The organism is Hydrogenophaga sp. (assembly GCF_026125825.1).
GTDB lineage: Bacteria > Pseudomonadota > Gammaproteobacteria > Burkholderiales > Burkholderiaceae_C > Hydrogenophaga.
The window spans coordinates 1-54,897 of sequence record NZ_JAHCKK010000019.1; the positions used below are offsets into that span (position 1 = coordinate 1).

Annotated in this window: 56 protein-coding genes (1 of these 56 only partly in view); 25 read left to right on the plus strand and 31 right to left on the minus strand. The window is 67.0% G+C overall.

The window, feature by feature from the left end; translation table 11 throughout:
- On the minus strand, positions 1-915 hold a 915-nt coding region (tal, locus tag KIT86_RS09100; protein ID WP_297397465.1), incomplete at its 3' end, for a transaldolase.
- A gap of 63 nt (positions 916-978) precedes the next feature.
- Here tal and KIT86_RS09105 point away from each other — a divergent pair.
- Positions 979-1,827 (plus strand): SIS domain-containing protein, encoded by an 849-nt coding sequence (locus KIT86_RS09105; protein ID WP_297397467.1) that lies wholly within the window; start codon positions 979-981, stop codon positions 1,825-1,827.
- A 52-nt stretch (positions 1,828-1,879) separates the two neighbouring features.
- Here KIT86_RS09105 and KIT86_RS09110 read toward each other — a convergent pair whose 3' ends face one another.
- From KIT86_RS09110 to KIT86_RS09145, 8 genes are all read right to left on the minus strand, one after another.
- Positions 1,880-2,947: an ABC transporter ATP-binding protein gene (locus tag KIT86_RS09110; RefSeq protein WP_297397469.1), complete on the minus strand. Its 1,068-nt coding sequence runs from the start codon at positions 2,945-2,947 to the stop codon at positions 1,880-1,882.
- Complete coding sequence (locus KIT86_RS09115; RefSeq protein ID WP_297397471.1) at positions 2,944-3,918, minus strand: ABC transporter ATP-binding protein; 975 nt, start codon at positions 3,916-3,918, stop codon at positions 2,944-2,946. The genes KIT86_RS09110 and KIT86_RS09115 overlap by 4 nt, the downstream gene beginning before the upstream one ends.
- A gap of 7 nt (positions 3,919-3,925) precedes the next feature.
- Positions 3,926-4,837 carry an ABC transporter permease gene (locus KIT86_RS09120; protein ID WP_297397473.1) on the minus strand — a complete coding sequence of 304 codons (912 nt, stop codon included), beginning with the start codon at positions 4,835-4,837 and terminating at the stop codon, positions 3,926-3,928.
- A gap of 63 nt (positions 4,838-4,900) precedes the next feature.
- Positions 4,901-6,487 carry an ABC transporter substrate-binding protein gene (locus KIT86_RS09125; protein WP_297397475.1) on the minus strand — a complete coding sequence of 529 codons (1,587 nt, stop codon included), beginning with the start codon at positions 6,485-6,487 and terminating at the stop codon, positions 4,901-4,903.
- Positions 6,484-7,767: a M20 aminoacylase family protein gene (locus tag KIT86_RS09130; RefSeq protein WP_297397478.1), complete on the minus strand. Its 1,284-nt coding sequence runs from the start codon at positions 7,765-7,767 to the stop codon at positions 6,484-6,486. The genes KIT86_RS09125 and KIT86_RS09130 overlap by 4 nt, the downstream gene beginning before the upstream one ends.
- The gene (locus KIT86_RS09135; protein WP_297397480.1) at positions 7,767-8,747 is read right to left on the minus strand and encodes an ABC transporter permease; all 981 of its coding nucleotides are present in this window, start codon (positions 8,745-8,747) and stop codon (positions 7,767-7,769) included. The genes KIT86_RS09130 and KIT86_RS09135 overlap by 1 nt, the downstream gene beginning before the upstream one ends.
- A gap of 63 nt (positions 8,748-8,810) precedes the next feature.
- Entirely contained in the window at positions 8,811-10,382 is a 1,572-nt protein-coding gene (locus KIT86_RS09140; protein WP_297397482.1) for an ABC transporter substrate-binding protein, read from the minus strand.
- A 96-nt stretch (positions 10,383-10,478) separates the two neighbouring features.
- On the minus strand, positions 10,479-11,207 hold the full coding sequence (locus tag KIT86_RS09145; protein WP_297397484.1) for a DUF3047 domain-containing protein: 729 nt from the start codon (positions 11,205-11,207) through the stop codon (positions 10,479-10,481).
- Between the two features lie 293 nt (positions 11,208-11,500).
- Between KIT86_RS09145 and KIT86_RS09150 the strand changes: the two genes are divergently transcribed.
- The gene (locus tag KIT86_RS09150; RefSeq protein ID WP_297397486.1) at positions 11,501-11,815 is read left to right on the plus strand and encodes a helix-hairpin-helix domain-containing protein; all 315 of its coding nucleotides are present in this window, start codon (positions 11,501-11,503) and stop codon (positions 11,813-11,815) included.
- A gap of 78 nt (positions 11,816-11,893) precedes the next feature.
- Here KIT86_RS09150 and KIT86_RS09155 read toward each other — a convergent pair whose 3' ends face one another.
- Both KIT86_RS09155 and KIT86_RS09160 read right to left on the minus strand, forming a co-directional pair.
- A complete protein-coding gene (locus KIT86_RS09155) occupies positions 11,894-12,877 on the minus strand; it encodes a porin (RefSeq protein ID WP_297397488.1) in 984 nt (327 codons plus the stop codon).
- Positions 12,878-13,141: 264 nt separating this feature from the next.
- Positions 13,142-14,146: a porin gene (locus KIT86_RS09160; protein ID WP_297397490.1), complete on the minus strand. Its 1,005-nt coding sequence runs from the start codon at positions 14,144-14,146 to the stop codon at positions 13,142-13,144.
- A 317-nt stretch (positions 14,147-14,463) separates the two neighbouring features.
- Between KIT86_RS09160 and coq7 the strand changes: the two genes are divergently transcribed.
- Positions 14,464-15,126, plus strand: coding sequence for a 2-polyprenyl-3-methyl-6-methoxy-1,4-benzoquinone monooxygenase (coq7, locus tag KIT86_RS09165; protein ID WP_297397492.1), 663 nt, complete (start codon positions 14,464-14,466; stop codon positions 15,124-15,126).
- A gap of 26 nt (positions 15,127-15,152) precedes the next feature.
- On the opposite strand, the gene KIT86_RS09170 is transcribed toward coq7, so the two are convergent.
- The gene (locus KIT86_RS09170) at positions 15,153-15,602 is read right to left on the minus strand and encodes an OsmC family protein (protein ID WP_297397494.1); all 450 of its coding nucleotides are present in this window, start codon (positions 15,600-15,602) and stop codon (positions 15,153-15,155) included.
- Positions 15,603-15,823: 221 nt separating this feature from the next.
- Between KIT86_RS09170 and ilvA the strand changes: the two genes are divergently transcribed.
- Complete coding sequence (gene ilvA, locus KIT86_RS09175; protein ID WP_297397496.1) at positions 15,824-17,428, plus strand: threonine ammonia-lyase, biosynthetic; 1,605 nt, start codon at positions 15,824-15,826, stop codon at positions 17,426-17,428.
- Positions 17,429-17,437: 9 nt separating this feature from the next.
- The gene (locus KIT86_RS09180; RefSeq protein ID WP_297397498.1) at positions 17,438-18,535 is read left to right on the plus strand and encodes a nicotinate-nucleotide--dimethylbenzimidazole phosphoribosyltransferase; all 1,098 of its coding nucleotides are present in this window, start codon (positions 17,438-17,440) and stop codon (positions 18,533-18,535) included.
- A gap of 8 nt (positions 18,536-18,543) precedes the next feature.
- Here the strand turns inward: KIT86_RS09180 and KIT86_RS09185 are convergent, their stop codons facing one another.
- A complete protein-coding gene (locus KIT86_RS09185) occupies positions 18,544-19,050 on the minus strand; it encodes a general secretion pathway protein C (protein ID WP_297397500.1) in 507 nt (168 codons plus the stop codon).
- 108 nt (positions 19,051-19,158) lie between these two features.
- Between KIT86_RS09185 and gspG the strand changes: the two genes are divergently transcribed.
- From gspG to KIT86_RS09250, 13 genes are all read left to right on the plus strand, one after another.
- Positions 19,159-19,605: a type II secretion system major pseudopilin GspG gene (gspG, locus tag KIT86_RS09190; protein ID WP_297397579.1), complete on the plus strand. Its 447-nt coding sequence runs from the start codon at positions 19,159-19,161 to the stop codon at positions 19,603-19,605.
- Between the two features lie 118 nt (positions 19,606-19,723).
- Positions 19,724-20,173 (plus strand): prepilin-type N-terminal cleavage/methylation domain-containing protein, encoded by a 450-nt coding sequence (locus tag KIT86_RS09195; protein ID WP_297397502.1) that lies wholly within the window; start codon positions 19,724-19,726, stop codon positions 20,171-20,173.
- Positions 20,170-20,538 (plus strand): type II secretion system minor pseudopilin GspI, encoded by a 369-nt coding sequence (gspI, locus tag KIT86_RS09200; RefSeq protein WP_297397504.1) that lies wholly within the window; start codon positions 20,170-20,172, stop codon positions 20,536-20,538. Before KIT86_RS09195 ends, gspI begins: the two co-directional genes overlap by 4 nt.
- Before the next feature lie 5 nt (positions 20,539-20,543).
- Positions 20,544-21,275, plus strand: coding sequence for a type II secretion system protein J (locus KIT86_RS09205; RefSeq protein WP_297397581.1), 732 nt, complete (start codon positions 20,544-20,546; stop codon positions 21,273-21,275).
- The gene (gene gspK / locus KIT86_RS09210; RefSeq protein ID WP_297397506.1) at positions 21,275-22,252 is read left to right on the plus strand and encodes a type II secretion system minor pseudopilin GspK; all 978 of its coding nucleotides are present in this window, start codon (positions 21,275-21,277) and stop codon (positions 22,250-22,252) included. Before KIT86_RS09205 ends, gspK begins: the two co-directional genes overlap by 1 nt.
- 103 nt (positions 22,253-22,355) lie before the next feature.
- Positions 22,356-23,663 (plus strand): type II secretion system protein GspL, encoded by a 1,308-nt coding sequence (gene gspL, locus KIT86_RS09215; RefSeq protein WP_297397507.1) that lies wholly within the window; start codon positions 22,356-22,358, stop codon positions 23,661-23,663.
- 2 nt (positions 23,664-23,665) lie between these two features.
- Positions 23,666-24,202 carry a type II secretion system protein GspM gene (gene gspM / locus KIT86_RS09220; RefSeq protein WP_297397508.1) on the plus strand — a complete coding sequence of 179 codons (537 nt, stop codon included), beginning with the start codon at positions 23,666-23,668 and terminating at the stop codon, positions 24,200-24,202.
- Positions 24,199-24,993 carry a type II secretion system protein N gene (gene gspN, locus KIT86_RS09225; protein WP_297397510.1) on the plus strand — a complete coding sequence of 265 codons (795 nt, stop codon included), beginning with the start codon at positions 24,199-24,201 and terminating at the stop codon, positions 24,991-24,993. Before gspM ends, gspN begins: the two co-directional genes overlap by 4 nt.
- 45 nt (positions 24,994-25,038) lie before the next feature.
- Positions 25,039-27,240 (plus strand): type II secretion system secretin GspD, encoded by a 2,202-nt coding sequence (gene gspD, locus KIT86_RS09230; RefSeq protein WP_297397512.1) that lies wholly within the window; start codon positions 25,039-25,041, stop codon positions 27,238-27,240.
- Between the two features lie 10 nt (positions 27,241-27,250).
- Entirely contained in the window at positions 27,251-28,693 is a 1,443-nt protein-coding gene (gspE, locus tag KIT86_RS09235) for a type II secretion system ATPase GspE (protein ID WP_297397514.1), read from the plus strand.
- An 89-nt stretch (positions 28,694-28,782) separates the two neighbouring features.
- Positions 28,783-30,012, plus strand: coding sequence for a type II secretion system inner membrane protein GspF (gspF, locus tag KIT86_RS09240; RefSeq protein ID WP_297397516.1), 1,230 nt, complete (start codon positions 28,783-28,785; stop codon positions 30,010-30,012).
- Positions 30,013-30,014: 2 nt separating this feature from the next.
- Positions 30,015-30,911, plus strand: coding sequence for a 5'-nucleotidase (locus tag KIT86_RS09245; RefSeq protein ID WP_297397518.1), 897 nt, complete (start codon positions 30,015-30,017; stop codon positions 30,909-30,911).
- Between the two features lie 267 nt (positions 30,912-31,178).
- The gene (locus KIT86_RS09250) at positions 31,179-32,909 is read left to right on the plus strand and encodes an ABC transporter ATP-binding protein/permease (protein WP_297397583.1); all 1,731 of its coding nucleotides are present in this window, start codon (positions 31,179-31,181) and stop codon (positions 32,907-32,909) included.
- Here KIT86_RS09250 and queC read toward each other — a convergent pair whose 3' ends face one another.
- The 13 genes from queC to flgB form a co-directional block, all read right to left on the minus strand.
- Positions 32,910-33,662 carry a 7-cyano-7-deazaguanine synthase QueC gene (queC, locus tag KIT86_RS09255; protein ID WP_297397520.1) on the minus strand — a complete coding sequence of 251 codons (753 nt, stop codon included), beginning with the start codon at positions 33,660-33,662 and terminating at the stop codon, positions 32,910-32,912. It abuts the gene before it with no gap.
- Positions 33,663-33,713: 51 nt separating this feature from the next.
- Complete coding sequence (locus KIT86_RS09260; RefSeq protein WP_297397522.1) at positions 33,714-34,913, minus strand: HDOD domain-containing protein; 1,200 nt, start codon at positions 34,911-34,913, stop codon at positions 33,714-33,716.
- A 19-nt stretch (positions 34,914-34,932) separates the two neighbouring features.
- The gene (flgL, locus tag KIT86_RS09265; protein ID WP_297397524.1) at positions 34,933-36,150 is read right to left on the minus strand and encodes a flagellar hook-associated protein FlgL; all 1,218 of its coding nucleotides are present in this window, start codon (positions 36,148-36,150) and stop codon (positions 34,933-34,935) included.
- Positions 36,151-36,293: 143 nt separating this feature from the next.
- Positions 36,294-38,207 (minus strand): flagellar hook-associated protein FlgK, encoded by a 1,914-nt coding sequence (flgK, locus tag KIT86_RS09270; protein ID WP_297397526.1) that lies wholly within the window; start codon positions 38,205-38,207, stop codon positions 36,294-36,296.
- Positions 38,208-38,220: 13 nt separating this feature from the next.
- Complete coding sequence (gene flgJ, locus KIT86_RS09275; protein WP_297397528.1) at positions 38,221-39,096, minus strand: flagellar assembly peptidoglycan hydrolase FlgJ; 876 nt, start codon at positions 39,094-39,096, stop codon at positions 38,221-38,223.
- A gap of 2 nt (positions 39,097-39,098) precedes the next feature.
- Entirely contained in the window at positions 39,099-40,187 is a 1,089-nt protein-coding gene (locus tag KIT86_RS09280; protein ID WP_297397585.1) for a flagellar basal body P-ring protein FlgI, read from the minus strand.
- Between the two features lie 169 nt (positions 40,188-40,356).
- Complete coding sequence (locus tag KIT86_RS09285) at positions 40,357-41,064, minus strand: flagellar basal body L-ring protein FlgH (RefSeq protein WP_297397530.1); 708 nt, start codon at positions 41,062-41,064, stop codon at positions 40,357-40,359.
- Between the two features lie 70 nt (positions 41,065-41,134).
- The gene (flgG, locus tag KIT86_RS09290) at positions 41,135-41,917 is read right to left on the minus strand and encodes a flagellar basal-body rod protein FlgG (RefSeq protein WP_297397532.1); all 783 of its coding nucleotides are present in this window, start codon (positions 41,915-41,917) and stop codon (positions 41,135-41,137) included.
- Between the two features lie 145 nt (positions 41,918-42,062).
- Positions 42,063-42,800, minus strand: coding sequence for a flagellar basal-body rod protein FlgF (gene flgF / locus KIT86_RS09295; protein WP_291112605.1), 738 nt, complete (start codon positions 42,798-42,800; stop codon positions 42,063-42,065).
- A 136-nt stretch (positions 42,801-42,936) separates the two neighbouring features.
- On the minus strand, positions 42,937-44,151 hold the full coding sequence (gene flgE / locus KIT86_RS09300) for a flagellar hook protein FlgE (RefSeq protein WP_297397537.1): 1,215 nt from the start codon (positions 44,149-44,151) through the stop codon (positions 42,937-42,939).
- A 50-nt stretch (positions 44,152-44,201) separates the two neighbouring features.
- The gene (locus tag KIT86_RS09305; protein ID WP_297397539.1) at positions 44,202-44,864 is read right to left on the minus strand and encodes a flagellar hook capping FlgD N-terminal domain-containing protein; all 663 of its coding nucleotides are present in this window, start codon (positions 44,862-44,864) and stop codon (positions 44,202-44,204) included.
- A gap of 26 nt (positions 44,865-44,890) precedes the next feature.
- A complete protein-coding gene (gene flgC, locus KIT86_RS09310) occupies positions 44,891-45,295 on the minus strand; it encodes a flagellar basal body rod protein FlgC (RefSeq protein ID WP_297397541.1) in 405 nt (134 codons plus the stop codon).
- A gap of 133 nt (positions 45,296-45,428) precedes the next feature.
- Complete coding sequence (gene flgB, locus KIT86_RS09315) at positions 45,429-45,842, minus strand: flagellar basal body rod protein FlgB (RefSeq protein WP_297397587.1); 414 nt, start codon at positions 45,840-45,842, stop codon at positions 45,429-45,431.
- A gap of 199 nt (positions 45,843-46,041) precedes the next feature.
- Here flgB and flgA point away from each other — a divergent pair, with 199 nt between their 5' ends.
- From flgA to KIT86_RS09345, 6 genes are all read left to right on the plus strand, one after another.
- On the plus strand, positions 46,042-46,773 hold the full coding sequence (gene flgA / locus KIT86_RS09320) for a flagellar basal body P-ring formation chaperone FlgA (protein WP_297397543.1): 732 nt from the start codon (positions 46,042-46,044) through the stop codon (positions 46,771-46,773).
- A gap of 131 nt (positions 46,774-46,904) precedes the next feature.
- Complete coding sequence (gene flgM / locus KIT86_RS09325) at positions 46,905-47,225, plus strand: flagellar biosynthesis anti-sigma factor FlgM (protein ID WP_297397545.1); 321 nt, start codon at positions 46,905-46,907, stop codon at positions 47,223-47,225.
- Between the two features lie 26 nt (positions 47,226-47,251).
- Complete coding sequence (locus KIT86_RS09330; RefSeq protein WP_297397548.1) at positions 47,252-47,632, plus strand: hypothetical protein; 381 nt, start codon at positions 47,252-47,254, stop codon at positions 47,630-47,632.
- Positions 47,633-47,811: 179 nt separating this feature from the next.
- Positions 47,812-48,006 carry a hypothetical protein gene (locus KIT86_RS09335; RefSeq protein ID WP_297397550.1) on the plus strand — a complete coding sequence of 65 codons (195 nt, stop codon included), beginning with the start codon at positions 47,812-47,814 and terminating at the stop codon, positions 48,004-48,006.
- A complete protein-coding gene (locus KIT86_RS09340; protein ID WP_297397553.1) occupies positions 47,993-48,229 on the plus strand; it encodes a hypothetical protein in 237 nt (78 codons plus the stop codon). Before KIT86_RS09335 ends, KIT86_RS09340 begins: the two co-directional genes overlap by 14 nt.
- Before the next feature lie 55 nt (positions 48,230-48,284).
- Positions 48,285-48,692: a hypothetical protein gene (locus KIT86_RS09345; protein WP_297397556.1), complete on the plus strand. Its 408-nt coding sequence runs from the start codon at positions 48,285-48,287 to the stop codon at positions 48,690-48,692.
- A gap of 18 nt (positions 48,693-48,710) precedes the next feature.
- On the opposite strand, the gene KIT86_RS09350 is transcribed toward KIT86_RS09345, so the two are convergent.
- The gene (locus tag KIT86_RS09350; RefSeq protein WP_297397559.1) at positions 48,711-49,349 is read right to left on the minus strand and encodes a LysE family translocator; all 639 of its coding nucleotides are present in this window, start codon (positions 49,347-49,349) and stop codon (positions 48,711-48,713) included.
- Positions 49,350-49,525: 176 nt separating this feature from the next.
- Between KIT86_RS09350 and KIT86_RS09355 the strand changes: the two genes are divergently transcribed.
- Entirely contained in the window at positions 49,526-50,098 is a 573-nt protein-coding gene (locus KIT86_RS09355; protein ID WP_297397562.1) for a putative glycolipid-binding domain-containing protein, read from the plus strand.
- Positions 50,099-50,239: 141 nt separating this feature from the next.
- Here the strand turns inward: KIT86_RS09355 and KIT86_RS09360 are convergent, their stop codons facing one another.
- The 4 genes in view from KIT86_RS09360 to flhA are tightly spaced (at most 2 nt apart) and all read right to left on the minus strand, a layout consistent with a single transcriptional unit that may run on beyond the window.
- Positions 50,240-50,956 (minus strand): RNA polymerase sigma factor FliA, encoded by a 717-nt coding sequence (locus tag KIT86_RS09360; RefSeq protein ID WP_291112634.1) that lies wholly within the window; start codon positions 50,954-50,956, stop codon positions 50,240-50,242.
- A gap of 2 nt (positions 50,957-50,958) precedes the next feature.
- Positions 50,959-51,747 carry a hypothetical protein gene (locus KIT86_RS09365; protein WP_297397566.1) on the minus strand — a complete coding sequence of 263 codons (789 nt, stop codon included), beginning with the start codon at positions 51,745-51,747 and terminating at the stop codon, positions 50,959-50,961.
- Complete coding sequence (flhF, locus tag KIT86_RS09370; RefSeq protein ID WP_297397569.1) at positions 51,740-53,260, minus strand: flagellar biosynthesis protein FlhF; 1,521 nt, start codon at positions 53,258-53,260, stop codon at positions 51,740-51,742. Before flhF ends, KIT86_RS09365 begins: the two co-directional genes overlap by 8 nt.
- Positions 53,257-54,897: the 3' portion of a flagellar biosynthesis protein FlhA gene (gene flhA, locus KIT86_RS09375; RefSeq protein WP_297397571.1), read on the minus strand. 435 nt of this gene lie beyond the right edge of the window; 1,641 of the gene's 2,076 nt are visible here — the last part of the coding sequence; the start codon falls outside the window, past its right edge — the gene reads right to left on this strand; the stop codon is at positions 53,257-53,259. The genes flhF and flhA overlap by 4 nt, the downstream gene beginning before the upstream one ends.

Below are 54,897 nucleotides of genomic sequence, written 5' to 3' on the forward strand. Positions count from 1 at the left end.
GGTGTCCGCCACGAACGCACGGATGCCTTCGGCCAGTTTTTCGGTGGCCATGGCATCCTCGTTGAGCGCGAAACGGAAGCTGGCCTCGTCGTGGGTCACATAGGGAATGTCCAGCGACTTGGCGGTGTTGGTATCCAGTGCCCGGCTCAAGGGTGCATCGCTGGCGGCCAGTTGGGCCAGCAGTTCGGGGCTGATGGTGAGCAGATCGCAACCCGCCAGCGCCGTGATTTGACCCACGTTGCGAAAGCTCGCACCCATCACCTCGGTGGCTATGCCGTGCTTCTTGTAGAACTCGTAGATGCTGCGAACCGAGCGCACCCCCGGGTCGTTGGCACCCGCCATCGCGGCCTCGTCCCAGCCAGCGCCTGCGCTTTTCTTGTACCAGTCGTAGATGCGGCCCACGAAGGGCGAGATCAGCTGCACCTTGGCCTGGCCACAGGCCACCGCCTGGGCGAACGAGAACAGCAGGGTGAGGTTGGTATGGATGCCCTCGCGTTCCAGCCGCGCCGCAGCCTGGATGCCTTCCCACGTGGAGGCGATCTTGATCAGCACGCGGTCCACATGCACCCCTTCACCCTGGTAGAGCTCGATGATCCGCCGCGCGCGGGTCACCGTGGCTTCGGTGTCAAAACTCAGCCGGGCATCCACTTCGGTCGAAACCCGGCCCGGAATCAGGCGCAGGATCTCGCCACCAAAAGCCACCAAAAGGCGGTTCATCACCTCGTCCAACCCCTGGGCGCCGTGTTTCGCGACAGCGTCCTTGAGGAGGTGGGCGTACTCGGGCTTCTGGACCGCCTTCAAGATGAGCGACGGGTTCGTCGTGGCGTCCTGCGGGGCGTAGGCCGCGATCTGGTTGAAGTCACCCGTGTCGGCCACGACCGTGGTGAATTGCTTGAGGGCGTCGAGTTGGTTCATGAACAGATTATCGGCCAGCCGATGTAATAAAATTTCACGCCACTTCTCATCCATGTAACCACCATGCTCGACCGGATCAAAGCCTCCCTGCCCTCGCTGGCACCCGCCGAGCAACGCGTGGCCAAGCTCGTGCTGCTGGACCCGCGCACTTTTGCCAGCCTGCCGGTGACCGAGTTGGCCGAGCGCGCGCACGTGAGCAAGCCCACGGTGGTGCGCTTCTGCCGCAGCATGGGCTATGACGGCCTTTCGGACTTCAAGCTCAAACTCGCCGGCACGGTCAGCGAAGGTGTGCCCTTCATCCACCGCAGCGTGGATGTGGACGACAAGACCAGCGACGTGCTGGTCAAGGTGATCGACAACACGGTGGCTGCGTTCCTGAAGTACCGCAACGACGCGTCCAGCCACGCGATCGAAAAGGCGGTGGACGCCCTGGTGGCCACCTACAAGAACCGAGGTCGCATCGAGTTCTACGGCGCTGGCAATTCAGGCATCGTCGCGCAGGATGCGCAACACAAATTCTTCCGCCTGGGCATCAATGCCATCGCCTACAGCGACGGCCACATGCAAGTGATGAGCGCGTCGCTGCTGGGGCCGGGCGACTGCGTGGTGATCATCTCCAACTCAGGCCGCACTCGCGACCTGATGGACGCCGCCGACATCGCGCGCAAACATGGCGCCACGGTGATCGTGATCACCACCAGCGGCTCTCCGCTGGCGCACAGCGGCCACATTCACCTTTCTGCCGACCACCCGGAAGGGTACGACCGCTACAGTCCGATGACCTCGCGCCTGATGCACCTGATGGTGATCGACATCGTGGCCACCTGCCTGGCGCTGCGCATCGGAGGCAACAAGCTCCAACCGCTGCTCAAGGAAATGAAGAACAACCTCCGGAGCAAGAGGTACACGTGACCGCGCGCCAAGCGCTTGAGGACGGCGCGTATCCCCCGCCGCCAAACCGGGACTAGATCCGCCCCTCTTCCACCGCGTGGCAGGCGATGCGAATACCACCGAGATCGAGCAGGTTCGGACGCTCGCTGCGACAACGGTCGTTGGCATGCGGACAACGCGGGTTGAACGCACACCCACTGGGCGGATTCAGCGGGTTGGGCACCTCACCTGACACAGGCGTGCGCGCCTTGCCGGTGTCGTGCATCTTCGGAATCGCATCGAGCAACATGCGCGTGTAGGGGTGGCGCGGCCGGTCGAACAGCGTGTGCTTGGGCGCCAGCTCCACCAGCCGCCCCAGGTACATCACACCCACCTGATCGCTCACGTGGCGCACCACCGCGAGGTTGTGGCTGATGAAGAGGTAAGTCAACCCGCGCTCGCGCTGCAAGTCCTTCATGATGTTGAGCACCTGCGCCTGCACGCTCACGTCCAGCGCCGAGGTGGGCTCGTCGCACACCAGGAACTCGGGCTGCGTGGCCAGGGCCCGCGCAATGGAGATGCGCTGGCGCTGTCCACCGGAGAACTGGTGTGGGTACTTCACACGGTCCTGCGGCGACAGGCCCACCGACTTCAGCAGTTCATCGACCCGAGCGCGCAAGGCCACCGGCTCGGTCTCGATCTCGTGCTCGCGCAAGGGCTCGGCAATGATGTCTTCCACGCGCCAGCGCGGGTTCAGGCTGGCGTACGGGTCCTGGAAGATCATCTGAATGCGCCGGCGCAGTTTGCGGCCTTCCGGCGTCTTGAACGCGGCGTGGGCGTCCTGGCCGTCGAACTGGAAGCCACCCCGGGTCGGCTCGTACAGACCCACCAGCAGGCGCGCCACCGTGCTCTTGCCGCAGCCGGACTCCCCCACCAGAGCCAGTGTCTGGCCGCGCGGGATGTCGAAGGACACGCCGTCCACGGCGCGCAGCAGTTGTCGCGGCTGGCGTTCGATCACGCGATTGAGCCAGGGCGCGGACACATCGAAGGTCTTGGCCAGGTCGGTGGCGCGCACCAGCGGCGCTTCAGGCACGGCTGGCGGCAATGCAGCGCTGCGGTTCTGCGCGGCCAGCACCGCCTTTTCGATCATGTCCGCGCTCATGCCAGGGCCCCCGCCTGCGCGTGCAGCCAGCAGGCCGCCTGGGTGGCGCCGGCCGGCAGCAGATCAGGCCGCTCGACGTGGCAGCGGTCGAACACCTTCTCGCAGCGCGGGTTGTACGCACAGCCAGAGGGAATGGCATTGAGCCGCGGCATGGCGCCGTCGATCTGGTGCAGGCGCTCACGGTCCTGGCTCATGTCGGGAATGCAGGCCATCAGGCCAGCGGTGTAGGGATGCGCCGGGTGGTTGATGACCTCGTGCACCGGGCCGATCTCGGCGACTCGCCCCGCGTACATCACGGCCACCCGGTCGCAGGTCTCGGCAATCACACCCATGTCGTGGGTGATCAGCATCACCGCGGCACCGCGCTGTTTGCAGATGGTTTTGAGCAAGGTGATGATCTGCGCCTGGATGGAGACATCGAGCGCGGTGGTGGGCTCGTCGGCCACGATGAGTTGCGGTTCGGCCGCCAGGGCCAGCGCGATCACGACGCGCTGGCGCATGCCACCAGAGAACTGGTGCGGGAAGTGGTCGATGCGCTGCTCCGCGGCCGGGATGCCTGTGTCCTTGAGCAGGTCGATCGCGCGCCTGCGCGCTTCGGTTTGGCTCACAGGCAGGTGGGTGGTGATGGTTTCGATGAGCTGGCGGCCCACGGAATACAGGGGGTTGAGCGAGGTCAGCGGATCCTGGAAGATCGCGCCGATCTCGCGCCCCCGCACTTTGCGCATCTGATCCTGAGGCAGGTTGTCGATGCGCCGACCGTGCAGCAGGATCTCGCCGGAGGCGACGCGGCCCGGCGGCTCCAGCAGGCCAATGATGGAGGCCCCCGTGAGCGACTTGCCTGCGCCGGATTCCCCCACCACCCCCAGGATCTCGCCCGGAGCGATGTCGAAAGAGATGTCGTCCAGCGCGCGCAGCGTGCCACGGCGACCCGGGAATTCGACAACGAGATTCTTGACTTGGAGAAGGCTCATCTTGATCTCAGCGCAGGCGGGGGTTGAGTGCGTCGCGCAGCCAGTCGCCCAGCAGGTTCACGCTGAGTGCAATCAGCACCAGCATCGCGCCCGGGAAAATGGTGATCCACCATTCACCAGAGAACAGGTAGTCGTTGCCCACGCGGATCAGCGTGCCCAGCGACGGCGAGGTGGGCGGTGCACCCACCCCCAGGAAGGACAGCGTGGCCTCCGTGATGATGGCCGTGGCCACCTGGATGGTGGCCAGCACCAGCACCGGGCCCATGACATTGGGCAGCACATGGCTGCGCATGATGCGCAGTGGAGCCACGCCAGTCACGCGCGCGGCCTGCACATACTCCTTGTTGCGCTCCACCAGTGTGGAGCCGCGCACGGTGCGCGCGTACTGCACCCAACCGGTGAGCGTGATCGAGATGATCAGCACACCAAAAGCCAGCGTTTCGTGCGCATTGGGGAACAGCGCGCGGCCAACGCCAGCGATCAGCAAAGCGATGAGGATGGGGGGGAAGGACAGCATCACATCGCACAGGCGCATGAGAAAGCCGTCCACCCACCCACCCAGAAAGCCGGCCAGCAGGCCGAAGGTGACACCGATCACCACCGAGAGAAGCACCGAGGCCAGCCCCACCGCGAGCGAGATGCGCGCGCCGTACATCAGCGCCGAGAGGATGTCGCGGCCCTGGTCGTCCGTGCCGAGCAGGAAGCTGCTCGACCCATCCGGGTGCCATGCCGGCGGCAGCCGGGCGTTTGTGAGCTCAAGCGTCGCCAGGTCGAAGGGATTGTGCGGGGCCACCCATGGTGCGAAAACCGCGCAGAACACACATATGAAAGCAATCACCGCCGCGACGATGGCGGTCGGCGAAGTGCGGAAGCTGTGGCCGACATCGCTGTCGAGCCCGCGTTTGATGAGGCTGATCACGTGGGGAACTTGGTTGGGTGCGGCGCCACCGCGAGACCTTGGCCTCGCGGTGGCCAGGCCGGCTTACTTCGCCGGCTTCACCGACATGAAGCGGAACGGCATGAAGTTGTCGGCGAGCTGGACCAACTCCACATTGCTCGCCACGCCCCAGGCCAGCGCCTGCTGGTGCAGCGGGAGGTGGCCGATGTCGTCCGAGTGCAGCTTGAAGGCCTCCTTGATCAGGGCATCGCGCTTGGCCTTGTCGGTCTCCGACTGGATCTGCACCGTCAGCTCATCGAGCTTCGGGTTGCAATAGGCCCCCAGGTTGAACTGGCCACTGCCCTTGTCGTCCACGCAGCGCATCAAGGCATTCAGGGCGTTGTGCGCGTCATAGGTGCCTGGTGTCCAGCCCAACATGTAGAAGCTGGTATCGCGGCGCAGGACCTTGGGGAAATAAGTGCCCTTGGTTTCGGCCTGCAGATTGATCTTCACGCCGATGCGCGCGAGGTTGGCCGCCACCGCCTGGCAGATCGCGCCATCGTTGACGTAGCGGTCGTTGGGGCAGTTCAAAGCCACTTCAAAGCCATTGGGGTAGCCAGCGTCGGCCAGCAGCTTCTTGGCGCCTTCCGGGTCGTACGGCAGGCGGTTGTTCATGGCGTTGTCGAAGCCGTTGATGCCGGGACCCACCATCAGCGCCATGGGCTTGGAGGCACCACGCATCACGGTGCGCTGGATGCCATTGATGTCAATCGCCTGGTAGAAGGCCTGGCGCACCCGCTTGTCCTTGAAGGGGTTCTTGCCCTTGACATTCGAGTACAACAACTCGTCGCGCTTCTGGTCCATGCCCAGGAAGATGGTGCGCAGTTCAGGGCCTTGCATCACCTGGCTCTTGCCGCTGGCGTTGATGCGCGCCACGTCCTGCAGCGGCACCGGTTCGATCACATCCACCTGTCCCGAGAGCAGCGCGGCCACACGGGTGGAGTCGTTGCCGATCGGCGTGTACTCCACATTGACGACGTTGCCTTCGATCTTGCCCCAGTAGTTCCCGTTGCGCACAAAGCTGGTCTTGACGTTGGGCTGGCGCTCGCGCAAGCGGAACGGCCCGGTGCCGTTGGCGCGGAACGAAGCCGCATTTTCGACCCCCTTGCGTCGATCCACCGGCCGCGTGGCCTGGTTGTCCTCGGCCCACTTTTTGTTCATGATGAACAGCAGCGAGAGCACATCGGGCAGGATGGGGAACGGACCCTTGGTCTCGATGTCGACGGTAAAGTCGTTGACCTTGCGGACCTCCTTCACATCGTTGGTGTAGCTCTTCATGTCCGAACCTTCACCCGAGGCGCGCGCGAAGGTGAACAGCACGTCGTCGGCCGTGAAGGGGGCACCGTCGTGGAATTTCACGCCTTTGCGCAGCTCGAAACGCCAGACGCTGGGTGAGGTCTGCTTCCAGCTCGTCGCCAGCCCGGGTACCAGCTTCAGGTTCTGGTCGCGAGCGACAAGGGGTTCGTAGACATTGTTCGTCACGCTGAGCTGCAGGGACTCGTTGAGCGAATGCGGGTCCATGGACAACGCATCGCCCTGGTTGCCGATGCGGATGGTCTGCGCCGAGGCAGCCCCCAGGGTGAGCAGGGCGGTGGTGACCAGCGTGGCCGCCAGCGTTTTCCGGAAGATCATGCGTCGCTCCTTGATGCGTTTGTGGTTGTGGAAGGGGTTCTGGCCGATGCCAGGGAGTCGTCGGCCAGCGGCATGGCGTGCTCCACCAGGCTGGCGTGCAAGGCCGCACCAAGCGGCAAGACCTCGTCGTTGAAGTCGTAGCGGCTGTTGTGCAGGAAACAGCTGCCGAGGCCGTTTTCGGCACCCTGCCCCAGGCGCAGGTAGGCGCCGGGCTTGACCTGCAACATGAAAGAAAAATCTTCGGCGCCCATGCTGGGGTCCATGTTGCGATCCACGTGATCGTGGCCCACCAGCTTCTGCGCCACGTCGGCCGCAAAGCGTGCCTCGTCGCGCGTATTGATGGTGGCAGGGTAGATCCGCTCGTAATTCACATGCGCCGTCGCCCCCAGGCCCAGGGCCACGCCGGAGCAGACTTCCTGCAGGCGCTTCTCGACCATGGCCTGCACTTCGGGGTTGAAGGTGCGCACCGTGCCCACCAGCGTGGCCTTGCCGGGCATCACGCTGAATGCACCCATGTCGCCGGCCTGCATGGCACACAGGCTGATCACCGCGCTGTCGATGGCACGCACATTGCGCGAGACGATGCTCTGCACCGCCGTGATGATGTGGGCCGAGACAAGCACCGGGTCCACCGTCTGGTAGGGGTGGGCCCCATGGCCACCCTTGCCCGTCACTTCGATGGTGATGCGATCGGCCGAAGCCATCATGGGCCCGGGGTTCACGCCCACCGTGCCGGGACGCATCTGCGGCCAGTTGTGCATGCCGAAGACCGACTGCACCGGGAAGCGATCAAACAGGCCATCCTCGATCATGGCCTTGGCGCCCGCAAATCCTTCCTCACCGGGCTGGAAGATCAGCACCGCCGTGCCATCGAACTGGCGCGTTTCGGCTAGGTAGCGCGCTGCACCCACGAGCATGGTCGTGTGGCCGTCGTGGCCGCAGCCATGCATCATGCCGGGGCGAACCGACTTCCAGGCGAAATCGTTGTGTTCGGTCATCGGCAGCGCGTCCATGTCGGCGCGCAGGCCGACCATGCGGCCACTGGCGTGGCGGCGGCCGCGGACAACCGCCACCACCCCGGTCTTGCCAATGCCGGTGTGGATCTCGTCCACGCCACACACCTTGAGCGACTCGACCACGCGCTGAGCGGTGTAGTGCTCTTCGAATCCGATTTCCGGATGGGCGTGCAGGTCGCGTCGCAGGGCCGTGAGCTCGGGATGGAAGGCCGCGATATGGGCAAACGCGCGGCCATGGGCCTTGATGCGGGGCGGAAAGGACATCAGTGGCCTCCCGCCTTCTCCACGCGAAGGCGGGGATCCACCGCGAAGTACAGCAGGTCGACGACCAGATTGATGACCACGAAGATCAGCGCAATGAGGCACAGGTAGGCGGCCATCACCGGGATGTCGGCGAAGGTCACGGCCTGGATGAACAGCAGCCCCATGCCCGGCCACTGAAACACCGTCTCCGTGATGATCGCAAACGCAATCAGGCCCCCCAGTTGCAAGCCGGTGATGGTCATCACTGGCACCAGGGTGTTCTTCAGCGCGTGCCCGAAATGCACCGCACGGTTGGTCAGGCCCCGGGCTCGCGCGAACTTGATGTAGTCGGTGCGCAGCACCTCCAGCATCTCCGCGCGCACCAGCCGCATGATCAGCGTGAGCTGAAAGATAGCCAGCGTGATGGCCGGCAGCGTGATGTGGTGCCAGCCCTTGGGTGTCAGCAGGCCGGTGCTCCACCAGCCCAATTGCGTCACCTCGCCTCGGCCAAAACTGGGAAACCAGCCCAGGGTCACGGCGAACAACAGGATCAGCAGGATGCCGATCAGGAACGTGGGCAGGGACACCCCGAGCAGCGACACGGTCATGAAAACCTGGCTCATGAACGTGCCACGACGCAGTGCCGCGTACACCCCCATGGGAATGCCCACCACCAGCGCCAACACCGCCGCCACCATCGACAGCTCCAGCGTGGCAGGAAAGCGCTCCGCGATCAGGCGCGAGACCTTCGCCCCCTGTCGCAACGACAGGCCGAATTCACCTTGCACCGCATTGACGAGGAAATGCCCGAACTGCACGAAGAAAGGGCGGTCCAGACCGAGCTCGGTGCGCAGCTCGCGCACCTGATCGGGGGTGGCGTCCTGTCCGAGCAGGAAGACCACGGGGTCTCCCACATACTGGAACAACATGAACGCGATGAACGCCACGCTGACCATGACGATCACGGCCTGCGCCAGTCGCCGAAGAATGAATGCGAACATCGTGTGAAAAATGAAGAGAGGGTCGCCCCCTGCGGTGCGCGACCCTCGACTGACGCTGTGAAATCAGTTTACCTTGATGAGGCGCCAGTCCAGGCGGTTGTCCGCCCGGTGCACCACGTCGATGTTCTTCTTCATGGCCCAGGGAATGATCTGGTTGTGCAAAGGGATATGGGCCACGTCCTCATTCTGCAGCGCCAGTGCCTTGGTCAGCAGCTCCGTGCGCAGCTTCAGATCGGTTTCCTTCTTGGTCCGCTCCACCAGCGCATCCATCTGCGGATTGCTGTAGCGGCCCACGTTGTAGTTGCCATCACCACCGGCGCCCACCGAACGCACCAGGGACTGCAGGCTGTAGAGCGCATCAAAAGTGGGCACACCCCAGCCCAGCATGTAGATGCTGGCCTCATAGCGCTGGATCATCGGGAAGTAGGTCACCAGCGGCAGGGTGCGCAACTTGGCCTTCACACCGATGCGCGCCCACATGGAGGTCACGGCCTGGCAGATCTGCTCGTCGTTGATGTAACGGTTGTTGGGGCAGGCAAAGTCGACTTCGAAGCCATCCTTGTAGCCCGCATCGGCCAGCAGCTTCTGGGCAGCCGCCACGTCGAAAGGGTGGCGCTTGTGAACCGCCTCCGTCCAGCCGTTGACCTGAGGGGCCACCAGTGCGCCGGTGGGCTGCCCCAAGCCGCGCAGGCTCACCCTTGCGATCGTGTTCATGTCGATGGCCTGGTAAAGCGCCTTGCGGACCCGCTGGTCCTTCAAGGGGTTCTTACCCTTGATATTGCTGCCCGGCAATTCATCCCGGAACTGGTCCATGCCGAAGAAGATGGTCCTGTTTTCCACCCCATCGATCACCTTGAGGTTCTGGTCGCCACGCACGCGCGCCAGATCCTGTGGGCTGGGGTCGAGCACGAGATCCACCTCACCCGAGAGCAAAGCCGCCATGCGTGTGGCCACGGCCTTGACCGGCGTGTAGATCACCTCGGTCACGTTGCCCTCCGACTTGCCCCACCAGTTCGGGTTGCGGGTGACCACCAGCTTCTGGTCCTGTTGCCACTCCTTCAGCACGAAGGGACCCGTCCCATTGGCGTTGCGATGGGCAAAATTTTCGTCCTGCGTCTTGATGTCCTTGGGCAAGGTCGAGTTGTTCTTTTCTGCCCAGGCCTTGCTCATCATGCGCAGCTCGGTGAGCTGGTTCAGCAACACCGGATTGGGGTCCTTGGTGAAGATGTCGATGGTGTTGGCGTCCACCTTGACCACCCGGTCAATGCCCTGGGCATAGATGCCGAAATTCGAGGTCTTGGCCATCGCCCGCTCGATCGAGAACACCGCGTCGTCGGCCGAGAAGCTTGAGCCGTCGTGAAACTTGACGCCGGTGCGCAGGTTCATGCGCAGCTGGGTTGGGGTCACCTGCTTCCAGGCCGTCGCCAGAACGGGCTCGGGCTTGAAGGTCTTGCTGTTGTAGTAGACGAGCGACTCGTACACCGACGCGTGAATCCCGTTGGCCAAGGCATTGTTCTGTGAATGAATGTCCCACGTGGGAATGTCACTGGCGCTCGTCCATTTGAAGGTTTTGGCGTGAGCGCCGCCGGCACCAAAGGCCACCGCGGCGAACAGGACTGCGAATGGGAGCTTCATTTGTTGACACCTAAATAAAGTGGACATCCCGCCACTATGCAACAAACGTTCCCGGCCAATGCACCGGAGTAACCCGAACGGACAGACGCGCCTGCGTCAATCCGGCGCCCGTTCCAGGCTCAGCGCGCCATACCAGGCGGTGAGTTCGCTCTCCGTGTTGTCGGTGTCCGTCATGAGCGCCACCAGACGCAAAGGGCCCGGCTCCTCGCCAAACGCGAGACGGAAATCGGCGCGCACGTCGCGCACGTGGTCGCGCCATTGCCCCAAGTTGGCGACGTCGCTGTCCACCACCAGTTTTCGTATGCGGTCCGTGCGCGGGTTCACCACAACGGTGCCCGGCTCGTGCTTGGCGCTCCAGACATAGACCAATGAAGCGTAGGGCAGCTCTTCCCCTGTGAGCAAGCGACTCATCTCAGACAGGCGATGGTTTCGGGGCGCCCAGCGCGTGCGGTCGCCATCGAAGGCAAGGACCACCCTGACCGCAGAGTCCGCCTGACTGGACACGGCCAGATCGGCGTCTGCGGGAACGCCATCGACCCGCCACGAAAACGACAAGCGCCCCACGGAGTCCAGCGAAGGCACGAACCGCTGACGCAGGATGCTCACGGAACTGTTTGCCCGCACCCGCAGCGCCGGGCGCCCTTCCACCTGCACGGGCTCGAATGGCTGGTAACGCTTGCCAGGAAAAAAGAACGCCTCCCACGGCACATCCGTCGCGGGGGTCGCAAACAGTTGCCTGGCCGTCTTCAGCGCGGCCGGGCTGGCCCCCTTGGCCAGCTTTTGGGGCCGAGTGGGCGTCGAGTCCTGCGCCGCATCGTCTGACATCGCGGGAGACCCCGCACATCCAGCCAGCATCAGAGCAAGCGAGCCCGCACAGGCCACAGACCCCAACACGCGCACCACACCCGGTTGGCCCGCACAAAAGGGAGCCTTGATGTTGCAAATGTGCATAAAAGAATGAATATGGTTTATTGCAATTCTGATTTTTCTTCAAAAAATCAAACTTTAGAAATACATTCATGCCCCGGAGCCATGGTGGCTTCAGGCCATGAAATGGGCGAATGCATTCTGCTAACCCCTTCGTGGCATGTCAAAAGCGTTTCAATGGAGAGGATCCCATGTTCAAGAAAACTCTGACCAGCCTGCTCGCCCTTTTCACCGCCGCCAGTTTCGCCGCCGTCGACATCAACACCGCTACCGTGGCTGACCTGGACAGCATCAAAGGCATCGGACCAAACACATCGGCCAAGATCCTGGACGCACGCAAGTCAGCCCCGTTCAAGAGTTGGGGCGACCTGATTCAGCGGGTGCCTGGCATTGGTGACAAACGCGCGGCCAAGCTCTCGTCACAGGGGTTGACCGTGAACGGAGAAGGCTTCAAGCCGTCGGCCGCAGCGCCCACAGACAAGAAGGCTGCCACTCCGACCAAGTAGTCTCACGGCACGCCCATAAAAAAAGCCACCCGGCATGCCGGGTGGCTTTTGACTGATCGGTGTTCCGAAGAACGGAGATCAGAACTTGTGCTGGACGCCGACGCCGAAGATCGTGTCCGTTTCGGTGGTCGTACCGCCAACCTTTTCCTTGGCCTTGGTGAAGGCAGCGTAGGTCGAGGTGCGCTTGGACAGAGCATACAGAGCGCCAACCGAGTAGCCAGCGCGCTTCGTATCCGTGCCGTCCTTGTCCTTGGACGCAGCGTAGCCGGTCGAAAGGGTCAGAGCGGAAGACAGGGGGAAGTCAGCGCCGATTTGCCAGTCGTTGGTCTTGGTAGCGAGCACGTTGCGGGTCTGGCCAACGCCACCCTTCACCACTGCGACGCCCAGGTCATAGGCGGCGGTGAAGTAAGTGAACTTGGCATCGTTGCCCACGCCAGCAGCGTCGTTTTGCAACTGGTAGGCGAATGCGGCCGTCAGCGGACCGGCAGCGTACTGCAGGTTGAAGTCGGTCTGGTCGCGCTTGACAGCTGCGTTCTCGTCCAGGCCGCGAGACACGGCAGCGCTGAAGCCGCCGAAGTTGGGCGTGGTGTAGCGCAGTGCGTTGCGGGGCTTGTCGTTGTACTGAGCGACGCTCATCACTTGATAAGCAGGCGAGAAGGCAACAGCGTCAAAAATGGAGTTGCCGATGTAGAACACGTCGTCGAAAGCCGACCACACGTTACCGAACTGGGCGGTACCGAAGCCACCTTCCAAACCGACCCACGATTGGCGGTCGAATGCGGTGCCGGTGTTGGCCGTGCCGGTGGAAGCATTGAAACCTTGCTCGAGCTTGAAGATGGCCTTCAAACCGCCGCCCAGATCCTCCGAACCCTGCACGCCCCAACGGCTGGTCGCCAGACCACCCGAATTCAGGACCGTGGTGGAGGTGGAAACACCACCAGCTTCATTCTTCGTGCGGCCGGCCCACACGTCCACCAGACCGTACATGGTCACGCTGGATTGGGCTTGTGCCACACCAGCCACGGAGCCGAGGACAGCCAGGGCGATCAATGATTTTTTCATGGTTACTTCCTTAAAAATATTGCGGTGAGAACCACCACAAAGTTAGAAACTGACTGGTGCATGTTAGGAGCAAAGCTCACTACCCCCTAGGGTAAGCCCTGAAAAACGGTTCAATTTCGAGTCAACCTGTTGTCTTGGTGCAACAACACAGGGGTGCAACATCGTTGCCGGCTTTCGATTGGCCAAGAAAACAAAAAAGCCACCTGTCCGGAGACAGGTGGCTTTCAAACATCTGCACAAGCTGGCTTGAAGCCAGCGAGACGATCAGAAGTTGTGTTGCAGACCGAAGCCGAAGCCGGTGCTGGACTTGGCGCCATTGCCGCCAGCGCCGGTCACCGTTGCCGGGACCCAAGCGGCGTTGCGGCGTGCAACGTTCACGTAGGCTTGCGTGCGCTTGCTCAGGAAGTACTTGTAGCCAGCGATGATGGTGCGGCCGTCGTCGCCCACTTGCTCGTTGTTGTTGAACGAAGCGTAGATCAGGCCAGGACCCACGGGAGCCGTCAGGCCCAACGCGTAGGAGTTGTCTTGATCGGAGGCCAGGCCGCCTTGGTCACGGATGGTGAAGAACACCTTGACGACGCTGAAGTCATAGGAAACAGCGAACTGGTTCACAGCCTTGAGCGTGGTGGCAGCTGCCGTGGCGCCCGTGTAGTTCACGAACGTGGCGCTCAGAGGACCGCCGTCGTAACGAACACCGATGGCCTTGCCAGCCTTGTTGCCCACAGCCGTGGACTCGGAAGGTGCATATTCCAGCTGGACTTGCACGCCGCCGAAACGGGGCGAGTGGTACTGCACCGCGTTGGGCACATACACCGAGCTCGATGCGTTCGAGGTCTTGGCCGAGGCAGTGGCGTTGCCGCCCAGCACGGTGTTGGCGTCATGCACGGAAACACCCTTCGTGCCGTTGGCCAGCAGGACGTTGCCGTACAGCGTGTTGACCGGACGGCCAGCGCGCAGGGTACCGAAGCCGCCGGTCAGGCCAACGAACATGCCGTTGTTGCCCAGGCCATCGGTGGAGGACACGGTGCCGGTGTCGCTGTTGAACGAGGTCGACACTTGGAACACGGCCTTCAGGCCACCGCCGAGGTCTTCGGTGCCGGCCAGGGTCCAGTTGCTGGTGCCGTTGCGGTTGGCGGTCATGCGCAGGGCATCACCAGAGAAACGCTTCTCGAGGCCAACGTCAACGGTACCGGACAGGGTCACGGTCGACTGTGCGAATGCGGCGCCGGTGGCTGCCACAGCGGCCAGAGCGATCAGGGTCTTTTTCATTGAAGGGTTCTCCAAGGGTTAATAAGGGCCGGGGGTCTTTGCCACCGAGCCAACCTCCATCCAGGAAGCTTCGCTAATTGCATCAGAAAGTTTCCGATGGCGCCATGGTAGTGACGGCTTTTCTCGCCTCATGGCGGTGCATCCGTTGCACACGTGCCACGTTGTTAGTAGATACCCGCATATGGATAGGCTCTGGAATCATGATCCCCGTCCTTCGACGTTCAGCCCAGGAAACCGACAGGGGCAACCGCATGGAAGAATTCCCGACACGCAATCCATGGCAGCATGTGCCCTGGTGATCCCTTCCAGCCCAAACCATGCCCAACACCACCGACGCCCTGTTGACCGCCGCCGATGCCGCCTTGAGGACCCTGTTCGTCTCACCAAGGGCCACGCGCGAATGCCCGACCCTGCCCGAGCGGGCCACGGACGCGGAACTCGGACCGCAAGAGCGCGAGCTGTCGGGCGCCTTGATGCGGGTGAACCATGTTGGCGAGGTCTGTGCCCAGGCGCTGTACACCGCGCAGGCCCTGGCGGCACGTTGGCCCCGAGGAACCGGCGGAACGCCCAATGAGGCCCTTGCCCGCCAACTGGAGGCCGCAGGACGTGAGGAAACCGACCACCTCGCGTGGACCCAGGCGCGCCTGGACGAGCTGGGCGCCCGGCGCTCGCTGCTCAATCCGCTCTGGTATGCGGGGGCCTTCGGCCTTGGGCTGATCGCCGGACGCGTGGGACCCGGTGTGAGCCTGGGTTTCGTCGTCGAGACGGAACGCCAGGTCGAAGCCCACCTCGCAAGCCACATGGACCGCCTGCCCGCGAAGGACCAAGCCTCCCGAGCCATCGTCGCGCAAATGAAGGACGACGAAGCCCGGCACGCGCGCGAGGCTCAGCAAGCAGGGGCGACGGAACTGCCAGCCCCGGTCAAAGGAGTGATGCGCATGGCGGCCAAGGTCATGACCACGGTCGCCCACCGCATCTGAGCGGCGCGCCAGCGCGGTACTTGGACTCAGGCCTCCAGCAAATCAAAGCTGGTGGTGATCGCGGCGGTCTTGCCCAGCATGATGCTGGCCGAGCAGTATTTGTCGTGGCTCATGGCAATGGCGCGCTCCACCGCTGCTGCCGGAATGCCTTTCCCCGTCACCGTGAAATGCATGTGGATCTTGGTGAACACCTTGGGGTCGACGGGCGCGCGCTCGGTCACCAGCTTCACGCTGCACCCGCGCACGTCGTGGCGGCCCCGCTTGAGAATGAGAACCACGTCGTAGGCCGTGCAGCCACCGGTGCCTGCCAGCACCGTTTCCATGGGCCGGGCCGCCAGGTTGGCACCCCCGTTGTCTGGCTTCGCCTCATCGGGAGCGCCATCCATGGCGATCACGTGGCCGCTGCCAGTCTCGGCCACAAAGCCCATGTTTGAACGGGTGCCGGCAGCGCCGGTCCAGGTGACGGTGCATTCCATGAAAGGTCCAGTCGTTAAATAACCAACGGTATTGGGGTCAGCGCTCTAAAAATCGCAAAAACACGGTTTCGCGATGTTGCAATGCAGCATGAGCGCGTTATACTGGCGCCATTGTATTTACGGTTGTCTCCTCTACCCTCCACGGGTGGATTCAAGCCCGGTCTGGTTCTGCCAGTCCGGGCTTTTTTTCGCCCCCGATATGATGTGCAGCGAGGAATACCATGCCGTCAGCCCGTCCCACACAACACAACAACACCCCCAAAGCCTCGTCGACCACCACCATGGGCCCGGCGGACTACCTGAAAAAGATCCTGAACGCCCGGGTGTATGACGTCGCCGTGGAATCCGCCCTGGAGCCAGCCAACAACCTGAGCCGACGCTTGCACAACACAGTGCTGCTCAAGCGGGAAGACCAGCAACCCGTGTTCAGCTTCAAGCTGCGCGGCGCCTACAACAAGATGGCACACCTGTCGCCCGAGCAGCTGAAGAAGGGTGTCATCTGTGCCTCGGCGGGCAACCATGCCCAGGGCGTGGCACTGGGTGCGCGCAAACTGGGAACGCGGGCAGTGATCGTGATGCCGACCACCACACCCCAGGTCAAGATCGACGCCGTTCGCGGCTTTGGCGGCGAAGTGGTGCTGCACGGCGACAGCTATTCCGATGCCTACACCCACTCCCTCACCCTGCAAAAGAAACAGGGCCTCACCTTCGTGCACCCGTTCGACGATCCTGACGTGATCGCAGGCCAGGGCACGATCGCCATGGAGATCCTGCGCCAGCTGCAGAGCCTGGGCTCGGACCACCTGGACGCCGTTTTCGTGGCCATCGGCGGTGGCGGTCTCATCTCGGGCGTGGCCAACTACATCAAGGCCGTGCGCCCCGAAATCAAGGTGATCGGGGTGCAAACGACCGATTCGGACGCGATGCTGCGCTCTGTCAAGGGCGGAGAGCGGGTCACGCTGGCCGATGTCGGCTTGTTCGCCGACGGCACGGCGGTCAAACTGGTCGGTGAAGAGACGTTCCGCATCGCGCGCAATCTGGTGGACGAGTACATCACCGTGGACACCGATGCGGTGTGCGCGGCGATCAAGGATGTGTTCGTGGACACCCGCAGCATTGTCGAGCCCTCGGGCGCCCTGGCGGTGGCCGCCATCAAACAGTACGTGGCCCAGCACAAGACGCGCGGCCAGACCTATGCCGCCATCCTCTGTGGCGCCAACATGAACTTCGATCGGCTGCGCTTTGTGGCCGAGCGCGCCGAAGTGGGGGAGGAGCGCGAGGCGCTCTTTGCCGTCACCATCCCTGAGGAACGCGGCAGCTTCCGCCGCTTCTGCGAAGCGATCGAGAAGCTCCCGGGCGGCCCGCGCAACGTGACCGAGTTCAACTACCGCATCCACGACGGCAGCGCGGCCCATGTGTTCGTGGGCCTGACCACCCACGGCAAGGGTGAGTCCGCCAAGATCGCCGCCAATCTGATCCGGCATGGCTTCAAGACCCTGGACCTCACGCACGACGAACTGGCCAAGGAACACATCCGGCATATGGTGGGCGGGCATTCTCCCCTGGCCCACGACGAGCGACTGCTGCGATTCGTCTTTCCGGAGCGGCCGGGCGCGTTGCTCAAGTTCCTGAGCCTGATGCGTCCGGGCTGGAACATCAGCCTGTTCCACTACCGAAACCAGGGCGCTGACTACGGCCGAATCCTGGTCGGGCTTCAGGTGCCGGCAAAGGACCACAAGGCATTCGACAAGTTTCTGGACACGTTGGGGTATCCGTACGTGGAAGAAACCAGCAATCCGGTGTACCGTCTCTTCCTCAAAAGCTGACCACCCACCATGGCCCTCGATCCCGTCTTCGAACCGATCACCCGACGGGCGCCCGAGTTACCCGCGAACCTGAGGCTGCCCCACATCGCGGCGACGACGGACACGCTGCTGGATCACTCGGTGATGCAGCGCCTGGCACCTGAAGGCATGCCGGAGCACTCGCTCGGTCGCATGGAAGCCCTTGTGCTGCAGTTGGCGCGCATCCAGCACGGCAGCCCCCTGCCGTTCGATCTGCTGGTTTTCGACTCCCCTCAGCTGGTCGTGTTCGCGGCCGACCACGGCGTTGCCGATGAGGGCATGTCGGAAATGCCCCAGTCCATGACCTGCGAACACGTCCTGCAACTGCTGCTCGGCGCGGCGCCGGTCAATGCCCTGGCCCAGATGCACGGATTCGACCTGACGGTGGTCGACGCCGGCGTGGCTTCCCACATCACCCTTCCAGACGACGCCCGGCGCAAAGCGCCACTGCTGCTGCGCAAGATCGGCTACGGCACCCGCAACCTGATGATGGGCCCGGCCATGTCACAGGCGCAGGCCGTCTCGGCCCTGCACGCGGGCATGGACGTGGTGCGCCATCTGCCCGGCAACGTGATTGCACTGGGCGACATCGGCGTGGCCAACAACGTCAGCGCCTCCCTGCTGCTCTCCCGCCTGTGTGGCGTGCCGCTGTCCGATGCCTGCGGGCGCGACGATTTTCATGCCGCAGGGCCTCACGACGACCCGCACCCCCAGCGCATTGAAAAGCTCTCGACTGCCGCCAGCCGCCACCGCAAGGCGCTGGGGCCGCTGGACGCGCTGGCTGCGCTCGGTGGGTTCGAGATCGCCATGATGGCTGGCGCCATGCTGCAGGCGGCGGCCGAACGGCGGGTGGTGCTGGTGGATGGGTACGTGGCGAGCGCAGCCGCCCTCGTGGCGCGCGGCCTGGTGCCGGCCGTGGCCGACTACCTGGTGTTTGGCCACCGCTCGGCCGAAAGCGGACACCGTTTGATGCTGATCCATCTGCAGGCCCAGCCCCTGCTGGACATGGGCATGCGCATGGGCCAGGGCACCGGCGCCCTCCTGGCGTGGCCCCTGCTGCTCGCGGCGCAGGGATTGCTCGAGCGCTGAGCCCGCGTTCAGGGTGGCGTGGCCGTCTCGGGCAAGGTGAGTTCCACCGAGGCCGGCGCTTCCAGCGAAGGGCCCAGGTGCACCGCCCGGCGCGAGACCGATTGCAGCACCAGCCCGCCGTCCAGCGAGGCCCCGAGGCGGTAGGGCCGTGGCGGCTGACCGTCCACCGCAATCAGCGCGGCACCATCCCGGGTACCGACCGCAACCACCCCCAGCAAGCTGTACCGGGGCGGCGCTGCGCTGGCCACCGCACCCGTGGACACGGCAGCGGGAATCGCGCCCAGCGAGCGGGCCACCGAAGCCGTGTCGACCGCCACCTGAGCGGGCGCCATGGCAGAGACCGGGGTCACGGGCGAGCGGCCCCAGGCCAGCAACACCCAGTAACCCGCACTGAGCCCCGCCGCCAGCCACAGGAGGCCTGCTGCGATGGTCGGCCCCCGCCGCCCTGCGGTCTGGAGGGCGGCCGGGCTTTCCATCAGGAAGCCGGAATGGCCGAACGCGGGTGCCTTGTTCATATGGGCGCATTATGATCGACGACCACCGGTTTCCGGCCTTGCCCTTGAGGACCTTTCACAGGCCCTTGTTCGCGGGAGATTGATTTGCCACACCTGACCACCCCCACCCTGCGCACGCCGGCCTTCGCGGCTCGCCTGGCCCGCCACCTGCAACGCGGCTTCACCCTGATCGAACTCATGGTGGTGCTGGTCATCATCGGCGTGCTCGCTGCGCTGATCGTGCCCAACGTGCTGGACCGCGCCGACGATGCGCGCGTGACCGCCGCCAAGACCGACGTCAACAACCTGATGCAGGCGCTCAAGCTCTACCGCCTGGACAACCAGCGCTACCCGACGAATGAGCAGGGCCTCAACGCTCTGGTGGCCAAGCCGACCGCCGGCCCCGTGCCGCCGAACTGGCGCCCATACCTCGACAAACTGCCGGGCGACCCCTGGGGCCGTCCCTACCAGTACATCAACCCCGGCCTGAGGGGCGAAGTGGACGTGCTGTCGCTCGGTGCCGACGGGCAGGCCGGCGGCGAAGGCAAGGATGCCGATATCGGCAGCTGGCAGTGAGCATTCCCCCGCGCTCTGCAGTTGCGCGGGACGGCGCCCAGCGAGAGGGCCGGCCTTGCCGCGGGCGGGCCTGCACGGCGCCCGCCCACCTCACGCAGACAGCGCGGTTGCACTGATCATGGCCAGCAAGGCGCGCGGCTTCACCCTGCTCGAACTCATGGTGGTGCTGGTGATCGTGGCCTTCGCCACCGCCGGTGTGACCGTGGCAATGCGCGACGACGGCGCCACCCGACTGGAGCGGGAGGGCCTGCGGCTGACTGCCATGCTCGAATCTGCCCGCGCCCAATCGCGCACGAGCGGGCTGCCGGTGGTCTGGCGCAGCCTGCCGCAAGGCTTTGAGTTCATCGGCCTGCCGACCCAGGCCAGAGGCTCGCTCGCCGGGCCGCGACCCTGGCTCAACCAGGACACGCAGGCCCAGGTGCTGCAGCCACCCGGGGCACAGACCCTGGTGCTGGGACCCGAGCCGCTGATCGCGGCACAGCGGGTGATGCTGGTCCAGGGGGACCGCCGCATCACGCTCGGTACCGACGGGCTTTCGCCCTTCACCGTGCTGGCTGCCACGCCATGAGGCACCTGCGCGGCTTCACCCTGATCGAGGTGCTCGTCGCCCTCGCGGTGGTCGCCATCACCTTGGCCGCCGGGCTGCAGGCCACCGGCGCGCTCACCCGCGCATCTGGCCGCCAAAGCGATCAATGGCTCGCTCAACTCTGCGCCGAGAACGAACTCACCCGCCTTCGCCTGCAGCGCCAGTTGCCCGGTACGGGCGACACCGACAGCGTGTGCACGCAGGCCGGCCGTGAAATGCGCGTGCGCCTGTCGGTGCTGCCCACGCCCAATCCGAACTTCCGGCGCGTGGACACGGTCGTCGAAGCCGCCGTCGATGGGGTGAGCGTGCGCCTGCTCAGCCTCTCCACCGTGATGGGCCGGTATTGAGCATCATGAAACACGAGCGCGGATTCACCCTCGTCGAGTTGCTGGTGGCCATCGTCGTGATGTCCATGCTCGCGCTGCTGAGCTGGCGCTCGCTCGACGGCATGACGCGCACGCAGAAAATCACCCAGCAGCGCGCCGACGACCTGTTGCGCATGCAGGCCGCCATGGGCCAATGGGCCGCCGACCTGGACGCGCTGATCGACACCGGCGAAGTCAACGCGCTCGACTTCAACGGCCAGGTGCTGCGCATGACGCGGCGCGACAGCGGCGAAACCGGCCTGGACAGCCGTGGCATCCGCGTCGTGGCCTGGGCGCGTCTGACCGGCGTGGCCCTCGCAGGCCTGCCGCAGATTTCATCGAGCATCAACGCCAGCGGCCAATGGGTGCGCTGGCAGTCCGGCCCCTTGTTGAGGCGCGACGAACTGGCGCGCGCATGGCAACGCGCTGGCGAATGGGGCCGCGGCACCCTGCCCTCCCAGGCGGGCAATGCCAGCGCCGACAGCGCCATTGCCCTGCTCGGCATCGACAACTGGCAGCTGTTCTACCACCGGGGAGAAACCTGGGGCAACCCGCAGTCGTCCACGGGCAATGAAGAGCCTGTGGGCGGGCCCGAGGGCGCACGCACCGGCAGCGTGCCCAATGGCGTGCGCCTGGAACTCGTGCTGGGCACCGGTGAGGGCCTCAGTGGCAGCCTGGTGCGCGACTGGGTCCGCCCGACCCTGGAAGCGGGGCGCTGATGAATCCTCTGCGCCGGCAACAACGAGGCGCCGCGCTGCTGCTGGCCATGCTCGTCGTCACGCTGGTGGCCACCCTGGCCTCGGCCGCGCTCTGGCAGCAATGGCGCTCTGCCGAGGTCGAGCAGGCGGAGCGTCGCCGGGTGCAGGCCGGCTGGGTGCTCACTGGCGCGCTCGACTGGGCGCGCCTGATCCTGCGCGAGGACGCACGCGACAACCAGAGCAGCGGCAACGCCGACCACCTGGGCGAGCCCTGGGCCATGCCGCTGGAAGAGGCACGCCTTTCCAGTTTTCTCGCCGCCGACAAGAGCAACAACACCGACGGCATGCTGGAGGCCTTTCTCTCGGGCGAGGTGATCGACATGCAGTCGCGCATGAATTTCATGAACGTGGTGCGAACCGTCGGCGCGGGCGCCCAGGCCAAGGTCGAACTCTCCGAAGCCGACATGCGCAGCTTCGCCAAGCTGTACGAGCAACTCGGGCTGCCTGTGTCGGAACTCAACGCCGCCGCCAACGAGCTTCGCACCTCCATGAGCCTTGCGCTGAGCGACCCCCTGCCCTCCCGCACCGCCCTGTTGCCTCGCAAGTACGCGCAGCTGGGCTGGCTGGGCATCAGCCGCAACAGCCTGGCCGTGCTCGAGCCCCACGTCACCGTGCTGCCCACCCGCTCCACGCTCAACCTCAACACGGCCAGCGCCCAGGCCATCTGCGCCAGCGTGCCAGGCCTGGACATGGCGCAGGCCCGGCAAATTACCAGCGCCCGAGCGCGCGAACCGTTCAAAAGCCTGGCCGATGCCAGCGCCGTGGTGCCCGCCATGACGGGTCAACTGTCTGATCTGTACCACGGAGTGCGCAGCAACCACTTCGAGGTGCGCGGGCGCCTGAGGCTCGACGACACCATCATCGAAGAGCGCTCTCTCGTCGTGCGAAACAACCTCGACGTGCGGGTGAACTGGCGCGAGCGCTTCGCCCGGCGCTGAAACGGCGTGTCTTCCTGGTGCACATCAGGCCCCTGAGAGTCATCCAGGGTCTCTAGAATGAGAGATTCGTTGCCCTGTAACACCTTCGCATGACCGCATCACCGTGCTGATCGTCACTCCCTCGGACTTCTCCGCTGCGCCCCCGGCGGGACCCACGGCCCTTTTCGACTGGGCCACGTCCACCAATGGCCAGCAGATCACCGACCACGGTCAATGCGCGGCCGCGCTGCTGCCACGGGATGACGACGTGGTGCTCGTGCTGCCACCGCGCGCCGTCTCCTGGCACCGGGTTGCCTTGCCCAAGGTCGCCACGGCGCGCCTGCGGGCCGCCCTCGAAGGCCTGCTCGAAGACCGCCTGCTGGCCGACACGGCCGACCTGCACTTCGCCCTGGAGCCCGGCGGCCGTTCGGGCCAGACGGTGTGGGTCGCCGCCTGCCACAAGGTCTGGCTGCGCGGCTGGCTGCAGATCCTTGAGGGCGCGGCACGCCCGGCCGGGCGCATCGCGCCGGCCCTGTGGCCGCTGGTGCCCTCTGAAGCGCCTGGCGCCACGCCGGGTGCCTCGCGCAGCTTTGCACTGGACGTCCCCTCCAACATCCACTGGGCCTACAACGAGAACGGTGAGATCTGGCTGGGCAGCGCCGGCCTGCTTGGCGTGAGCTGCACGCCGCTGCGCGAGACCCCCCTGGGCCACGGCACGGCGGGCGACATGGTCGTGACCGCCCTCATGCCGCCGGCCAGCGATGCGCCGGGCGAGCCCGGTGCATACGATGTCTGGCTGGCCGACCCCACTGTGGCGGGGCAGGCGGAGCAGATGCTGCAGCAGCGCTTTGAACTCGTCGCCCAGCCCGCTTGGCTGCTGCGCTGCGCCCAGTCCGACTGGAACCTGGCGCAGTTCGACCTCAGCCTCTCGGCGGGCGCACGGCGCGGCCAGCGGCTCAAGCGCAGCTTGCGGCAATGGCGCAACGCCCCGGCCTGGCGGCCGGCGCGCTGGGGCCTGGCAGCGCTGGTGGGCGTGCAGCTGGTCGGCCTGAACGCCGCCGCCTGGCACGAGCGCAGCGGCCTGGAGGCCAAGCAGAAAGCGGTGGTGCAGACCCTGCAGAAAAGCTTCCCACAGGTGACCCTGGTGCTTGACGCACCCGTGCAGATGCAGCGCGAGGTCGCCCGTCTGCAACAGGCCACCGGCGCCCTCTCCGAAGGCGACCTGGAAACCCTGCTGGCGGCGATCGACCAGGCTTCGGCAGGCGAAGCCCTGCTGCCGTCCACCATCGCGTACAGCACAGGCGAAGGCCGTTTCTCCGGCTGGCGCGCCACCCAGGACCAATTGCGCGCCCTGCAACAGTCGCTGCAGAACAGCGGCTGGCGGGTGCGTTTCGATGGCAATGAGCTGGCCCTGCGCCCGCCGGAACCCTGACCATGGCCACCGCCCCATCCTCCCCCACGCCCCTCGCCAGGCTCACCCTGGCCCTCTCGGTGGCGCTGGCCCGCCTCTCGTCCCGCGAGCGCAACGCCGTGACCATCGCCGCCTGGGTGATCGGCGCTGGCCTGGTGTGGTGGGTGGCCATCGCCCCCGCCCTGGACACGCTGCGCCAGGCCCCCGCGCGCCATGCCCGGCTCGACGCCCAGCTCGCGCAGATGCAACGCATGGCCGCCACCGCCGAAACCCTTCGCAGCCAGAGCACCGCCCAGCCTCCGGGGCGCGACGAGGTGCTTCGAGCCACCGAAACCGCCACCAACGGCCTGTCAGGCACCGGCCAGCTCTCGGTGCTGGGCGAGCGCGCCACGCTGACCCTGCGCAACACCCCCCCCGAGGCCCTGGCCCAGTGGTTGGCCCAGGTGCGCATCAACGCCCGCCTTCTGCCGGTGGACAGCCAGATCCACCGCGAACCCGGCAGCCCCGGCTGGAGCGGCACCATCGTTCTCACCGGCCCAGGCCTGGGTGGGTCGCCATGAACGGCCACTGGCCCATCCGCCTGGCCTGGATCGGCGGTCTGCTCGGGCTGCTCGTTGCCGTCATCGTTTTCGCGCCGGCGCGCTGGCTGGCCAGCAGCGTGACCTCGGCCACTCAGGGCCAGCTGCAACTGGTCAACGCCCGGGGCACGGTCTGGAACGGCCAGGCCGATCTGGTGCTGACCGGTGGCGAAGGCAGCCGCACCCAGACCGCGCTGCCCCAGGGCCTGCAGTGGCAGCTCCTGCCCCGCCTGGCCTCGGGATCGCCCGCCATGGCGCTGCGCCTCATGGCCCCCTGCTGCACCCCCGAGCCCCTGGCGATGACCTTCATTCCCCGCCTGGGGGGCGGCGAACTGCGCGTGGCCAGCTCCACCAGCCTGTGGCCGGCCGAACTGCTCAGCGGCCTGGGCACGCCCTGGAACACCCTGCGCGTGGAGGGCCAACTGGCCCTGCAGACCGCCGGGCTCACCCTGCGCTGGGACGAAGGCCGCGCCAGTGTGCAAGGCGAGGCCGCCATCGACGCGCTCGACCTGGCCTCGCGCCTGTCCACCTTGCGCCCCCTGGGCAGCTACCGTATGACCATGCGGGCCGACGCCGACGGCAACACCACCACGCTGAACCTGGAAACGCTCAGCGGCTCGCTCAAGCTGCAAGGCGCGGGCCGCTGGGTCGGCGGGCGGCTGCGTTTCGAAGGCGTGGCCGAGGCCGCGCCCGAAGCGGAAGCTGCGCTGGGCAATCTGCTCAACATCATGGGCCGCCGCCAAGGCCCACGCTCGCTGCTCAACATTGGCTGACAACTGAGCGCGCCCCTTCTACCCACTTCAAGATACGATCCGATCATGAAACCGAACCCACTCCGTGTCGCCCCGGGCCGTGCAGCCCACGGCGGTGCGCTCACGGCGCTGGCACTGGTCCTGTGCCTGCTGTCGGGCAACGGCATCTCGCAGACCGCACGCGCGCCGGCCGCGAGCAATGAGCCCGTCACCCTCAACTTCGTCGCCGCCGAGATCGAAGCGGTGGCCCGCACCATGGCCACCATCACCGGCCGCAACGTGGTGGTCGATCCGCGCGTGAAAGGCACCGTCAACCTCGTCACCGAGCGCCCCGTCACCCCGACCGCCGCCCTCAACCAGTTCGCGGCCGTGTTGCGGTTGCAAGGTTTCTCGCTGGTGGACACCGGTGGCCTCTACAAGATCGTGCCCGAGGCCGACGCCAAGCTGCAGGGCAACGTGGTGAGCGCCGGGTCGGTATCGGCCCTGCCCGCCTCCAACACCGTGGTCACGCAGATTTTCCGGCTCAACCACGAATCGGCCAACAACCTGGTGCCCGTGCTGCGCCCGCTGATCGGCCCGAACAACACCATCAACGTCAACCCGGGCAACAACTCGCTGGTCATCACCGACTACGCGGACAACCTGCAGCGCATCGGCCGCATCATTGCCTCGCTCGACGTGGCCGGCGCAACCGACGTGGAGATCATCCCGCTGCAACACGCCGTGGCGGCCGACATGGCCGCGCTCGTGACCCGGCTGATCGACCCCGCCACCACCGGCGGCGGCGCTCAGGCCGACCAGTCCTACAAGACCACCCTGGTGGCCGAGCCGCGCAGCAACAGCCTGGTGCTGCGCGCGGCCAACCCCGCCCGCCTGACACTGGTGCGCTCGCTGGTGGCCCGGCTGGACCAACCCTCGTCCGACAAGCTCAGCGGCAACATCCACGTCGTCTACCTCAAGAACGCCGATGCCACTTCGCTGGCCACCACCCTGCGCGCCGCATTGGCCGGCGAGTCCTCGGGCGGGCTCAGTGGCGGCACCCTGGGTGGCGGGGCCTCTTCCCCACTCAACCGCGCGGCCCTCACGCCCACGGGCACCGCCAGCGCCAACAACAACGCGGCCACCGCCGCCGTGACACCCAGCGGCTCACCCTCGACCGGTGGCCAGATCCAGGCCGACCCGGCCACCAACTCGCTCATCATCACCGCGCCCGAGCCGCAATACCGCCAGCTGCGCGCCGTGATCGACCAGCTCGACTCGCGCCGCGCACAGGTCTACGTGGAAAGCCTGATCGCCGAAGTCAACGCCGAGAAAGCGGCCGAGTTCGGCATCCAGTGGCAAGGCGCGCTCGGCAACTCGGGCGACCGCGTGATCGGCCTGCTGGGCACCAACTTCGGCACCGGCGGGCGCAACATCCTGGAGCTCGCCCAGGGCAACGCCACGCCGGCCTCCGGCATGAACCTGGGCCTGGCGCGCCGCACCAACGGCGTGTACGTGCTGGGTTTCCTCGCTCGCTTCCTTCAGGAAAACGGCGAGGGCAACGTGCTCTCCACCCCCAACCTGCTCACGCTGGACAACGAAGAAGCCAAGATCGTCATCGGCCAGAACGTGCCCTTTGTCACCGGCCAGTTCACCAACACCGGCAGCGGTGGCAACAATGGCTCGGTCAACCCGTTCCAGACCATCGAGCGCAAGGACGTGGGCCTCACGCTGCGCGTCAAGCCGCAGATCAGCGAGAACGGCACCATCAAGATGACCATCTACCAGGAGGTCAGCAACGTCGTGCCTTCCTCGGTCAACTCCACCACCGGCCTCATCACCAACAAGCGCACTATCGAATCCACCGTGCTGGTCGAGGACGGCGCGGTCGTGGTGCTCGGCGGCCTGCTGCAGGACGAATACGCCGGCAACCAGGAAAAGGTGCCCGGCCTGGGTGATGTGCCCGTCTTCGGCAACCTGTTCCGCAGCGAAACCCGCTCGCGCAAGAAGACCAACCTGATGGTGTTCCTGCGCCCCGTGGTGATGCGCGACGGGCGCGAGACCAGCAGCCTGGCGCTTGACCGCTACGAGCTCATGCGTTCGGTGCAGAAGGACGCCCAGCCCCGGCAAAGCGGCGTGCTGGGCGTGAACGAAGCGCCCGTGATGCCGCCGCAGCTGCCCCCGCGCGCCCCTTCGCCGGACGGCACCGCGCCGGTGCGCTCGCTGGCCGATCCGCAGACGACGCCACCGGTCAACCCGGCGCCGCAGAACACGGCGCCCCGGCAGTGAGGCGGCGGCCGTGAAGTACCCGCTGCCCTACGCCTTCGCCCGCGAACACCACTGGCTGATCGAAGACGACGGCTCCACGCTGACCCTGCTGGGCAGCAGCACGCCCGCCACCGACTCGGGCGCGCAGACGCGGCGCCTCTCGGCGCTGACGGAAATCCTGCGTGTGCACCCCGTCAACGACATCCGCTGGGAAAGCGGCGAGACACTCAAGCAGCGCATCAGCGCGGCCTATGCCCAGGGCGAGTCCAGCGCCGCCGCGGTGGTGAGCGAAGTGCAGAGCGACGCCGACCTCAGCCGCATGATGCAGGAGCTCCCGGCGATCGAGGACTTGCTCGAAACCGCCGACGACGCGCCCATCATCCGCATGCTCAATGCCCTGCTCACGCAGGCCGCACGCGATGGGGCGAGCGACATCCACATCGAACCCTACGAGCGGCATTCCAGCGTGCGCTTCCGCGTCGACGGCTCGCTGCGCGAAGTGGTGCAGCCCAACCGCGCGCTGCACGCGGCGCTGATCTCGCGCCTGAAAATCATGGCCGAGCTCGACATCTCCGAGAAGCGCCTGCCGCAGGACGGGCGCATCTCGCTGCGCATCGGCACCCGCGCGGTGGACGTGCGCGTCTCCACCCTGCCCAGCGCGCACGGCGAACGCGCCGTGCTGCGCCTGCTCGACAAGAGCGAGAGCAAGCTCAGCCTGGAGGCCGTGGGCATGCAGGGCGACGTGCTCGACGCCTTCCGCAAGCTCATCGGGCAGCCGCACGGCATCATCCTCGTGACCGGCCCGACCGGCTCGGGCAAGACCACCACGCTGTACGCCGCGCTGCAGCGCCTGGACGCCAACGCCCAGAACATCATGACGGTCGAAGACCCGATCGAGTACGAACTGCCCGGCGTCGGCCAGACGCAGGTCAATGCCCGCATCGACCTCACCTTCGCCAAGGCCTTGCGCGCCATCCTGCGCCAGGACCCGGACGTGATCATGATCGGTGAGATCCGCGACTTCGAGACCGCGCAGATCGCCATCCAGGCCTCGCTCACCGGCCACCTCGTGCTGGCCACGCTGCACACCAACGACGCGCCCAGCGCCGTCACCCGCCTGACCGACATGGGCGTGGAGCCCTTCCTGCTGAGTTCCTCGCTGCTGGGCGTGCTCGCGCAGCGACTGGTGCGCAAGCTCTGCCCGCACTGCCGGCGCGCCGACGACAGAGGCCTGTGGCATCCGGTGGGGTGCGAACATTGCAACCACACCGGCTACAAGGGCCGCACCGGCATCTACGAGCTGATGGTGGCCGACGACACCATTCGCGCGCTGATCCACAACCGCGCGGCCGAGAGCAAGGTGTACGTGGCGGCGGAAGACGCCGGCCTGCGCTCCATGCGCGCTGACGGCCAGCGCCTGATCGATGCGGGCATCACCTCGCCGGAAGAAGTGATGTCCGTCACCCGAGACTAGGATGAAGCCCCCACGCGCCACCGCTGTGCGGGTCGCTGCCCCCCGAGGGGGCTGTTCCGCCTTGGGGCGGCCCTGCGTCGGAACCTGACATGCCTGCCTACACCTTCGAAGCCCTGGACGCCCAGGGCGCCACGCAGAAAGGCCTGATCGACGCCGACACCGCGCGCGCCGCGCGCAGCATGTTGCGCGCGCGCGCCTTGGTGCCCCTGCTGGTGGAGCCGGCCGCTGGCGCGCAAGGCAGTTCGGCCGCGAAGGGCCTCAACATCACGCTCTGGGGCGGCCGCGCCTTCAGTGCCACCACCCTCGCCGTCTGGACGCGCCAGCTCGCCGGGCTCGTTGCGGCCGGCCTGCCGCTGGAACGCGCCTTGTCCGCCCTGACCGAAGAATCCGAGGACGAGAAACAGCGCAACCTCATGGCCTCGCTGCGCTCCGAGGTCAACGGTGGATCCACCTTTGCCCGCGCGCTCTCGCAGCACCCGCGCGAGTTCTCGCCCATCTACACCGGCGTCATTGCCGCTGGCGAACAGAGCGGCCTGCTGGGCACCGTGCTCGAACGCCTGGCCGATGACCTGGAGGCGCGCGAAGCGCTCAAGAACAAGATCGTCGCCGCCTCGCTCTACCCCGCCATCGTCACGCTGGTGGCGATCGTGATCGTGGTGTTCCTGGTGTCTTATGTGGTGCCGCAGGTGGCCAACGTGTTCGCCGGGAGCAAGCGCGCCCTGCCCTTTCTCACCGTGGTGATGCTGGGCCTGAGCGACTTCGTGCGCACCTACGGCTGGTTCATGCTGGCCCTGCTGGCGCTGGGCATCGGCGGCGTCGTGTTCGCGCGCCGCAACGAGGCCATCCGCCTGCGCATGGACGCCGCCTGGCTGCGCCTGCCGCTGGTGGGCCGCCTGGCCCGCGGCTACAACGCGGCCCGCTTCTCGGCCACGCTGGCCATGCTGGCGGCGGCTGGCGTGCCCATCCTGCGCGCCCTGCAGACCGCCGCCGAGACGCTCTCCAACCAGGCCATGCGCGCCGACGCCCTCGACACCGTGGTGCTGGTGCGCGAAGGCGCCCCCCTGGCTTCGGCCCTGGGCAGCAAGAAGCGATTCCCGCCGCTGGTGTCCATGTTCGCGCGGCTGGGCGAACAGACCGGCCAGCTGCCCTCCATGCTGGACCGCGCGGCCAAACAGCTCGGCGACGAGGTGCAGCGCCGCGCCATGCACATGGCCACCATCCTGGAGCCGCTGCTGATCGTGGGCATGGGCCTGGTGGTGATGCTGATCGTGCTGGCCGTGCTCATGCCCATCATCCAGCTCAACCAACTCGTTTCATAGCCATGGGCGTTTCCCTCGAAGGCAAGCTGGTCGTTGCCATCTCTTCCCGCGCCCTGTTCGACTTCGAGGAAGAAAACCGCCTCTTCGAGACCGGCGACGACCGCGCCTACATGAAGATGCAGCTCGACCGGCTGAACCAGCCGGCGGCACCCGGCGTGGCGTTCTCGCTGGTGCACAAGCTGCTCGCCTTCAACGATGCCCAGGCCCAGCGGGTGGAGGTGGTGATCCTCTCGCGCAACGACCCGGTCTCGGGCATGCGCGTGTTCCGCTCCGCCAAGCACTACGGCCTGCCGATCCAGCGCGGCAGCTTCACGCGCGGCCAGCCGCCCTGGCGCTACCTGCGCCCGCTGCGCGCCAACCTGTTTCTCTCCACCCACCTGGCCGACGTGCGCGCCGCGCTCGAGGCCGGCGTGCCCGCTGCGCAGGTGTACCCGCAATCGGTGCACGCCAGCAGCGAGCACCCCAACGAGGTGCGCATCGCCTTCGACGGCGACGCCGTGCTGTTCTCCGACGAGGCCGAGCGCGTCTACCAGGCCCAGGGTCTCTCGGCCTTCCAGGAGCACGAGGCCAGCAAGGCCGCGCTGCCGCTGGCCGGCGGCCCGTTCAAGCCCCTGCTCGAAGCCTTGCACCGCCTGCAGAGCGAGGGCACACCGATGATGCGCGTGCGCACCGCGCTCGTCACCGCGCGCAGCGCCCCGGCGCACGAGCGCGCCATCCGCACGCTGATGAACTGGAACATCGAGGTCGACGAGGCCATGTTCCTCGGCGGCCTGCCCAAAGGCGAGTTCCTGCGCGAGTTCGAGCCCGACTTCTTCTTCGACGACCAGACCGGCCACATCGAGTCGGCGGCGCTGCACGTGCCCGCCGGGCATGTGGCCAGCGGCGTCAGCAACAGCTGAAAGCACCCCCCTGCGCCGCTTCGAGGGGGGACGGCATCTTGGGCCGGCGGAGCCGGACCTTCGATGCCTCTGGAAGGGCTACTTCGTGCGGTGCGGGTCTTATAAGCCCGGCCTCAGCGAGCCCGCCGGGCGACCCGTTACGATCCGCCATCACCGGGCGCTGTCCGCGCCCGACCAGCCCAGGGCCTCCCCATGACGACCTCCGCCCCCGCCGCCACCCGCCCACCCTCGCTGTGGCCCACGCTCAAAGGCATTGGCGCCTTTGCCATGCCGTATTTCAAGTCAGAGGAAAAATGGCGCGCGCGCGGCCTGCTGCTGGCCGTGGTGCTGCTCAACCTGGGCACGGTCTACATGCTGGTGCAGATCAACGAGTGGTACCGCGTCTTCTACGACGCCCTGCAAGCCAAGGACCAGCCCGTGTTCTGGCAACAGATCGGGCGCTTTGGCTGGCTCGCGCTCATCTACATCGTGCTCGCGGTCTACAAGTTCTACCTCACGCAGATCCTCCAGCTGCGCTGGCGCGTCTGGCTCACCGACCACTACATGGGCCGCTGGCTGGCCCACAAGGCCTTCTACCGCATGGAGCTCGCGCGCTTCACCGCCGATGAAAACGGCAACCCCGACAACCCGGACCAGCGCATCCAGGAAGACCTGAACCTTTTCACCAGCTACACCGTCTCGCTGTCCATGGGCATGTTCAACGCCCTCATCACCCTGGTGAGCTTCGTGGGCATCCTCTGGACGCTCAGCGGCTCCATCAGTGTCCCGCTGCCCGGCTTCCTGGGCGGCGGCGAGCTTGAGATCGTCGGCTACATGGTGTGGGCTGCCGTGCTGTACTGCGCGGTGGGCAGCGCCATCGCGCACTGGATCGGCCGGCCGCAGGTGCGGCTGAACTTCCAGCAGCAGATGCTCGAAGCCAACTTCCGCCACCACATGGTGCGCGTGCGCGAGTACAGCGAATCCATCGCGCTCGACGGTGGTGAACAGGTGGAGCGCCGCCACCTTGACGTGCGATTTCGCGATGTGATGGGCAACTACTTCGCCCTCATCCGCAACCAGAAGCAGCTCACCTGGTTCAGCAGTTTCTTTTCGCAGGCCGCCATCATCTTTCCCATGATCGTCGCCGCGCCACGCTACTTCAGCGGGGCCATCCAGCTGGGCCAGCTCATGCAGATCAACTCTGCCTTCGGCCGCGTGCAGGACTCGCTGTCCTGGCTGGTCGACAACTACATGGCGCTGGCGGTCTGGAAGGCCACCACCGACCGCCTGGTGGGCTTCGAGGCCAGCCTGGCGCAACAGTCCAAGGCGCGCGACGGCCTGTCGCTCGACGATTCGACCGCTGGCATCCACGCGCAAGACCTCAGCGTGGCCTTGCCCGGCGGCAGCACGCTGCTGGCCGGCGTGGACCTGGACGTGAAGCCCGGCGACACCGTCTTGCTGCACGGCCCCTCGGGCAGCGGGAAGTCCAGTCTGTTCCGCGCCCTCGCCGGCATCTGGCCGCACGCCCGGGGCCGCGTGGGCCTGCCCGAGGACACCATGTTCATCCCGCAACGGCCCTACTTCCCCGACGGCCGCCTGCGCGACGCCCTGGCCTACCCCGACCCGGCGGAGAACTACACCGACGACGCCCTGCGCGAGGCCTTGAACGCCGCCCTGCTGCCCGCGCTGACCGACCAGCTCGACCGCGAGGACGCGTGGAGCCAGAAGCTCTCGGGCGGCGAGCGCCAACGACTGGCGATCGCGCGCGTGATGCTCAAGAAGCCAGCCTGGGTGCTGGCCGACGAAGCCACCAGCGCGCTCGACGAAGAAGCCGAGGCCACGATCTACCAGCGCCTGGTGGATCGGGTGAAGCAGGCGCACGGCGCCATCGTCTCCATCGCCCACCGCTCCACGCTGGCCGCGCACCACCAGCAGCGCTGGGCCTTGCGGGCGAACGATGAGGCGGCGACTGGCGGGGCGCGGTACCGGCTGGACATCAGCCGCGCCGACGGGGCCTGATCAGGCCACCGGCGCGGCGTAGGCCGCCCACCCCTTCGCCCGCAACTCGCACGCCGGGCATCCGCCGCACCCATAGCCCCAGGGGTGGCGGTGCTCGCGGTCGCCCAGGTAGCAGGTGTGGGTGTGCTCCACGATCAGGTCCACCAGCGCGTTGCCGCCGCCCACCAGCAGCGCGTTTTCGCCCAGCTCGTGCGCCAGGCGCCAGGTGGCGGCTTTGTCGATCCACATCAGCGGGGTGTCGATGAGGAAGCGGTGGTCCATGCCGAGCGAGAGCGCCACCTGCAGCGCTTTCATGGTGTCGTCGCGGCAGTCGGGGTAGCCCGAGAAGTCGGTTTCGCACACGCCGGTGACGATCACCTGGATGCCGCGCCGGTAAGCCAGGGCCGCGGCCAGCGTGAGGAACAGCAGGTTGCGCCCGGGCACGAAGGTGTTGGGCAGGCCGTTTTCCTCCATGCGAAAGGCCATGTCGCGCGTGAGCGAGGTCTCGCTGACCTTGCCCAGCACGCCCAGGTCGAGCACGTGGTCTTCGCCCAGCCGCTGCGACCACGCCGGGAAGCGCTGGCGCAGCTCGCGCAGCACGTTGAGGCGGGCGGTCATTTCCACGCTGTGGCGCTGGCCGTAGTCGAAACCGATGGTTTCCACGCGCGGGTAGCGCGAGAGCGCGTGCGCCAGGCAGGTGGTGGAGTCTTGCCCACCGGAGAACAGCACGAGCGCGCTGGTGTGGTGGGGGGTGGAGGCAGGGGCGGAGGTCATGGGCGTCATCGTAGCGTGCGACAACACCATGCAAGACCCGGGCCTTGCCCTCTACGTCAGGCGCTCGGACCTCGGGCTGGCGTGGTCGCGGCTGGTGGCCAGCATGCGGATGAGCGCGCGGTTGGCGTGCTCCAGGCTGATGTCATGGCGCTGGCACACCGACGGCAGGCGGTGCAGCTGGGCAGGTTCGCCCAGGGCGCGCGCTACGTCGAGCAGCGGGTGGTAAGGGCCGTCGTGGCGCAGCACGGCGTCGAACACCCGGCCTGAGAGGGGCAGGCGGTTGAGCAGTTCGCCCAGCGGCTGGTGCAGCAGGCGGTCGAGTTGCGAGAGCAAGGCGGTGGTGTAGACCTCGCCGCGCAGGTTGTCTTCGGAGCCGGTGGCCAGCAGGTGCTGGGCCAGGCGCGAGCGCATCACCATGGCGTAGCGCACCGGGTGCAGGTCGCGGTCGGGTTCGCTGTTGGGCAGCTGTTCGGCCAGCCAGCGGCCCAGCTCGCGAAAGCCCAGCATCATGAGCGCGTGGCGCAGCGAGCCGATTTCGTGGCGCCCGCCAAAGGCGGCGGAGTTGACCATCAGCAGGATGCGGTAGACCAGCACCGGGTCTTGCCGCACCAGGCGTTCGAGGTGTTCGATGGAGCAGTCTTCATCGCCGATGGCCATGAGGATCTGCTTGACCACCGCGCCGTCGTAGCTGAGCGGCTGGTGGCGGTGCGCATGCAGCACGTCGCTGTCGGGCCAGCCCAGCACGCCCCAGGCGCCCGCGTCGTCCAGGCATTGGCGCACCAGGGTTTGCGTGGTGACGCCTTCGACCAGCTGGCCGATCAGGCCGGCGGGCACGGATTCGGCGCCGAGCTTGAGCAGGTTGCGCGCGTCGGCCGGGGCCAGGACTTCGCCGCGCACGGCAGCCAGGTCGGTGCGGCGCAGCAGCCGGTGCCCGCGCCGGGCGCCAGCGGTGAGGCGGGCCAGGGTCTCGGGCTGCTCGAACAGGGTGGCGGGCACTTCCAGCCAGGTGTTCTGAACCGGCTCGCAGGCCAGCGCCTGCTGCAGCAGCCGGGGGCTGTCCACGCTGAGGATGAGCACCGGCGCGCTGGCGGGCCAGTCGTCGCCCAGGGCCTGCATGAGGTGGGCCGCGTCGACGGATTCGGGGTGCACGGCGCGCACACCCAGGCGCACGGCGGCGAGTTCGCGCGCACGGTTCCACACGGGCTCGTAGCCCAGTGCGATGCTGTCGAGCACGGTGTGGCTGATGATCATGAGAAGGAGAGGACGCGGGTCAATTGATCACCTGGAACAACGACAGGCGCTGCACCTGTGCGTAGGTCTTGATGGCGGCTTCCAGGCCGAGTTGCTGGGTCTGCAGGTCGGACAGGCCCTTGATCGGGTCGAGTTCGACCAGGCGGGCATTCTCGGTCTTGAGGGCGATGGAGCCATCTTCCATCTGGGCATTGAGCGAGTCGGCGCGGTTGAGCCATTCGCCAGCGCGACCGCGGGCGGCGAGCACGCGGTCGTGGCCGGCGTCCACCTCGGTCATGGCGCGCGCCATCGCCTGGGTGTGGTACGCGCTTTCGTTGGGCCCGTTGTAGCGCAGCGCGTCCACGGCGTTCTGCACGACGGAGAAGATGTCGGTGGTGGTGGTCACCGGCCGCAGTTCCACGCGGTCGCCGGCGGCGGGCGTGCCGCGCAGCTCCAGCGACATGCCGTCGAATTCGATGGTCTTGTTGGCCACGTAGGGCTGGCCGACGTGGCCGGGCACCGGCGTGCCGGTGGTGGCGTTGGTCACGGTGTACTGCATCACGCCACCCACTTCGGCGAAGCTGATGTCGTAGTCGTTGCCGGTGAGCGCGGCGGCGTTGGTGACGTTGCCCATGGTGGTGCTCACGTTGCCGGTGTTGCCCACGGGCAAGTCGAGCGTGAAGGTGCCATTGCCCTGGGGCACGCGCATCCAGATGGCGTCGCCATCCAGCGCCTGCGGCAGCGAGCTGTTGCCGGCGGCCGCCTGGCCGCGCTGGCCATCGAACTGCACGCCGTTGCCGCTGGGGCCATAAAGGTCCACAAAGGGCGTGGAGGTGCCGCCCAGGCCACCGTAGAGGGTGCGGCCGGCGTTGTCCTTGCGGTTGGCCACGGCGATGAGCTGCTCGCGCAGGCCTTCGAGCTGTTTGGCCACGTCTTCGCGCTCGGCGTCGGTGAAGGTGGCGTTGCCGGCGGTCACCAGCAGGTCGCGCACGCGCTGGATCAGGTCGCCCGATTCCTTCAGGCCGCTCTCGGCTTGCTGCAGGCTGGCGCGCGAGGCTTCCAGCGCGCGCATGTCAGCGGTGGTGCGGGCCAGGCGGTTGGCGGCGGTCTCCGCCAGGGTGGCGGCCACCGGGTCGTCGCTGGCCTTCTGCACACGCAGGCCGGTGGACACGCGCTCCTGCTGCGCGGCCAGCTCGGCCTGGCGGCGGGTCAGGATGGCGATGGTGTTGTCGTAGGTGTGGGCGGTGGCGATGCGCATGTCAGTTCCTCAATCTTGCGAGCGAGCTTCCAGGGGCATCAGGGGTCCGGCTTCGCCGGCCCAGGATGCCGTCTCCCCTCCAGGCGCCGAAGGCGCGCCAGAGAGGGGGGAAGCCGCGCAGCGGCGCAGGGGGGTGTTCATATCTAGCGGCCCACGGTCTGCAGCAGGCTGTCGAAGGTGCTCTGGGCGATCTGGAGGAACTTGGCCGAGGCTTGGTAGGCCTGCTGGTATTGCAGCAGGCGCGCGGCCTCTTCGTCCAGGTTGACGCCGGCCACGTTGGCGCGCGCGGTCTCGGCGGTGTTGGCGACGTTGGCCGAGAAATCGGCGGCGAACTTGGCGCCCTGCACGCGCGTGCCGATGTCGGCGAACAGGCTGACATAGCCGTCGGACAGGGGCACGCCGCCGTAGGTGGGCAGGTCGCGCAGGGCCAGCATGCCGGTGCCGTTGCCCGCGTTCTGCGAGATCGCCCCCGCGGGCGCGGCGCCGATGCTGAAGGTGTCACCCGCCCCGGGGCTGCCGCGCATCGTGAGGCTCCAGCCGTTGAGCGTGATGGACTGGCCCGGCTTGAAGTTGTAGCTCGGTGGCGGGCCAGGGTTGTCGGGCGCGGGGTTGCCCGGGCCCAGGCCGGTGGCGGTGAAGCTGCCGTCGGCCAGGAAGGTGATGGTGACCGGGTCGGTCAGGTTGGGCGAGGCCGAGGAGGCGTACAGGCTCTCCACGCTCAGGCCGCCCGAGTTGCCGGTGCCGGGCGTGACCATGACCGGGCTGGCGGCGGCCAGCCGGTCGGGCGAGCCGATCGCCACCTGCAGGTCGCGCGCGGCGGCGGCGTAGGGGCGCACCAGGAAACGGTCGCCCGTCGCGCCAGCGCCGCTGTCGAGGTTGAAGGTGAGGCCGTCGACCACGGCGGGCAGCGAGGTCACGGGGGTGGCGGTCCCGTCGGACAGGCGCACCACGCTCATGCCGGCGGCCTCGAAGCGCAGCTCGTAATCGGAGGCGACCAGCGCGGTCGGGTCGGCCACGCTGGCGCTGACCTCGGCGTTGCCAGTGTTGCCCGGCCGGGCCAGACCGACCGCAGCGGCCGGCGTGTTGAAGAAGTTCTGGCCCGCATTGCCCTGCAGGTCCACGCCCAGCTTGTGCTGGTTGTTCACGGTGGTGGCGGTGGCCAGGGCCATGCGGCCCAGCAGGTTCTGCGTGTCGACCAGGTCGTGATTCATGAAGCGCATGAGGCCGGCGAGTTCGCCGCCGCCGAGGTTGGCGTCGGGAATCGGGGTGCTCACGCCGCCCTGCACGAACGAAAGCGCGACGCGCGCGCTGTCGGTGCTGTCCTGCCCCGCGGCCAGCGCATTGGCGCGCGAACCCAGCACCAGCGGCTGGCTGCCGGCGATGAACACGCTCACGGCACCACTGTCCGACGGCACGTTGGTCGTCTGGACGTACTTGTTCAGGTCGCTCAGGATCTTGTCGCGCTGGTCCAGCAGGTCGTTGGGCGTGTGGCCATTGCCCTGGCTCTCGGTGATGCGCTCGTTGACCTTGGCCAGGTCTTGCGCCAGGCCGTTGATGATGGTGACCGCACCGCCCACCTGCTGTTTGGTGGTGTTCTGCAGCGAATCGATCTGCGCGGCGGTGTTGCGCAGGCGCGAGGCGAGCTCTTCGCCCTTGGCGATCACGACCACGCGCGCGGTGAGGTTGGTGGGCGAGGACGAGACGTCGGTCCAGGCGTTGAGCATGTCGTTGAGCGCGGTTCCCAGACCGGCCGAGCCGGTGGGGAAGGCGCTTTCGAGCTGCTGCAGGCGGGCGTAGCGCAGGGCGTCGGCAGCGGCCACCGAGCCGGCCTTTTGCGCCTCGCGCGTCAGGTACTGGTTGTGCGAGCGCTCGACGGTGGCGATCTCCATGCCCATGCCAAAGTAGCCGTTGCCCATCTGCTGGTAGCCGGACGTCTGCTGGATGACGTTCTGGCGCGAGTAGCCGGGCGTGTTGACGTTGGCGATGTTGTTGCCGATGACCTGCAGGGCGGCAAGGTTGGCATTGAGCGCGCGGGCACCGATGTTGAGGGAGGGCATGGCGGGGTCTCGGTCAGCCCTGGGCGCGCTGGAGCGTCAGGGTGGTGTTGATCGCGCGGCTGAGCTTGGCGGCGTACTGCGGGTCGGTGGCGTAGCCGGCCTTCTGCAGGCCGCTGGCGAAGCCTTGCACGGAATGCAGCTGGTCCATCACGCCTTCGTAGCGCGGGCTGTTGCCGATGAGGCGGGCGTAGTCGCGGAACGAGTCGGCGTAGGAGTCGTAGGCACGGAACTTGGCGGTCACCTTGCGCGGCTCGCCGTTGACGTACTCGGTGGTCGTGATCTCGGCGACCTTGCCCTTCCAGCTGTCGGTGGCCTTGATGCCGAACAGGTTGTGCGACGGTGAGCCGTCGGCGTTCCTGATCTCGCTGCGGCCCCAGCCGGTCTCGTGCCCGGCCTGGCCGATCATGAAACTGGCGGGAATGCCCGACTCGCGCGCCACGGTGGCCGCGGCCTCGCTGTGCTGCTCGACAAACCCCGACTGGCGCGGGCCTGCGCTGGCGCGGCCCACGGTGCTGGTGTCGCCGCCGGCCGACAGCGCCTCGGCGCCACCTTTGCTCAGGCCCCTGGTCGCGTCGGTGTTCGACATCTGGCGGCCGAGCTGGCGCTCGATCGCTTCGGACAACCCGCCGGGCAGGCCCGAGAGCTGCACCGAGAACTGCTGGTCGAGCAAGTCCATGCCCAGGTTGCTGCCCTCGCCGTCCATCAGGCCGGACTTCTGCGTGGCTTCGCGCATGCTCTTGATGAGCTCGCGCATGAAAAGCGATTCGAACTGCTTGGCCGCTTCTTTCAGCGCGGCCTTGTCGTCGCCCTTGCCCGAGCCGTAGCGCAGCGCGTTGAGCGCTGTCGGGTCGGCGGCCAGGCCGCTGGGCGTGAGGGCACGGGTGTTCATGCTCAGATGACTTCGAGTTCCGCGTTCATCGCGCCAGAGGCCTTGATGGCCTGGAGGATGGCCAGCAGGTCCTGCGGCGTGGCACCGAGCGAGTTCAGTGCGCGCACCACGTCAGAGAGCTGCGGTGCGGTGTCGATCTTCACGAGCGAGCCCTTGTCCTGGCGGATCTGGATGTCGGCCTTCTCCGTCACCACCGTCTGCCCGCCCACGGACAGCGGGTTGGGCTGGCTGACCACGGGGGTGGAGCTGATGCTCACCGAGAGATTGCCGTGCGAGACCGCGCAGGCGCCGAGCGTGACGGCCTGGTTCATCACGATGGAGCCGGTGCGCGAGTTGATGATGACGCGCGCCATCGGAATGGTGGCATCCAGGCGGATGTCTTCCACCTTGGCCAGGAAGCTCACGCGCTGGCTGGGGTCGGCCGGCGCGCGCAGGCGCACCACGCGGCCGTCCACGGCGCTGGCCACGCCCGCACCCATGGCCTTGTTGATGGCATCGGTCACGCGGCTGGCGGTCTGGAAGTCGTTGGCGTTCAGGCCCAGGTCGATGGTCTCGCCCAGCGCGAAAGGCGTGGCCACCGCGCGTTCGACCTGCGCACCGCCGGGCACGCGCCCGGCGCTCAGGTGGTTGACCTGCACCTTGCTGCCACCGGCCGAGGCGCCCGCGCCGCCGACCAGCAGGTTGCCCTGCGCGAGCGCGTAGATCTCGCCATCGGCGCCCTTGAGCGGCGTGGTGATCAGCGTGCCGCCGCGCAGCGACTTGGCGTTGCCGACGGAGGAGACGGTCACGTCGATGGCCTGCCCGGGCTGGGCGAAGGCGGGCAGCTGCGCGGTGACCATCACGGCCGCGACGTTCTTCAACTGCATGTTCGCCCCCGGCGGCAGCGAGAGGCCGAGCTGCTGCAGGTAGTTGTTCAGGCTCTGCGTGGTGTAGGGCATCTGCGTGGTCTGGTCGCCCGTGCCGTCCAGGCCCACCACCAGGCCGTAGCCCGTCAGCTGGTTGCTGCGCACGCCCTGCACCGCCGCAATCTCCTTGATGCGGATCGCCTGGGCGGCGGCGGGCAACACGGCCAGCGCGCTGCACGTCAGCATCAAGTATCGGAAGAAGCGGTCGATAGTCATTTCATGGGTTCCAAAGAACTTCCGGAGCGAAAGGCATCCCTTCCAGGGCGCCGCGGAACCGGCTTTGCCGGGCCGCCAGCGCCGCCCCCTTGAGGGGGTCGCACGCAGTGCGGCGGGGGTGACTCATCATGCAACGGCGTCAGAACGGGAGAACGGTCAAAAAGAACCGTGCCAACCAGCCAATTGAAAGCGCTTCGCCCTGCTGGCCGCGTCCTCGCGACTCGACGCGCACATTGGCCACCTGGGTGGAGGCCACCACATTGCCAGGGCGGATCTGCCGCGGGTCCACCGTGCCCGAGAAGCGCAGCACGTCCACGTTCTGGTTCACACCGATCTGCTTCTCGCCCACCACCAGCAGGTGGCCGTTGGGCAGCACCTCTTGCACCGTGGTCGTGATGGAGCCCGTGAAGTTGTTGGCGTTTTCGGTCTCGCCATTGCCGGCGAACTTGTTGGACGAATTCGCGCCCACGTCGAGCTTGCCCAGCAGCGAGCTGCTCGGGCTGATGAAGGGCAGCGCAGAGATGCCGGCCGAGGCACTGCCACTGCGGTCCACCGACGACGAGGACTTCTGCGTCGCGCTGATGCGCTCGGTGATCTGCACCGTGAGGATGTCGCCGGGCATGCGCGCGCGCGGATCTTCGAACGCTGGCCGGTAGCTCACGGCCTGGAACAGGCTGCCGCCGGGCGCCACCGTGACGGCGGGCGCGGCAACGGGGGCCTGCTGCGCGTAGCGCACCGGCTGGGCGGGCACCAGGTCCACCTGGGGCGTGCGCTGCAGCGTTTCACAACCACCCAGAAAGAAGGCGGATGCCAGCAGCACGGTAAGGAGAGGTATCGAGCGTTTCATACACATCTTTCGAGAGAAGTGCCTCAATTCAGAGGGGTCACGGCCGCAGGCCGTGGCGGGGTGGTCACCTTCAGAGCTGGCTCAGGCGCTGCAGCATCTGGTCAGAGGTTTGAATGGCTTTCGAATTCATCTCGTAGGCGCGCTGGGTCTGGATCATGGTCACCAGTTCCTGCACCACGTTGACGTTGGAGGTTTCGACGTAGCCCTGCATCAGCGAGCCCATGCCGGCCGAGTTGGGCGCGCCGTTGATGGGGTTGCCCGAGGCCAGGCTCTCGGCATACAGGTTCTGGCCCAGGGGCTCCAGGCCGGCCGGGTTGATGAAGCTGGCCAGCTCGATGTTGCCGATCTGCTGCGGTGCGGGGTTGCCCGGCAGCTTGACGGTCACCACGCCATCGGCCGACACTGTGACGCTCTGCGCCTGGGCCGGCACGGTGATGCCGGCGGTCAGCGGGTAGCCGCTGTTGGTCACGATGCGGCCCTGCGCGTCGGCCTTGAAACTGCCATCTCGCGTGTAAGCGGTGGTGCCGTCGGGCATCTCGACCTGGAAGAAGCCATTGCCGTTGACAGCCAGGTCCAGCGGGTTGTCCGACTGCTGCAGGCTGCCCTGCGAGAAGTTGCGCGAGGTGGCCACGGTGCGCACCCCCAGGCCGACCTGCAGCCCCGTGGGCAGCTCGGCCTGCTCGGCCGTGTTGGCGCCCACCTGGCGCAGGTTCTGGTACATCAGGTCTTCGAACACGGCGTTGGCGCGCTTGAAGCCGTTGGTGGACACGTTGGCCAGGTTGTTCGAAATCACATCCAGCTGCATCTGCTGCGCCTGCATGCCGGTCTTGGAAATCATCAGCGAGTTGATCATGGTGCTTCTTCCTTGTTTCAGTTAAGCCCGGTTCATCGGCGGCAGTAGCCTTCGTCCAGAGATACCGAGGAACCGGCTTCGCCGGGCCTCAGGTATCGCCCCCCTCACAGGGGGGTGGCGCCGAAGGCGACGCGGGGGGTGCTTCTTATCCATTCATGCTCAGCAGCTGGCTGGCGGTCTTGTCGTTGGTTTCGCCGTTCTGCAGCATGCGCATCTGCACCTCGAACTGGCGGGCCACGGCGATCATGCCCACCATGGCCTCCATGGGATTGACGTTGGAGCCTTCGAGCGCGCCGTCCTGCAGACGGGCCACGTCGCTGGCGGGCAGCGGGTCGCCCTGCGGGCCGCGGAACAGGCCGTCCTCGCTGCGGCGCAGCGGGTTGTCGGCGTCGGGCGTGACCATCTTGAGGCGGCCCACGGTCTGCGAGGGTTGGTTGCCGATGCGCGTGCTCACGGTGCCGTCGGAGGCGATGTCCACGCGCGCGCCTTCGGGAATCACGATCGGGCCACCGTCGCCCAGCATGGGCAGGCCCTGGCCGCTGACGAGGGTGCCGTCCTGGTTGACTTCGAGCGCGCCGGCGCGGGTGTAGGCCTCGGTGCCGTCCAGCCCCTGCACCGCGAAGTAGGCATTGCCGCGCGCGGCCACGTCCAGATTGCGGCCGGTGGCGGCGATCGAACCCGGCAGATCGGAGTGGCCGGGCGTGGCTTCCAGGGCGAACACGCGCGTGCTCGCCCCGTCGCCGCGCACTGGCACGGCGCGGAACGTGGAGAGCTCGGCGCGAAAGCCCGGCGTGGACACGTTGGCCAGGTTGTTGGCCAGCACCTGCTGCCGGTACTGCGCGGCGTTGGCGCCGGTCATCGCGGTGTAGATCATGCGGTCCATGCGGGGCTCCTTCGAATACAGATGCCGGTGCGTGCGAGATGGCTTCGACCAGAGGCACCGCCGGTCCGGCTTTGCCGGACGGCCAATGCCGCCCCCTTGAGGGGGTCGTGCGCAGCGCGGCAGGGGTGTTTCATGTTCAGCGCATGTTCAGGAGGGTGCTCAGCACCTGATCCTGCGTCTTGATGGTCTGCGCATTGGCCTGGTAGGTGCGCTGGGCGGTCATCATGTTGACCAGCTCGGCGGTGATGTCCACGTTGGAGTCTTCCAGCGCACCCGAGCGCAGCGCGCCGAAGTTGCCGGTGCCGGGTTCGCCGTGCAGCGGGTCGCCGGAGGTGAAGGTGGCCGTCCAGTTGCCGCCGCCCATGGGCTGCAGGCCCTGGGTGTTGCGGAAGTTGACCAGCGCGATCTGGCCGGCCGCGCGGGTCTCGCCGTTGGAGTACTGGCCGCTGACCATGCCGTCCTCGCCGATCTTCAGGCCGATGAACTGGCCCGGGCGGTAGCCGTCCTGGTCCAGGTCGCTGACGGCGAAGTTGGTGCCGTACTGCGTCGCGTTGCCGAAATCGAGGTCCACGTTGAAAACCACGGCCGGATCGTTGGGCGAGGTCAGCGTGAGCTGCGGGATCACCGTCGCCGGATCGAGCGAGCCGTCGCTGAGGAAGTTCACCACGAAGGGCGTCGACAGCGCGGGGTCGGCGCCATTGACGCCGGTGTACACATTCCACTGGTTGTTGCCGATCTTCTCGAAGCTCAGCGCCACCGGCACCTCCACACCCTGGGGGTCGTAGGCGATCAGGGAGGTGCCGTAGGTGGACAGCGGCGTGGGCGGCGTCTGCGTGGCCGCCACTGGCGCGCGGGCATCGAGGTTGAACTCGGCCAGGATGCGGGTGGTCTGGCGCGCCGGAATCGGGCCGCCCGTGGGCAGGCGCAGCGGCTGCGAGTCAAAGCTCAGGCGCGTGCCGTCCGGCGAAGTGGGATAGCCCATGAGGTTGGCGCCGCCGTTGGTGACGATGTTGCCGCTGCTGTCGAGCTTGAACATGCCGGCGCGGCTGTAGGCCACGGTGCCGTTGGGCATGTTGAGCTCGAAGAAACCCGAGCCGTTGATGGCCACGTCCAGGTCGTTGCCCGTGACGGTGATGTTGCCCTGCGTGAAATGCTGCGACACCGTGGTCAGCGCCACGCCGATGCCGGAGTTCACGCCACCGGCCGCGTTCACCGAGCTGGCGTAGAGCTCGCCGAACTCGCCGCGCGAGCTCTTCATGCCGACCGTGTTGGCGTTGGCGATGTTGTGGCCGATCACGTCGAGGTTTCGGCTGGCGCTGTTCAGGCCGGAGAGTCCTTGCTGGAATGCCATGGTGATGTCCTTTGAAGGGAAAAGCGTTGTGTTGGGAAAGGCTCAGGCGCTCACATGAACGCGAGCACGTCGTTGTAGGCGCGGGTGCTGCCGTCCTGCAGCAGCATGTAGATGGAGCCGCCGGAGAAGCTCACCGAATCCACCGTCATGCGCTGCAGCGACACGGTGTCCACGGGCTCGCTGCCGTCGACCGCGCGCACCTTGAAGCCCTTGACCTTGGACGGGTCCACACCCTCGGCGTCCCAGTTGAAGCGGTGCAGGCCGCTGCCCAGCGCGCCCATCTCGACGGTCTTGATGACCTCGCCGTTGGTGCCCAGGATGTCGACCTTCACGTCGGTGGCCTTGGTGTCGAGCGAGAACGCCGCCTTGGCCTGGCCGTCCTTGAAGGTCAGCTTGTCGCCAGGCAGCAGGGCCTCGCGGCCGATCAGCGAGGTGCCCTGCAGCGCGGTCTGCGAGGAGAACTGTGCGGCCATGTTGTTGAGCGTGGCGTTGAGTTCCTGGATGCCGCTGACCGTGTTGATCTGCGCCATCTGGGTCGTCATCTGCGCGTTGTCCATCGGGTTGAGCGGGTCCTGGTTGTTGAGCTGCGCCACCAGCAGCTTGAGGAACCGGTCCTGCGAGGCCTTCGGGTCCATGCTGTTCTTGGCGGTGGTGCCCGTGGTGCTACCGATCTCGGTACCCAGTTTGCTGGTGTCGATGGGGGTGATGTACATGGCTCAGGTCTTTCCGGGTGTTGGGCTCACTGCCCCATCTGCAGGGTCTTGAGCAACAGCGACTTGGCCGTATTCATGACCTCGACGTTGTTCTGGTACGAGCGCGAGGCCGAGATCATGTTGACCATCTCCTCGACCGGGTTCACGTTGGCGTGCGTGACATACCCCTCGGCATCGGCGCTGGGGTGCGTGGGGTTGTGCACACGCCGACCCGGCGCGTCGCTCTCCACGATGTTCTGCACCTTCACACCGGCGCTGCCGTCGCCCCCCATGGGCACGGTCTGGAACAGGATGTGGCGCGCCTTGTAGGTCGTGCCGTCCGGCCCGGCCACCGCGTCCGCGTTGGCCAGGTTGGAGGCCACCACGTTGAGGCGCTGGGACTGCGCACTGACCGCGCTGCCCGAGACACCGAAAATGGAGAACATCGACATACCAGATCCTTTCAACCACGCAAAGCGTGAAAAGGTGCAAACCAGAAACACCGCGGAACCGGCTTTGCCGGGCCGCAGGTGTTGCCACCCTTCAGGGGGGTGGCGCCGAAGGCGACGCGGGGGGTGTTCATATTCATTGACCCGTGATGGCACTCAACATGGTCTTTACGTGACCATTGATGAAACGCAGCGTGGACTCGTAGCGCACGCTGTTGTCCACGAAGTTGGCGCGCTCGCGGTCCAGGTCGACCGAGTTGCCGTCCTGGCTGGGCTGCGTCTGCACCGTGTAGGCCATGTCGGGCCGGGCCGGGCCCGCGCTGGTGGTGCCCAGGCGCATGTGCTGGGCATTGGTCTGGGCCACGCCCGCCGTGGCGCCGGCCTGCATGCCCGAGACGTTCTTGAGCGCGCTGGCGAAATCGAAGTCGCGCGCGACGTAGCCGGGCGTGTCCGCGTTGGCGATGTTGCTGGCGATCACCTGCTGGCGCTGAGAGCGCAGCAGCAGGGCGTTGGCATGGAAGTCCAGCCGGCCGGTCATCTGTTCAAGCATCGTCCACTCCAGCGAGGTTTCGGGGCCGGCCGGGTCGATGGAGGCAACTCCTGACACCGGGCGGGGGGTTGGAAGGAGTATGAAAATCTTGAGGATGGGCAATGGCCGGAACAAGCGCCGCTTTTCAAGCCTTTTCCCGCCTTTGTCCGTCCCGCCCCCCACCTACAGTGCAGCCCTGACCCCCCATTGGAGACCGTCCATGCGCCCCACCCTGCACCGCCTGCTCGCCGCCTGTGGCTGGGCCCTGGCCCTGCTGCTGCCGGGCCTGGGCACGGCCCACGCAACCCCCCAGACCGACGAACTGGAGAAGACCGCGCGCGAGTGGCTGCAGCCCGCACTGGACGCGGCCATCCCCAAAGACGACGCCCTGCCCCTGCGCACCGAGGTCGTGATGGGCACACTCGACACCCGCCTGCGCCTGGCGCCCTGCGCCAAGGTCGAACCCCACCTGCCGGCCGGCTCGCGCCTGTGGGGCCGCAGCCGCATCGGCCTGCGCTGCGTCGAAGGCCCTTCGCGCTGGAACGTCTACGTGCCGGTCACGGTCAGGGCCTTCGGCCCGGCCTGGGTGATCAAGCGCCCGGTGGACGCCGGCGCCACCCTCACTCAAGAAGACGCCGAACTGGCCGAAGTGGATTGGGCGGCCAGCCCCGTCACCGTGCTGGCCCGCCCCGAGATGTGGGTTGGCCAGCAAACCGCCTTCGCCCTCACCCCGGGCCTGGCGATCCGCCAGAACATGGTGCGCCCGAGCAAGGCCTTTGCCGCCGGCGACCAGGTGCGGGTCAACAGCAGCGGCACCGGGTTCAGCATTTCCGTGACCGGCCTGGCGCTCACCGCCGGCCTGGTCGGACAGTCCGCCCGCATCCGCCTGCCCGGCGGGCGGGTGGTCACCGGTCTGGTGCAGGAAGACCAGACCGTTGAGATGGCGCTTTGAGCCGGGCGTCCGCAGCGGCCCCGCCAACGTGACGAATTGCCCGGACCGGCACCTCAAAAATGCCTAAAGTTCGCTCCACCCAGGTCGATAGTTCTCACACATCACCCTGACTACGGGGTTTGGAGCGTGAAATGAAAGTCGATTCGTCACCCGATTCCTACATAGGTTCCGTGGCCGGTGGTCCCCAGAAGGCCGCCGAAAAACCCGCCGCTGTCGCCGAACTGGCCGCCGCTGGCGCCCCCACGGCCAAGCCCCAGGGCGTGACCGTGACGCTGTCCTCCTCCACCGTCTCGGCGCTGGGCTCGGGCGGCAACGAGGTGTTCAACGCGGAAAAAGTCGAAGCCATGAAGGCCGCGATCGCCAATGGCAGCTTCCAGGTGAATGCCGAAGCCATCGCCGACAAGATGCTGGCCAACGCCGCCGAAATGCTCAACGGCAGCAGCAGGGCCTGATTTCCCCACCCACCACCGATCACGCCATGACCTCAGCCGCAACGACGACGCCCCACCAACCCTGGATCGACGCGTTGCAGGCCGAACTCGACGCGCTCGAAGCCGCCTTGCTGCGCGGCGATGCGCCCGGTGTGGAACAGGCCAGCGCGGCCATGCAGGCCGTGCTGCAGCAGGCCCCCCGCACACCCGCCTTCGCCGACCCCGAAAGCCCGCTGCGCCGCGACACCCAGAGCGCCGCGCACCGATTCGCCCAGCTGCGCCAGGCCGTGCTGCGCTCCAACGCGCAAAACGAGCGCGCCGTCGCCAGCCTGTTGCCCCAGCAGTCCATGCAACGGCAGCCCACCTACGGCCGCATGGTCAAACCCTCGCCGCTCGGCGGCGCGGGACGCGGCTTCCTGACGGCCTGAGCTGTCCCATCTCCCGTCAAAAAACCGGCTTCTGCCGGTTTTTTTGCGTCTGCGGCCGTGATCCGCTCGCATCGTCGTCTTTGAGCGGACAGCTCTGATATCTCATTAGCCCAACTGATAAAGACACCATTTGAGCGGCAGCCCTTCTAAAATACGGGTTAACCCTTAGATTGACTGTCATGAACACCTTGCTCCATTCCTTGTGGACCCGACTGGCTGGTGCCGTCGCCCACTTTTTCCGCCGCGCTGCGGCGGGCGCATCCGACGGGCTGGAGGAATACCTCAGCACCGCCAAGAGCCTCCACCAGCTGGAGGACATGCAACGCCGATGGGACCAGGCCCAGCGAGGCCACCACCACCATGGCGCCTTCTGACCCCCACCCCGATCCCGAGACCCAGACCATGATCGAATTGCTCAAATCCTATTTCCAGGCGCCCCAGTTCGCGGCCGGCGCCCGAGTCAACCGCCTTCACAAAGGCAGCCTGGACCGCGTGGACGGCCGGGTGGTCGCCCAGACCGAAGAAGGCGTGCTGGTCGAATGGCCCCGCGATGGCTCCGGCTGGGAACACCCCGGTGCGCTCTGCCAGCAGGGTTGACGCCGCCCGTCGTGAGCACCACCATCACGGCACATCGACTTCTCTTTCCCCTGCCATGAACGAGATCCACGCCCCGGACGGATCGGGCAAAGGCGAGACCGGCGACGCGGTTGAAGCCCGGGCCTGCATCGAACGATTCAGCGCCGCCTTCAACGCCGAGGATCTGGTCGGCATGGACGCCGAGTTGAACTTCCCGCACACCATGCTCTCCGGCGCGCACCGCCTGGAATGGGCCGGCCCGGGCCAGCTCCCGAGGGACTTCTTCGCCTCGTTGAGCGCCACCGGCTGGGCACGCTCGCACATCGAGTCGATCACCCAGGTGCTCGCCAGCGCCAACAAGGTGCATTTCCTGGTGGACTACACGCGGCGCAATGCGGCAGGCGAGGTGCTCAGCCGGTACCTGAATGTCTGGATCGTGACCTGCTCGGCCGGCCACTGGGGCATCGCGCTGCGCTCCTACTGAGGCGCAGGCGGCCGGTTGTCAGGCCACGCGGCGCTGCTCGGCGGCCAGCCGCACCGCCAGCGCGGCCAGCACGCCGCCCATCACATAGCGCTGCACCGCCAGCCAGCGTCGGTTGTGCTGGAACCAGCGCGCCAGCGTCGCGGCCGACAGGGCGATGCTCAGGTTGACGCCGAAGCTCAAGACGATCTGGGTCAGCCCCAGCACCACGCTCTGCGCGAACACCGAGCCGTTCGCGGGCGAGACGAACTGCGGAAAGATCGCCAGGTAGAACACCGCGATCTTGGGATTGAGCAGGTTGGTGAGAAACCCCATGGCGAACAGCTTGCGTGGCGAGTCCTGCGGCAGGTCGCGCGCCTCGAAGGGCGAGCGCGCCCCGGGCTTGACCGCCTGCCAGGCCAGGTACAGCAGGTAGGCCGCGCCCGCCCACTTGAGGATTTCATAGGCCAGCGGCACGGCCATGAACAGCGCCGTGAGTCCCACCGCGGCGGTGAACATGTGCACCAGGAAACCGGCCACCACCCCGAACAGCGAGATCACCCCGGCGCGCCGGCCCTGGCAGATCGAGCGCGAGATCAGGTAGACCATGTTGGGGCCGGGCGTCAGCGCCATCAGCAGGGCGGCGCCGGCAAAGAGCAGCCAGTCGTTCAAGGGAACCATGCGTGCGAGCTCGGTGTCGGAATGGGGACCTCCATCCTAGGCCAGGCGGAACAACCCCGTGCTCACCTCGCCCACCACAGCCAGCGCGCCAGGAAAGGCGCACGCCAGCCGCAAGCCGCGGCCGTGACCATGAAAAGCAAACCCTTGCCGCCCCGGCCCGCCCCGTAGGCCTCCCCATGGCCCGGACCGACACCCGCACCCTCTGCTGGCAGCCCACATGGAACCCTGCCCGGCGCGGCGTGGGGCTGGAACACCTCCTGCTGTCGGACACCGAGGCCAGCGCCGTCGTGCTCGCGTTCGACGAAAGCAGCGGCCCGTTTCGCCTCAGCTACCGGCTGGCCTGGGGTCGTTCTTGGCAACTGCGCCGGGCCGACCTGCTGGTGGACACCGAACGGGCCTCGCGCGCGCTGAGCCTGCGCACCGACGGCCAAGGCCACTGGCACGACAGCAACCACCGTGCGCTGAGTGAACTGGAGGGCTGCCTGGACATCGACATCTGGCCCACCCCCTTCACCAACAGCTTTCCGATCCGGCGCGAACCCATGGCCGTGGGCGAGCGCCGTGAATTCCGCATGGCCTGGGTCAACGCCCCCGACCTCACGGTGCAGGCCAAACCGCAGGCCTACACCCGCCTGGCCGAGCGGCTCTACCGCTTCGAGAGCCTGGACGGCAGCGGTTTCCAGGTGGACTTGCCGGTGGACGAAGAAGGCATCGTGCTCGACTACCCGGGCCTGTTCAAACGCATCTGAGGCAGCCGCCACGCCAAAGGCAATGCCACCAGGGGCAGCGAGGGTCCGGCTGCGCCGGCCCAAGCTGCCGTCCCCCCTCGAAGCGCCGAAGGCGCGCCACGGAGGGGGGAAGCCGCGCAGCGGCGCAGGGGGGTGATTCTGTCAATGCGCCCGCAGCTTGGACCGCAGCCGAGCGATCGACTGGCTGTGCAGCTGGCAGATGCGCGACTCGGTGACGCCGAGCACGGCCGCGATTTCCTTGAGGTTCATGTCGTGCTCGTAGTACATCGACATGATCTGCTGTTCGCGCTCGGGGAGCACCTTGATGGCCGCCACCAGCGCGGTGCGCATGCGGTGGTCTTGCAGCACGGCCGAGGGATCGGCTTCGTGATCGCCCATGTGGCGGTCCAGGAAGCCGTCTTCGTCGTCGCTGTTGCCGCTGATGTCCTCCAGGTACACGAGCTGGGTGCCGCGCACCTTGGCCAGCAGGTGCTGGTAGTCGGCCAGGCTCATGCCCATCTCGGCGGCGATCTCGCTTTCCTTGGGCACGCGGTGCAGCTTCTGCTGCAGGCGGTGCACGGCCTGTTCGATGTCTTTCTGGCTCTTGCGCGAACCGCGCGACATCCAGTCGCCTTCGCGCAGCTCGTCGATCATCGCGCCACGGATGCGCTGGCTGGCGAAGGTCTCGAACTGCACGCCCTGGGTGGGCTCGAAGCGCGCGATCGCTTCGGTCAGGCCGATCATGCCGACCTGGATCAGGTCGTCGAGCTCCACGCTCGGCGGCAGCTTGGCGATCATGTGGTGAGCGAGGCGGCGCACCAGCGGGCTGTATTTGCGCAACTGGTCGTCCCGGTTGAGGGTGCCTTTGGCGGTGTACATCTTCAGCTCCAGAGAGAAGGGGCGGCGGCCGCCGGGCGGGCGGTGCGCAAGGCACCGGGCACCAGGCCGTGGTAGCCGTGCGCGTGGTTCGGGCGGGGCCGCTCGATCGCGCTCTCCTGCGCGCGCAGCGCCCAGGTGGCCACCGGCCAGCTGTCCAGCGACAGACCGAGGTGGCGCTGCGCGGTGTCGATCACGGTGTGCACCACGGTCTGCAACGAGGCGGGGGCGCCCGAGGCCAGCGGGGCGAGCACCGGCGCCAGGCCGGCCGCGTCCAGCAGCTTGACCGCGCCGTAGGCATCGATGCTGGACTGCGGTTGCTCGATCACCGGCACCAGCGCGCGGGCACCCAGGCCGTACAGCAGGGCCGCCAGCGAAAAGGCGGGCGCGAACAGCAGCACCACCGCGCCCGAGGCAAAGGGAGTCAGCAGGCGCGAGAGCGCGACCTCGCTGCCCGCGGCCTGCGCCGTCTCCTGCAGGGCCTGCAGGCCGGCGGCGCCGGGGATCACGAGCCAGTCCGCGCCCTCCATGGGGTGCTCCAGGTGGGCGATGGAAGGGTCCTGCAGCACGCGCATCAGGCCCAGCTGGGCGCCATCGTGGCGGCTGGCTTCCGAGGCCGTGCCGTCCACGATCACCACCGCGCGGCCTTCGGCCGTGAGCGCGGTGGCCAGCGTGCAGAGCCATTCGTAGGCGCGTGCGGGCTGCGCCGGACTGGACACCGGCACCAGCACCGGACAGCCCACGGGCGCTTCGCCCCGCAGTCCGGCGGCCTGATCGAAGCCGGGTTCAAACATGGGCCGCCCCCAGATCGATGCCACGGCCAGAAGCCTGGGCAAAGAAGAAACCCATGTCGGTGGGTTGCGGGTCGTAGGCCGATTTGCCCTGCGTGCCCATGGACAGGCGCACCAGCGAAGCCGCGTCGGCGTTCTGCCAGTCTTCGGGCACGCGCTGGCCGTTGGCCACGCCGCGCAGCGTCACCTGGTGGCGAATCAGCGCGTCCAGCGCCGGGCCGAGCTTGACGGCCTCGTCCACCTTGGAGAGCACCACACCGTGCAGCGAGCTGGCCTTGAACGAGGTCAGCACCTCGTCGAGCGTGTCGCCCTGCGAGCCGGCGTTGAGCACCAGGGTCTTCTTGACCTTGGGAATGTCGAGCACGTCGAGCATGTCCTGGATGCGCTGGTCGCGCTGGCCCAGGCCGGCGGTGTCGATGATCACCAGGCGCTTGTTGCCCAGCAGGTTGAGCAGGTCCTTGAGCGCGGCGCGGTCGTGCGCCAGGTGGGCGACGACCCCCAGCATGCGGCCGAAGGCGCGCAACTGCTCGAAGCCGGAGACGCGGTAGGTGTCCAGCGTGATCAGGCCCACGCTCCCGGCGCCGTACTGCTTGACGCACTGTGCGGCCAGCTTGGCGGCGGTGGTGGTCTTGCCCACGCCCGTGGCGCCCACCAGCGAGACCACGCCGCCTTCGTCGCACAGGCCGGCACCCGGCGCCACGACCTTGAGGTTGCGGGTGATCACGTCCATCAGCCAGCGCACCGCCTCGGCGGCGTTGGCTTCGGCCGGCACCCGCTCGAGCACCGCCCGCGACATCGCGGGCGAGTAACCGGCGCGGATCATCTTGAGCATCAGGTTGGACTGGATCGGGTTCTGCTTGGACGAACCCAGCCAGGCCAGGGTGTTGAAGCGCTCCTCGATCATGTCCTTGAGCGCCGAGAGCTCCACCGCCATGCGGCTGTCGTCATGGCTGGGAAAGCGCGTGGACGGCGGCTGCGAGTCTTCCCAGGCCGGCTCGCTGGAGCGGGTGCGGATCGGGACAGGCTTGCGCGCCACGATGGGCTCGGGCTGGTTGAAGCGCTGCACCGGCACCTCGATCGGCTCGGGCCGGGCCACGATCTGAGGCGCGGCCACCGGGGCGGGCGAGCGGCGCTCGACCGCGGGCGCGGCATCGGCGGCCACCGCAGGCGTGCCGTTGAGGGCCTCGCGGCGCTTGCGCAGCATGCGTTCGCGGACATAGTCCTGGAACGACAGGGTGCTCATCGCCAGCGTCTCGGTGTCGCTCTGCACCGACTGCGGTGCGGCCAGCGAGCCGGTGGCCGAGGCCCGGGGGCGCGCAGGCGCGGCGGCGACGGCCGCCGGCGCGGCGTTGGCATGGTCGGCCAGCGACGCCAGGCTTTCCTCGGCGGCGGCCATCACCTCGAAACCGTCAGCGGTGTTGCGGGTGGAGAGGATCACGGCGCTGTCGCCAAAGGTCTTGCGCGCCTTGTTCATGGCTTCGCGGGACGTGGGGGCAATGAAGCGTTGGATGTTCATGCTGCAAGTTCTCCAAGGATCGGGCCGATGCGGATCAGGTGGGTTTCAGGTATTTCGCTGTGCGCCAGGACCTGCAGGCGCGGCGCGGCGCGGCGCAGCAGGCGGGACATGGCATTGCGGATGGCGTCGGGCACCAGCAGGCAGGCGGGCACGCCCTTCTCTTCCTGGCGGTTGGCGATGTCGGTGGCGGATTTGCTCAGCATCTCGGCCACGCCCGGGTCCAGCGCGCCGTTGGCGCTGCCCGAGAGGGCCTGCATCAGCAGCCGCTCCAGGCCGGGCTCGATGGCGATGACTTCGAGCTCTTTCACCGGGCCGTAGATCTGCTGCACGATGGCCGGCGAGAGCGCCATGCGCACGCGGCGGGCCAGCTCGGCCGGGTCGGTGGTGTGGGGGGCGTGCTCGGCCAGCGACTCGATGATGGTGCGGATGTCGCGCACATGCACAGACTCTTCCAGCAGCAGCTGGAGGACTTTCTGGAAGGTGGCAACCGGGACCATTTTGGGCACGACTTCTTCGATCAGTTTGGGGGCCAGGCGGGTGACGTGTTCAACCAGGTCCTGGGTCTCCGTCCGGCTCAGCAACTTGGCCGCCTGGACTTGCATCAAGTGTGAAAGATGCGTGGCCAACACGGTCTCGGAATCAACCACGGTAAAACCCGCCATTTGCGCGTTCTCGCGCTGCTTTTCGTCGATCCAGTGCGCGGGCAGGCCAAACGCGGGGTCGGTCGTGGGCGTGCCGATCAGCGGCGTGCCGATGCCACCCGGGTCGATCGCCAGGAACATGCCCGGGAACACCTCGCCCTCGCCCACCACCACGCCACGCAGGGTGATGCGGTAGGCGCTGGGGCGCAGTTCCAGGTTGTCGCGCACATGCACCGCCGGCGGCAGGAAACCCACTTCCTGCGCGAACTTCTTGCGCACGCCCTTGATGCGGGTCAGCAGGTCGCCCTGGCGCGTCTTGTCCACCATGGCGATCAGGCGGTAGCCCAGCTCCAGGCCCAGCAGGTCCACCGGCTGCAGGTCGTCCCACGTGGCCTCGCCGTCGCCCTGCACGGCCGGCGCCTCGGGCACCGGCGCGGGCTTGGCCTGCTCGCGCGCCACCCAGTAGGCCAGCGCACCGGCGACGGCCGCGAAACTCAGGAACACCGCGTGCGGCATGCCCGGCACGATGCCCAGCATGAACAGCACGGCCGCGGTGATGCCCAGCACCTTGGGCGAGAGGAACATCTGCTGCATCACCTGGACGCCCAGGTCTTCGTCCTTGCCCACGCGCGAGACCACCATGGCCGCGGCCACCGAGATCAGCAGCGAGGGGATCTGGGCCACCAGCGCGTCGCCCACGGCCAGCAGGATGTAGTTGTCGGCGGCCTGGCCGGCCGACAGGCCGTGCTGCAACACACCGATGATGAAGCCGCCGATGATGTTGATGAACAGGATCAGGATGCCGGCGATGGCATCGCCGCGCACGAACTTGGAGGCACCGTCCATGGAGCCGAAGAACTCGGCCTCCTCACCCACCTCGCGGCGGCGGCGCTTGGCTTCCTTGTCATCGATCAGGCCGGCGTTGAGGTCGGCATCGATCGCCATCTGCTTGCCGGGCATGGCGTCCAGGGTGAAGCGGGCCGAGACTTCGGCAAT

What these genes read in the sequence shown, in the direction of transcription:
- gspF (WP_297397516.1), top strand. Translation starts at nt 28,783, where the DNA reads ATGCCTGCCTACACCTTCGAAGCCCTGGACGCCCAGGGCGCCACGCAG.
- KIT86_RS09145 (WP_297397484.1), bottom strand. Translation starts at nt 11,207, where the DNA reads ATGTCAGACGATGCGGCGCAGGACTCGACGCCCACTCGGCCCCAAAAG.
- flgE (WP_297397537.1), bottom strand. Translation starts at nt 44,151, where the DNA reads ATGGCATTCCAGCAAGGACTCTCCGGCCTGAACAGCGCCAGCCGAAAC.
- KIT86_RS09160 (WP_297397490.1), bottom strand. Translation starts at nt 14,146, where the DNA reads ATGAAAAAGACCCTGATCGCTCTGGCCGCTGTGGCAGCCACCGGCGCC.
- KIT86_RS09340 (WP_297397553.1), top strand. Translation starts at nt 47,993, where the DNA reads ATGGCGCCTTCTGACCCCCACCCCGATCCCGAGACCCAGACCATGATC.
- flgJ (WP_297397528.1), bottom strand. Translation starts at nt 39,096, where the DNA reads ATGAACACCCGTGCCCTCACGCCCAGCGGCCTGGCCGCCGACCCGACA.
- flgA (WP_297397543.1), top strand. Translation starts at nt 46,042, where the DNA reads ATGCGCCCCACCCTGCACCGCCTGCTCGCCGCCTGTGGCTGGGCCCTG.
- KIT86_RS09345 (WP_297397556.1), top strand. Translation starts at nt 48,285, where the DNA reads ATGAACGAGATCCACGCCCCGGACGGATCGGGCAAAGGCGAGACCGGC.
- KIT86_RS09140 (WP_297397482.1), bottom strand. Translation starts at nt 10,382, where the DNA reads ATGAAGCTCCCATTCGCAGTCCTGTTCGCCGCGGTGGCCTTTGGTGCC.
- coq7 (WP_297397492.1), top strand. Translation starts at nt 14,464, where the DNA reads ATGCCCAACACCACCGACGCCCTGTTGACCGCCGCCGATGCCGCCTTG.
- flgG (WP_297397532.1), bottom strand. Translation starts at nt 41,917, where the DNA reads ATGATCAACTCGCTGATGATTTCCAAGACCGGCATGCAGGCGCAGCAG.
- KIT86_RS09365 (WP_297397566.1), bottom strand. Translation starts at nt 51,747, where the DNA reads ATGTTTGAACCCGGCTTCGATCAGGCCGCCGGACTGCGGGGCGAAGCG.
- gspN (WP_297397510.1), top strand. Translation starts at nt 24,199, where the DNA reads ATGAACGGCCACTGGCCCATCCGCCTGGCCTGGATCGGCGGTCTGCTC.
- KIT86_RS09280 (WP_297397585.1), bottom strand. Translation starts at nt 40,187, where the DNA reads ATGCTGACGTGCAGCGCGCTGGCCGTGTTGCCCGCCGCCGCCCAGGCG.
- KIT86_RS09355 (WP_297397562.1), top strand. Translation starts at nt 49,526, where the DNA reads ATGGCCCGGACCGACACCCGCACCCTCTGCTGGCAGCCCACATGGAAC.
- flhF (WP_297397569.1), bottom strand. Translation starts at nt 53,260, where the DNA reads ATGAACATCCAACGCTTCATTGCCCCCACGTCCCGCGAAGCCATGAAC.
- KIT86_RS09170 (WP_297397494.1), bottom strand. Translation starts at nt 15,602, where the DNA reads ATGGAATGCACCGTCACCTGGACCGGCGCTGCCGGCACCCGTTCAAAC.
- flgL (WP_297397524.1), bottom strand. Translation starts at nt 36,150, where the DNA reads ATGCGCATCGCCACCGCCCACACCTACGACAACACCATCGCCATCCTG.
- gspI (WP_297397504.1), top strand. Translation starts at nt 20,170, where the DNA reads ATGAGGCACCTGCGCGGCTTCACCCTGATCGAGGTGCTCGTCGCCCTC.
- KIT86_RS09350 (WP_297397559.1), bottom strand. Translation starts at nt 49,349, where the DNA reads ATGGTTCCCTTGAACGACTGGCTGCTCTTTGCCGGCGCCGCCCTGCTG.
- KIT86_RS09155 (WP_297397488.1), bottom strand. Translation starts at nt 12,877, where the DNA reads ATGAAAAAATCATTGATCGCCCTGGCTGTCCTCGGCTCCGTGGCTGGT.
- KIT86_RS09360 (WP_291112634.1), bottom strand. Translation starts at nt 50,956, where the DNA reads ATGTACACCGCCAAAGGCACCCTCAACCGGGACGACCAGTTGCGCAAA.
- KIT86_RS09130 (WP_297397478.1), bottom strand. Translation starts at nt 7,767, where the DNA reads ATGTCCTTTCCGCCCCGCATCAAGGCCCATGGCCGCGCGTTTGCCCAT.
- KIT86_RS09135 (WP_297397480.1), bottom strand. Translation starts at nt 8,747, where the DNA reads ATGTTCGCATTCATTCTTCGGCGACTGGCGCAGGCCGTGATCGTCATG.
- gspD (WP_297397512.1), top strand. Translation starts at nt 25,039, where the DNA reads ATGAAACCGAACCCACTCCGTGTCGCCCCGGGCCGTGCAGCCCACGGC.
- ilvA (WP_297397496.1), top strand. Translation starts at nt 15,824, where the DNA reads ATGCCGTCAGCCCGTCCCACACAACACAACAACACCCCCAAAGCCTCG.
- KIT86_RS09250 (WP_297397583.1), top strand. Translation starts at nt 31,179, where the DNA reads ATGCCGTATTTCAAGTCAGAGGAAAAATGGCGCGCGCGCGGCCTGCTG.
- KIT86_RS09115 (WP_297397471.1), bottom strand. Translation starts at nt 3,918, where the DNA reads ATGAGCCTTCTCCAAGTCAAGAATCTCGTTGTCGAATTCCCGGGTCGC.
- KIT86_RS09330 (WP_297397548.1), top strand. Translation starts at nt 47,252, where the DNA reads ATGACCTCAGCCGCAACGACGACGCCCCACCAACCCTGGATCGACGCG.
- flgB (WP_297397587.1), bottom strand. Translation starts at nt 45,842, where the DNA reads ATGCTTGAACAGATGACCGGCCGGCTGGACTTCCATGCCAACGCCCTG.
- KIT86_RS09150 (WP_297397486.1), top strand. Translation starts at nt 11,501, where the DNA reads ATGTTCAAGAAAACTCTGACCAGCCTGCTCGCCCTTTTCACCGCCGCC.
- KIT86_RS09180 (WP_297397498.1), top strand. Translation starts at nt 17,438, where the DNA reads ATGGCCCTCGATCCCGTCTTCGAACCGATCACCCGACGGGCGCCCGAG.
- flgC (WP_297397541.1), bottom strand. Translation starts at nt 45,295, where the DNA reads ATGTCGATGTTCTCCATTTTCGGTGTCTCGGGCAGCGCGGTCAGTGCG.
- flgM (WP_297397545.1), top strand. Translation starts at nt 46,905, where the DNA reads ATGAAAGTCGATTCGTCACCCGATTCCTACATAGGTTCCGTGGCCGGT.
- gspM (WP_297397508.1), top strand. Translation starts at nt 23,666, where the DNA reads ATGGCCACCGCCCCATCCTCCCCCACGCCCCTCGCCAGGCTCACCCTG.
- KIT86_RS09110 (WP_297397469.1), bottom strand. Translation starts at nt 2,947, where the DNA reads ATGAGCGCGGACATGATCGAAAAGGCGGTGCTGGCCGCGCAGAACCGC.
- KIT86_RS09260 (WP_297397522.1), bottom strand. Translation starts at nt 34,913, where the DNA reads ATGATCATCAGCCACACCGTGCTCGACAGCATCGCACTGGGCTACGAG.
- KIT86_RS09285 (WP_297397530.1), bottom strand. Translation starts at nt 41,064, where the DNA reads ATGAAACGCTCGATACCTCTCCTTACCGTGCTGCTGGCATCCGCCTTC.
- KIT86_RS09305 (WP_297397539.1), bottom strand. Translation starts at nt 44,864, where the DNA reads ATGTACATCACCCCCATCGACACCAGCAAACTGGGTACCGAGATCGGT.
- KIT86_RS09245 (WP_297397518.1), top strand. Translation starts at nt 30,015, where the DNA reads ATGGGCGTTTCCCTCGAAGGCAAGCTGGTCGTTGCCATCTCTTCCCGC.
- KIT86_RS09205 (WP_297397581.1), top strand. Translation starts at nt 20,544, where the DNA reads ATGAAACACGAGCGCGGATTCACCCTCGTCGAGTTGCTGGTGGCCATC.
- queC (WP_297397520.1), bottom strand. Translation starts at nt 33,662, where the DNA reads ATGACCTCCGCCCCTGCCTCCACCCCCCACCACACCAGCGCGCTCGTG.
- gspK (WP_297397506.1), top strand. Translation starts at nt 21,275, where the DNA reads ATGAATCCTCTGCGCCGGCAACAACGAGGCGCCGCGCTGCTGCTGGCC.
- KIT86_RS09105 (WP_297397467.1), top strand. Translation starts at nt 979, where the DNA reads ATGCTCGACCGGATCAAAGCCTCCCTGCCCTCGCTGGCACCCGCCGAG.
- flgF (WP_291112605.1), bottom strand. Translation starts at nt 42,800, where the DNA reads ATGGACCGCATGATCTACACCGCGATGACCGGCGCCAACGCCGCGCAG.
- KIT86_RS09335 (WP_297397550.1), top strand. Translation starts at nt 47,812, where the DNA reads ATGAACACCTTGCTCCATTCCTTGTGGACCCGACTGGCTGGTGCCGTC.
- flgK (WP_297397526.1), bottom strand. Translation starts at nt 38,207, where the DNA reads ATGCCCTCCCTCAACATCGGTGCCCGCGCGCTCAATGCCAACCTTGCC.
- KIT86_RS09185 (WP_297397500.1), bottom strand. Translation starts at nt 19,050, where the DNA reads ATGAACAAGGCACCCGCGTTCGGCCATTCCGGCTTCCTGATGGAAAGC.
- KIT86_RS09195 (WP_297397502.1), top strand. Translation starts at nt 19,724, where the DNA reads ATGGCCAGCAAGGCGCGCGGCTTCACCCTGCTCGAACTCATGGTGGTG.
- KIT86_RS09125 (WP_297397475.1), bottom strand. Translation starts at nt 6,487, where the DNA reads ATGATCTTCCGGAAAACGCTGGCGGCCACGCTGGTCACCACCGCCCTG.